The 57671-nt window shown below is 51.7% G+C and carries 47 protein-coding genes (2 of these 47 running past the window's edge); 32 read left to right on the top strand and 15 right to left on the bottom strand.

Going from position 1 to position 57671, the window contains the following annotated elements; genetic code table 11:
* On the bottom strand, window positions 1-995 hold the 5' portion of the coding sequence (locus CRP01_RS04120; RefSeq protein WP_099148804.1) for a pyridoxal-phosphate dependent enzyme. 55 nt of this gene lie to the left of the window's left edge; only the first 995 of its 1050 coding nucleotides appear in the window; its start codon is at window positions 993-995; its stop codon lies beyond the left edge, outside the window.
* 164 nt (window positions 996-1159) lie between these two features.
* On the opposite strand from CRP01_RS04120, the gene CRP01_RS04125 reads away from it, so the two are divergent.
* The 7 genes from CRP01_RS04125 (at window position 1160) to CRP01_RS04155 (ending at window position 8522) form a co-directional block, all read left to right on the top strand.
* Complete coding sequence (locus CRP01_RS04125; protein ID WP_099148739.1) at window positions 1160-1723, top strand: YceI family protein; 564 nt, start codon at window positions 1160-1162, stop codon at window positions 1721-1723.
* A gap of 72 nt (window positions 1724-1795) precedes the next feature.
* Entirely contained in the window at window positions 1796-4675 is a 2880-nt protein-coding gene (locus tag CRP01_RS04130) for a two-component regulator propeller domain-containing protein (protein ID WP_099148740.1), read from the top strand.
* Window positions 4676-4810: 135 nt separating this feature from the next.
* The gene (locus tag CRP01_RS04135; RefSeq protein ID WP_233752624.1) at window positions 4811-5587 is read left to right on the top strand and encodes a LytR/AlgR family response regulator transcription factor; all 777 of its coding nucleotides are present in this window, start codon (window positions 4811-4813) and stop codon (window positions 5585-5587) included.
* A 237-nt stretch (window positions 5588-5824) separates the two neighbouring features.
* Complete coding sequence (locus tag CRP01_RS04140) at window positions 5825-6199, top strand: hypothetical protein (protein WP_143473261.1); 375 nt, start codon at window positions 5825-5827, stop codon at window positions 6197-6199.
* 65 nt (window positions 6200-6264) lie between these two features.
* On the top strand, window positions 6265-6675 hold the full coding sequence (locus CRP01_RS04145; RefSeq protein WP_099148742.1) for an OB-fold protein: 411 nt from the start codon (window positions 6265-6267) through the stop codon (window positions 6673-6675).
* Window positions 6676-6825: 150 nt separating this feature from the next.
* Window positions 6826-7380: a YceI family protein gene (locus tag CRP01_RS04150; RefSeq protein ID WP_099148743.1), complete on the top strand. Its 555-nt coding sequence runs from the start codon at window positions 6826-6828 to the stop codon at window positions 7378-7380.
* 263 nt (window positions 7381-7643) lie between these two features.
* Window positions 7644-8522 (top strand): DUF5777 family beta-barrel protein, encoded by an 879-nt coding sequence (locus CRP01_RS04155; RefSeq protein ID WP_099148744.1) that lies wholly within the window; start codon window positions 7644-7646, stop codon window positions 8520-8522.
* Between the two features lie 26 nt (window positions 8523-8548).
* On the opposite strand, the gene CRP01_RS04160 is transcribed toward CRP01_RS04155, so the two are convergent.
* The gene (locus CRP01_RS04160; RefSeq protein ID WP_170110214.1) at window positions 8549-10513 is read right to left on the bottom strand and encodes a sensor histidine kinase; all 1965 of its coding nucleotides are present in this window, start codon (window positions 10511-10513) and stop codon (window positions 8549-8551) included.
* 596 nt (window positions 10514-11109) lie between these two features.
* Window positions 11110-12297, bottom strand: a complete 1188-nt coding sequence (locus tag CRP01_RS04165) for a dipeptidase (RefSeq protein ID WP_233752625.1) — start codon at window positions 12295-12297, stop codon at window positions 11110-11112.
* A gap of 234 nt (window positions 12298-12531) precedes the next feature.
* Here CRP01_RS04165 and CRP01_RS04170 point away from each other — a divergent pair, with 234 nt between their 5' ends.
* Window positions 12532-13383 carry an SDR family oxidoreductase gene (locus tag CRP01_RS04170; RefSeq protein ID WP_099148747.1) on the top strand — a complete coding sequence of 284 codons (852 nt, stop codon included), beginning with the start codon at window positions 12532-12534 and terminating at the stop codon, window positions 13381-13383.
* A gap of 97 nt (window positions 13384-13480) precedes the next feature.
* Here the strand turns inward: CRP01_RS04170 and CRP01_RS04175 are convergent, their stop codons facing one another.
* The 3 genes from CRP01_RS04175 to CRP01_RS04185 form a co-directional block, all read right to left on the bottom strand.
* A complete protein-coding gene (locus CRP01_RS04175) occupies window positions 13481-14029 on the bottom strand; it encodes a hypothetical protein (RefSeq protein ID WP_233752626.1) in 549 nt (182 codons plus the stop codon).
* A gap of 197 nt (window positions 14030-14226) precedes the next feature.
* Window positions 14227-14868, bottom strand: coding sequence for a hypothetical protein (locus tag CRP01_RS04180; protein ID WP_143473262.1), 642 nt, complete (start codon window positions 14866-14868; stop codon window positions 14227-14229).
* A 24-nt stretch (window positions 14869-14892) separates the two neighbouring features.
* Window positions 14893-15342 carry a nucleoside deaminase gene (locus tag CRP01_RS04185; protein ID WP_099148750.1) on the bottom strand — a complete coding sequence of 150 codons (450 nt, stop codon included), beginning with the start codon at window positions 15340-15342 and terminating at the stop codon, window positions 14893-14895.
* 106 nt (window positions 15343-15448) lie between these two features.
* Between CRP01_RS04185 and guaB the strand changes: the two genes are divergently transcribed.
* A complete protein-coding gene (guaB, locus tag CRP01_RS04190; RefSeq protein WP_099148751.1) occupies window positions 15449-16930 on the top strand; it encodes an IMP dehydrogenase in 1482 nt (493 codons plus the stop codon).
* Between the two features lie 105 nt (window positions 16931-17035).
* Here the strand turns inward: guaB and clpB are convergent, their stop codons facing one another.
* Complete coding sequence (clpB, locus tag CRP01_RS04195; protein WP_099148752.1) at window positions 17036-19669, bottom strand: ATP-dependent chaperone ClpB; 2634 nt, start codon at window positions 19667-19669, stop codon at window positions 17036-17038.
* A 624-nt stretch (window positions 19670-20293) separates the two neighbouring features.
* On the opposite strand from clpB, the gene CRP01_RS04200 reads away from it, so the two are divergent.
* The 4 genes from CRP01_RS04200 to CRP01_RS04215 all read left to right on the top strand — a co-directional run bounded on the left by CRP01_RS04200 (window position 20294) and on the right by CRP01_RS04215 (window position 26805).
* Complete coding sequence (locus CRP01_RS04200) at window positions 20294-21949, top strand: dipeptidyl-peptidase 3 family protein (RefSeq protein ID WP_099148753.1); 1656 nt, start codon at window positions 20294-20296, stop codon at window positions 21947-21949.
* Window positions 21950-22051: 102 nt separating this feature from the next.
* Window positions 22052-24514 carry a Plug domain-containing protein gene (locus tag CRP01_RS04205; protein ID WP_099148754.1) on the top strand — a complete coding sequence of 821 codons (2463 nt, stop codon included), beginning with the start codon at window positions 22052-22054 and terminating at the stop codon, window positions 24512-24514.
* Window positions 24515-24801: 287 nt separating this feature from the next.
* A complete protein-coding gene (locus tag CRP01_RS04210; protein WP_170110215.1) occupies window positions 24802-25368 on the top strand; it encodes an RNA polymerase sigma factor in 567 nt (188 codons plus the stop codon).
* Between the two features lie 15 nt (window positions 25369-25383).
* Window positions 25384-26805 carry a hypothetical protein gene (locus CRP01_RS04215; RefSeq protein ID WP_099148756.1) on the top strand — a complete coding sequence of 474 codons (1422 nt, stop codon included), beginning with the start codon at window positions 25384-25386 and terminating at the stop codon, window positions 26803-26805.
* Window positions 26806-26822: 17 nt separating this feature from the next.
* On the opposite strand, the gene CRP01_RS04220 is transcribed toward CRP01_RS04215, so the two are convergent.
* On the bottom strand, window positions 26823-27725 hold the full coding sequence (locus CRP01_RS04220; protein ID WP_099148757.1) for a histone deacetylase family protein: 903 nt from the start codon (window positions 27723-27725) through the stop codon (window positions 26823-26825).
* A 517-nt stretch (window positions 27726-28242) separates the two neighbouring features.
* On the opposite strand from CRP01_RS04220, the gene lysS reads away from it, so the two are divergent.
* Complete coding sequence (gene lysS, locus CRP01_RS04225) at window positions 28243-29685, top strand: lysine--tRNA ligase (RefSeq protein WP_099148806.1); 1443 nt, start codon at window positions 28243-28245, stop codon at window positions 29683-29685.
* Between the two features lie 146 nt (window positions 29686-29831).
* On the opposite strand, the gene CRP01_RS42110 is transcribed toward lysS, so the two are convergent.
* The gene (locus tag CRP01_RS42110; protein WP_170110216.1) at window positions 29832-29978 is read right to left on the bottom strand and encodes a hypothetical protein; all 147 of its coding nucleotides are present in this window, start codon (window positions 29976-29978) and stop codon (window positions 29832-29834) included.
* A 697-nt stretch (window positions 29979-30675) separates the two neighbouring features.
* Between CRP01_RS42110 and CRP01_RS04230 the strand changes: the two genes are divergently transcribed.
* The 17 genes from CRP01_RS04230 (at window position 30676) to CRP01_RS04310 (ending at window position 48429) form a co-directional block, all read left to right on the top strand.
* Window positions 30676-31245 (top strand): RNA polymerase sigma factor, encoded by a 570-nt coding sequence (locus tag CRP01_RS04230; protein WP_099148758.1) that lies wholly within the window; start codon window positions 30676-30678, stop codon window positions 31243-31245.
* A gap of 11 nt (window positions 31246-31256) precedes the next feature.
* Window positions 31257-32009, top strand: a complete 753-nt coding sequence (locus CRP01_RS04235) for a tetratricopeptide repeat protein (RefSeq protein WP_099148759.1) — start codon at window positions 31257-31259, stop codon at window positions 32007-32009.
* Window positions 32010-32344: 335 nt separating this feature from the next.
* A complete protein-coding gene (locus CRP01_RS04240; protein ID WP_170110217.1) occupies window positions 32345-33382 on the top strand; it encodes an OmpA family protein in 1038 nt (345 codons plus the stop codon).
* 135 nt (window positions 33383-33517) lie between these two features.
* Entirely contained in the window at window positions 33518-35386 is a 1869-nt protein-coding gene (locus CRP01_RS04245) for a S8 family serine peptidase (RefSeq protein ID WP_099148761.1), read from the top strand.
* A gap of 41 nt (window positions 35387-35427) precedes the next feature.
* Entirely contained in the window at window positions 35428-35919 is a 492-nt protein-coding gene (locus CRP01_RS04250; protein ID WP_099148762.1) for a hypothetical protein, read from the top strand.
* Window positions 35920-36006: 87 nt separating this feature from the next.
* Complete coding sequence (locus CRP01_RS04255) at window positions 36007-36597, top strand: Crp/Fnr family transcriptional regulator (RefSeq protein WP_099148763.1); 591 nt, start codon at window positions 36007-36009, stop codon at window positions 36595-36597.
* Window positions 36598-36719: 122 nt separating this feature from the next.
* Entirely contained in the window at window positions 36720-37046 is a 327-nt protein-coding gene (locus CRP01_RS04260; RefSeq protein WP_099148764.1) for a DMT family transporter, read from the top strand.
* Between the two features lie 171 nt (window positions 37047-37217).
* Window positions 37218-37682, top strand: coding sequence for a MarR family winged helix-turn-helix transcriptional regulator (locus CRP01_RS04265; protein WP_099148765.1), 465 nt, complete (start codon window positions 37218-37220; stop codon window positions 37680-37682).
* A gap of 3 nt (window positions 37683-37685) precedes the next feature.
* On the top strand, window positions 37686-38195 hold the full coding sequence (locus CRP01_RS04270) for a transposase (RefSeq protein ID WP_099148766.1): 510 nt from the start codon (window positions 37686-37688) through the stop codon (window positions 38193-38195).
* Between the two features lie 372 nt (window positions 38196-38567).
* Window positions 38568-40457, top strand: coding sequence for a multicopper oxidase domain-containing protein (locus tag CRP01_RS04275; RefSeq protein WP_170110218.1), 1890 nt, complete (start codon window positions 38568-38570; stop codon window positions 40455-40457).
* A 73-nt stretch (window positions 40458-40530) separates the two neighbouring features.
* Window positions 40531-41358, top strand: coding sequence for an SH3 domain-containing protein (locus CRP01_RS04280; RefSeq protein ID WP_099148768.1), 828 nt, complete (start codon window positions 40531-40533; stop codon window positions 41356-41358).
* A 106-nt stretch (window positions 41359-41464) separates the two neighbouring features.
* Window positions 41465-44296, top strand: coding sequence for a coiled-coil domain-containing protein (locus CRP01_RS04285; protein ID WP_099148769.1), 2832 nt, complete (start codon window positions 41465-41467; stop codon window positions 44294-44296).
* A gap of 78 nt (window positions 44297-44374) precedes the next feature.
* Window positions 44375-45757 carry a serine hydrolase domain-containing protein gene (locus CRP01_RS04290; RefSeq protein ID WP_099148770.1) on the top strand — a complete coding sequence of 461 codons (1383 nt, stop codon included), beginning with the start codon at window positions 44375-44377 and terminating at the stop codon, window positions 45755-45757.
* A gap of 188 nt (window positions 45758-45945) precedes the next feature.
* Window positions 45946-46470: a WD40/YVTN/BNR-like repeat-containing protein gene (locus CRP01_RS04295; protein WP_099148771.1), complete on the top strand. Its 525-nt coding sequence runs from the start codon at window positions 45946-45948 to the stop codon at window positions 46468-46470.
* The gene (locus CRP01_RS04300) at window positions 46419-47042 is read left to right on the top strand and encodes a WD40/YVTN/BNR-like repeat-containing protein (protein ID WP_143473263.1); all 624 of its coding nucleotides are present in this window, start codon (window positions 46419-46421) and stop codon (window positions 47040-47042) included. Before CRP01_RS04295 ends, CRP01_RS04300 begins: the two co-directional genes overlap by 52 nt.
* A 26-nt stretch (window positions 47043-47068) precedes the next feature.
* Window positions 47069-47599, top strand: a complete 531-nt coding sequence (locus CRP01_RS04305) for a hypothetical protein (RefSeq protein ID WP_143473264.1) — start codon at window positions 47069-47071, stop codon at window positions 47597-47599.
* On the top strand, window positions 47596-48429 hold the full coding sequence (locus CRP01_RS04310; RefSeq protein WP_099148774.1) for a tetratricopeptide repeat protein: 834 nt from the start codon (window positions 47596-47598) through the stop codon (window positions 48427-48429). Before CRP01_RS04305 ends, CRP01_RS04310 begins: the two co-directional genes overlap by 4 nt.
* Window positions 48430-48440: 11 nt before the next feature.
* On the opposite strand, the gene CRP01_RS04315 is transcribed toward CRP01_RS04310, so the two are convergent.
* The 6 genes from CRP01_RS04315 to CRP01_RS04340 all read right to left on the bottom strand — a co-directional run bounded on the left by CRP01_RS04315 (window position 48441) and on the right by CRP01_RS04340 (window position 56387).
* On the bottom strand, window positions 48441-50738 hold the full coding sequence (locus CRP01_RS04315; protein ID WP_099148775.1) for a S9 family peptidase: 2298 nt from the start codon (window positions 50736-50738) through the stop codon (window positions 48441-48443).
* A gap of 191 nt (window positions 50739-50929) precedes the next feature.
* Window positions 50930-52162: a cation:proton antiporter gene (locus tag CRP01_RS04320; protein WP_099148776.1), complete on the bottom strand. Its 1233-nt coding sequence runs from the start codon at window positions 52160-52162 to the stop codon at window positions 50930-50932.
* An 86-nt stretch (window positions 52163-52248) separates the two neighbouring features.
* A complete protein-coding gene (locus tag CRP01_RS04325) occupies window positions 52249-52527 on the bottom strand; it encodes a hypothetical protein (protein WP_099148777.1) in 279 nt (92 codons plus the stop codon).
* 4 nt (window positions 52528-52531) lie between these two features.
* Window positions 52532-52996 carry a hypothetical protein gene (locus CRP01_RS04330; protein WP_099148778.1) on the bottom strand — a complete coding sequence of 155 codons (465 nt, stop codon included), beginning with the start codon at window positions 52994-52996 and terminating at the stop codon, window positions 52532-52534.
* A gap of 201 nt (window positions 52997-53197) precedes the next feature.
* Window positions 53198-56002: an ankyrin repeat domain-containing protein gene (locus CRP01_RS04335; protein WP_170110219.1), complete on the bottom strand. Its 2805-nt coding sequence runs from the start codon at window positions 56000-56002 to the stop codon at window positions 53198-53200.
* Complete coding sequence (locus tag CRP01_RS04340; RefSeq protein ID WP_099148780.1) at window positions 55989-56387, bottom strand: BlaI/MecI/CopY family transcriptional regulator; 399 nt, start codon at window positions 56385-56387, stop codon at window positions 55989-55991. Before CRP01_RS04340 ends, CRP01_RS04335 begins: the two co-directional genes overlap by 14 nt.
* 530 nt (window positions 56388-56917) lie before the next feature.
* Here CRP01_RS04340 and CRP01_RS04345 point away from each other — a divergent pair.
* Window positions 56918-57671 carry the start of a T9SS type B sorting domain-containing protein gene (locus CRP01_RS04345; RefSeq protein WP_099148781.1) on the top strand. The gene runs 6278 nt beyond the window's last position, so the window shows 754 of its 7032 coding nt (coding positions 1-754); it begins with the start codon at window positions 56918-56920; its stop codon lies off the right edge, out of view.

The raw sequence follows: 57671 nt of genomic DNA on the forward strand, positions 1-57671 counted from the left end.
TTGGGAGGCTCGACAAAGGCCGCCAAACCGGCGGTAGAAGCCGGAAGTACGTTGAGCCCCTCCCGTTCCTTTAGTAATTTAGCGAGATCGAGCATGCGCTTATCCGTCACATTGCGGGCCCATCCCTCACTGTTCCGGATGGCGTCAAAGGTGATATCTCCGTCGAAAGAGTGCCAGTTGATCAGCGGTTCGTTGATGATCGTTTCGTGGATGTCATCCGGTGGCAGGTCTTCGTAATTGGATTTCCCGTTCAGGAGGGACATCACGATCGGATTCTTCTTATTGGCGGAACCGGCAACGATGCGCGGGATCCGGCTGGTTTTTCCGCGGCGGTACAGACTGACAAAACCCTTATAGATGCCGGTGAGTACGGTGCCGTTGGAAACCGGTGCCGCGACCACTTTGGGAGCGTCGCGCAATTCATCGTAGATCTCGAAGGCGATCTCCCCGTAGGCCCGGAGTTGCAGTGGCGTGTTTTCCCCGCCCGGGTTGGCATCGTACCATTCGTTTTTCGCGGCGAGTTTTTGCGAGGCCTCAACGGTGGTTTCGTAGTCCCCTTCAATGCGGGCGATGGTCGCTCCCAGTTTTTCCATTTCCTCCACGCGTTTGGAGTGGTAGGCCGATGGAATAAAGATCCGGCATTCCAGGCCGGCGTATTTGGCCGCCAGCGCGCAGGCCACGCCGTAATTTCCACAGGTAGCCAGGGAGAGTACATCAAATCCGCGGCGGATGGCGTCCCGACACTGGGCAAAAGCGATCCGGTCTTTCTGGGTACCGGTCGGATTGCCACCTTCAAATTTGAGGAACATCTGCCGGATGTTGAATTCCCGTTCCAGATTGCGGGCCCGGATCAGCGGAGTATCTCCGACCTCCATATCGGTGAGGAAGTCGTAAGCTTCCAGCCGATCCTCCAGGCGGTTACTTTTGTCCAACAGTTGTCGATATTCCTGTTCCAGCTCCGTATTAAAGCCGTATGATGATGCGTTAGATGGCATGAGTGATTGATTATGGAGGACCGAAACTAGGTATTTTACCCGGTTCATCGCCAATTTTTTCCCGTTCAGTCGCATTTTTTTTGCGTGTGGGTACACTTGGGTTTATACTGTAGGGCTACTTTTTCCGGTAGCATCAGTGGAATCGATTGGCTGAAAGCTCGATTATGGAACAACTACGCATTTGTCTGGGGATCCTGGCCTGGCTGGTTTTTGGAAATACGGTTTCCGGACAATCTCATTTTATCGCCAGGGACGGTATGATCCATTTCAAATCGGATGCTCCGCTGGAGCTGATCGAAGCCAGGTCGGAGCACCTGAGCGGAGTGTTGCAGCCGGAAAGTGATGGATTTGCCTTTTCGGTAGATATCCGCTCCTTTCAGGGATTCAACAGCCCGCTGCAGCGCGAACATTTCAACGAAAATTATCTGGAAAGCCGGCGATTTCCCCGGGCTACTTTTACGGGGAAGATCATTGAGGATATTGACTTCTCCGAACCGGGAAGCTACGAGGTGCGGGCCAAGGGGCAACTGGAGGTACACGGTGTCCGGCAGGAACGCATTATCAAAGGCCGGTTGGATATCGGGAAGGACGGTATCCGGATCTCGGCTGCGTTCTCAGTACTGCTGGAAGACCATCAGATCAGTATCCCCCAGATCGTTTATCAGAAGATCGCCGAGGAAATACTGGTGGACCTGAACATAAACCTCCGCCCCCTGGAGGCAAAATAAATGCCCCATTGTTTATCCGCTGTGAAAAAACAACGATCTTCACTGTACACAGAGCCATAACCGACCAGTAGATTGACGCGGAACCTTCAAATAGTATACCTGATCGGCTGCCTTTTTCCCCTGGTACTTACCGCCCAGCAGCCATTCTTCCGGGAGCATGACGTTCCGGAAGAGCTCGAAGGTACGGCCATTCGTCATCTGTACCAGTCGGACGGTCATTTCCTTTGGCTCGGCACGGACGATGGGCTGGTGCTGTTCGATGGCCACCGTTACCAGCGGATCCTCCGGACGGACAGTCTGGCCGACAATCGTGTGAGCAGCCTCTACCGGGATCAGAACGACCGGCTTTGGGTGGGATACCGGGATGGAGGCATTTTTCATCACGATCAGTTTCATCAGTTACAGATCTGGGAACCGGAAGAGGGTTGGCCCCGGGCCCCCGTAACCGCCTTTGCGGAAGACAGAGCCGGCAATATCTGGCTGGCTACCTACGGGGAAGGCCTGTATTACTGGACTGGCAAACGCCTCTACAATTTCGCTACGGATGACGGTCTTTCCGGCAACGAAGTCTACACGATCAGCAGTGATCAACGCGGACGGATCTGGGCGGCTACGGATGGTGGAATAAGTATCTGCCACCTGGAAAACGGCCAAAAAAAGGTGGCCGTGCTGGGGCGGGATGCCGGATTGCCCGATGAGATCGTACGGGTGATCGAACCGGATGAAAGCGGAAATTGCTGGGTGGGCACCTACGAAAAAGGTTTCGGCTACGTTTCCGGTACCGAAGGGCGCGTACTGTTCTGGATAGCGGAATGGGACCATGGTGTGATCACCGCTCTGGAAATGAGTAGCCCGGATGAACTGTGGCTCGGTACGGAGAAATCCGGCGTTTTTCGGTATGCTCCCGGAAGTGGGAAACTATCCGAATGCAGCCCGGATCATTTCCGGAATGCCCGGATCAACGAGCTCCACCGGGATGCCGAAGGGAATATCTGGGTCGTAAAGAATAATCATGAACTCTTATCCGCGAGCCTGCTCTTCGAATTTATTGATGGTGGTATCCGGGAGGTCCAGAGTCTACTGGTGGACGGAGACGGCCACTTGTGGGCGGGCACCCAGAACGGGCTGTTCTTACGGGAGACTATGCCATCCGGCCGGGATACTTTCCGGCTGGTGCAGCCCGGGAATTTCTTATCGCTTTTTCAGGATCACTACCGGAATATCTGGGCCGGTACTTTCGGCGCGGGAGTTTTTATCTTCAAACCCGGAGGGGGTACACCGCAACTTCTTTCGGAGGCGGACGGACTGACGAACGGCAGCATCCTTTCCATCGACGGTTACGGAAATAAGGTTTGGCTCGCTACGCTGGGAGGGGTTACCGAGTTGAGTTTTACCATGGATCCCGCCCTGCCCGGCGCCGTCAGTTTGCAGAATTACCGGCATGAGGACGGTTTGGGGACCAATTTTATTTATAAAGTTTACGTAGATAGTCGGCGGCGGGTATGGTTCGGTACGGATGGGGAAGGACTGAGCCTGCTGGACCAGGGAACGTTCCGGAACATTTCCGAAACGGATAGCCTGGAGATCCGTTCCGTATATTCAATAACGGAGGATCACGATCACAACATCTGGTTCAGTACGCCCAAGGAAGGCATCTTTCGGTTCGACGGGAAAATGGCTACCCGGTTCGAGCGGTCCAGAGGTTTACGGGAAAGGAGTATCGTCGGGCTGGCCACCGATTATAAAAATCAGCTCTTGTTGATCCATCCGTCCGGTATTGATCTTTTCAATCCGCAGGAAGAACGACTGATCCATTACGATGATGAGGTTGGGATCGGTGATATTCAGCCGAATCTGAATGCCTTTTTTCAGGATGAGGAGGGCAGCATCTGGATCGGGACCCAAAGCGGCATTATTCGCTACGCGGGAAAACTTCCGGTGCAACAGATCATGCCCGAAGTGCAATTGACTGGCGTTTCGGTTGATCTGCAGCCGGTCAACTTCACACAGACGAGCGAATTCCCCCACCATAAGAATAACCTGATCTTCGATTATTCCGGTCTGTGGTATTCCAATCCGGAAGCCGTGCGGTACCGCTATAAACTGGACGGATACAATCCCGACTGGATCGTGTCCCGGGACCAGCGTGCGGTGTATTCCCAGCTTCCGCCCGGAGATTATACCTTTCGCCTGTCGGCTTCGGATAACGATCTGTTTTTTCCCGAACCCCAGGTTGTTTACCAGTTTCGGATCAATCTGCCCTTTTGGAATTCGCCCTGGTTTGCGATCCTCGTGGCCCTGGTGTCCATCGGGTCGATCTATATGATCATGCGTACACGGGAGGAACGGCTGCACCGGCAGTCGGTGATGCGGCGGGAGAAACTCGTCCATCAGTTTGAGTTGTTGAAAAGCCAGATCAATCCGCATTTTCTGTTCAACAATTTCAATACCCTCATTACCCTGATCGAAGAGGATCCGCCTGCGGCTGTCAATTATGTAGAGCGCCTCGCGGATTTTTACCGCAGTATCCTGCAATACCGGGAGAGCCCGGTGGTCAGTCTGGAAGAGGAACTTGGTCTGCTCCGGAACTACACCGCGCTCCTGCGGGAAAGATTTGCCGACAACCTACAGATCCGGATCTGCGATCAGCTGCGTTCGGGATATATCATCCCCCTGACCTTGCAACTGCTGGTGGAAAATGCGATCAAGCACAATGTAGTAGGGCGGGATCAACCCCTGACGATCCGGATCTCCGAGGCCCGCCCCGGATACGTGGTGGTGACCAACAACCTGCAGGAGAAATGGACACCGGAGCCCTCTACCGGCTTCGGGCTGGAAAGTATCAGTAAACGCTACGCGCTGTTGACCGATAAAAAAGTACAATTGGAAAAAAACGATAAAGAATTTTCGGTAAGTATTCCCTTGCTCGATCTGATGCAAAAACTAAAATAACAATTCGGGCAATCCGACCGGAAGAGCGTGCGAAAATGTGCTTCCGGGCCGAAATGATCGCCAATGCCGGAAGCCCGCCCTGCGGAGTGACCGGTCCGGGTTGTGCGAAGCACTGACAAAACTGGAACTAAAGGTATGGACAAAGTAATCAAGGTCTGGATCGTTGAGGACGAGCCGGCTGCTGCCCGCCGTTTGAACAAATTGCTCCTGGCGCTGGGACTGGATATCCAGATACTGGCGCAACTGGACAGTATCGCATCGGTACTGCAACATATGGAGAGCCACACCCTGCCCGATCTCATCTTCCTGGATATCCATCTGGCCGATGGCCCCTGCTTTGAAATATTCCGGCATGCGGATATCCGAAAACCCATCATCTTCACCACGGCATACGACCAGTACGCCATTGAGGCTTTTAAGGTCAATGCCATCGACTATCTGCTCAAACCCATCAAACCGGAATTTTTGCAGCGTGCTCTGGAGAAATTCCAGTTGTACCATCCGGGTACCGCCATTGATTATCACGCGCTGATCCGGGCCATGCAGCGGGAGCAGCAGAGTTATCGGTTTCTGGTACGCATCGGTCAGCGCATCCGGTTGGTGGACGTTCAGGATGCCGCTTACTTTTTTACGGAAAACAAAGTCACCTTCGTCGTCACCTGGGATGGTACGCGGCTGCCGCTGGACGTCACGATGGAAAAGCTGGAAGAGATCCTGAACGAACGTTTCTTCTTTCGGGTCAACCGGCAGTACATCATCCATTTCCGGGCGATCAGGGAGATGTATGCGTATTCCAAATCCCGTGTAAAACTCGATCTGATGCCGTCCTTCTCCAACGAGGATATTATTGTCAGTACCGAACGATCGCCGCATTTTAAGCGCTGGCTGGTGGGTAACAATTCCCTCAGTTGACCGGACGTAAGCCCGCTTCATTTTCCCGTTCGGTCCCCTTTTTTTCCCATTCGGCAAGAATAGGTTCATTTTGCCCGGCAGGGCACCTAAATTTAGTGGATTAGCTCAGGTACGTTGCGTGCCTGACGATAGGTGTAACCATCCGCCTTATTGCCCGGTGGCCCATCGCGGTCCTGATACTGGAACAAGCGCGGTTATTGGACCTGCTCTGGCAGGGAAGGAATGAAAAATAGGAAAATGAAATACACTTTGCCTAGGTACATGCTGATGATCTTACCGTTCGTACTGCTGTTGCCGGCCTGTTACTACGATGTGGAGGAGGAACTGTATCCGGACACTGGATGCGCAACCGACAACGTCACCTATTCCGGGACCATCCTGCCGATACTGGAGTCCAACTGTTTCATCTGTCACAGTGAGGCTGCCAAAAACGGCAATGTGATCCTGGAAGGATACGATAACCTGAAAGGTCATGTCGACAGTGGACGCCTGTTGGGAGCCATTCGCCACGAGGCGGGCTTTTCCCCGATGCCGCAAAACCAACCCCAACTGGTGGATTGTGTGATCGAAAAGATCGAAACCTGGATCGAGGACGGTGCCCCCGATAATTAACCGGACGGGTATAGTCTCCGGCCCCAGATCTGAACTGTCCATCATCCATCACTAAAATCCGCCTTATGAAAAAGATTTTGCTGTTTTCGTTACCCGTCCTGTTGATCGGCCTTACGGCTGCCTACTTCCTGTACAATAAGCCCCACCAAAAGATGGAAAATGCCGATGTGGATATGACGGTCTCCGCTTTTGATCTTTTCGTGGAATTTGACCAGAACGAAGCAAAAGCCAACGAAAAATATCTGGAGAAGATACTCCTGGTTGAAGGTAAGATCACGGACGTATCCACCAATGAGGAAGGACATGTGAGCCTCACCCTAAAAAGTAGCAGCGATATGTTCGGAGTCATATGCCAGATGGATCAGCTGACGGAACACGAGCGTACTGATTTCACGGTCGGAGAAACCGTCACGCTAAAAGGCATTTGCACCGGTATGCTGATGGATGTGGTACTGGTGCGCTGTGTGGAAGTTTAAACGTGTTAAGGTGTTGATGTGCTAATGTGCTAAGGTGGAAATGTGTTAATGTTCAGCTCCAAACCCACATACTTTCACATTCACACATTCACACATTCACACGTTTCCACATTCACACGTTTCCACATTTCCATTTAAAAACAATAACCAATGAAAAACATTTGCATTATTCTGAGTTTGACGCTGATCAGCGGGCAGGCGCTCTTCTCCCAAAAATATTTCACCCGTGCGGGCAAAGTAACCTTCACCTCGGAAGCTCCTCTGGAAAAGATAGAAGCCGCGAATGAAAAAGCGACGAGTGTACTGGATGCGGCATCCGGCAAAATGGAATTTGCGGTACTGATCAAGGCCTTTCAGTTTGAAAAAGCTTTGATGCAGGAGCATTTTAACGAGAATTATATGGAAAGCAGCACTTTCCCGAAAGCCGTATTCAAGGGGCAGATCGTGAATCCGTCTGCGGTAGACTTTTCCAAAGACGGGATCTACGAAGTAAAAGTTGCCGGCGATATGACGATCCATGGGGTGACCAAAACGATCGAAGTGCCCGGCAAGATCCGTATTGAGCGGGGAGAGATATCCGCCAGCTCCGTTTTTGAGCTTACAGTAGCGGATTTCAATATCAAGATACCGGCAGTGGTTCGGGAGAATATTGCCAAAACGGTAGCTGTGAGTATCGATCTGAATTATGAATTGCTGAAGAGTTAGGACCGGTCGAAACTCCGGTTGGGTTTCCGTGTCTGGCAGGCCACCACGGTTGCCCAAACCAAAAATACAATTGCATTTCGAGAATAAACCCCGGTTCCCCAAAAACTCAAACTTGCATGGGTTCCTAAGAACGAGCTTTAGTCATTCGTGCACAAACCACGAGCAGACCGGCGGCCGGCGGATACTTCCCGCCGCCGGCGGGTAGCTCCGTGGTACGTGCCGCGATTGAAAGCGGCGACCGGGAGAACCATAAAAATCAAAGTATGTACCGATCAGCATTACTCTTATGGCTATTGTGCGCGGTGTCGGCGCTCAATGCCCAGGATGACCTTTTGTCTTTGCTTGGGGACGAGGAAGAAACGACCGAATACGCTACGGCCGCCTTCAAGACCAACCGGGTGATCAACCTCCATTCCCTGGAGAATACCGCCGCCGGGGTATTGGATTTCAAGATCTCGCACCGTTTTGGTATGCTCAACCGGGGGGCTTACGAATTATTCGGCCTGGATGCCGCTACGATCCGGATTGGCGGCGATTACGGGATCACAGACCGGCTGATGATCGGTATCGGCCGGAGCAGCTTTGAAAAAACCTACGATGGGTTTGTGAAGTTCAAACTTCTGCGCCAAAGTGTGGGGAAGCGAAAAATGCCGGTTACGGCCGCCATTTTTGCGAGTACGGCGATCCAGACTCTGCGTTGGCAGAACCCGGACCGGGAGAACTATTTCAGGTCCCGCCTTTACTATACTTTCCAGTTAATTCTGGGTCGGAAATTCAGCGAAAATATTTCCCTGCAACTCTCACCCACCCTGGTGCACCGAAATCTGGTGGAGGTAGCTTCCGAAGCCAACGATGTACTGGCTCTGGGGGGCGCCGGGCGGATCAAATTATCCAAACGGATCGCCCTGAACCTGGAATACATTTACGTACTACCGGACCAGTTGGCTCCGGGTTTTGGCAATTCATTATCACTAGGATTTGATATCGAAACCGGCGGGCACGTCTTCCAACTACATTTGACCAATTCCACATCGATGATCGAGAAAGGATTTGTAACTCAGAACAGTGGGAAATGGGGCGACGGCGGTATTCACTTCGGGTTTAATGTTTCCAGGGTATTTACGCTGAAGCGGCAGAAATAAGACTCCGAATTAGCGTATCGGCGGTTTCATGCGACGGGAACATTTACCGGCAGAACGACGATAAAGGTGCTGCCTTTTTTACCGTTGCTCCGGACGATCAGTTCCCCGCCCAGTCTTTGTGCGATCTTTTTGCTGATGGCCAGTCCCATGCCCGTACCCGAAAATTCCGATCGATTGTGCAGGCGTTTGAAGAGCTGAAAGATCTGATCCTGGTATTCCGCAGGGATGCCGATCCCGTTATCGCTGACGTACAGATGGTGCTTGTCGTCGATGCGATCGTAGCGCAGGTAGACCTCCGGTTGTTCGGACCGGTTATATTTCAGTCCGTTCTCGATCAGGTTTTTTAGCACCATGAACACCTGCGCTTCATTATTGGTGATCACGGGCATCGAATCGTACTGAACGCTGCCGTTGCGTTCCTGGATCAGGGTGCTGAGATTATCTTTTGCTTTATTAACCATCTCCTGGAGATCCACCGGCTGATTGATGAAAGGCTGGTCGTCCAGAGTCGAATAGGCCAGAATATCCTCGATCAGTTCGTGCATCTGGTGGGTATTCTGCTTGATGTAATGGAGGAATTCCCGGGAGTCATCATCCAGTTTATAGTCCAGTCTTCTTTCCAGGAGGCTGGAAAATCCGGAAATATTTCGCAGCGGTTCCTTGAGGTCGTGGGAGGTGATGTGACCGAACGTCCGCAGTTCTTCGATCGATTTTTTAAGCTGGATATTGGTCGATTCCAATTCGGCCGTACGATCTTTTACGGTAGCCTCCAGTTGACGATTGAGCTGTTTTTTATGCCGGTATTCCAGATTGAAGAAAAACAGGATCCCGAGGATGAGTAGGGTGATCAGACTGGTGACCAGGGCAATGATGGTCCGTTGCCGGGCCAGCGATTTTTGCTGCTGGGCTTCCATGGAGAGTTGGTAGTTCTCACTATTCTTTTGGTCCAGTTCGTATTTGCTTTCCACCTCGGCTACCAGGCGGGTAACCTCAGCCCCGTACGAACTGTCGCGGATCTGCCGGTATTGCTCGCCGTAATAAAAGGCTTCTTTGTAGTTTCTCAGTTCTCCGTAGGCCTTGGTGAGTACCAACAGCGCTTTTTCCCGGATCTCCTGCGCGGGGATATCCTTAATTAAATTCAGGTCCAGCAGGCCGTAGTTAATGGCATTCAGGTAATTCTTTTGGGCGTAGTTGATTTCAGCGAGATATCCGTAAACTTCCGCCAGGTAGATACTCTGATCGTTTTGCGAATAAATTTCTGCCAGTTGCTGGTACTGCGTTTCGGCCCTTTCGTAATTGCCCTGATGCAGATTGAGCAGGGCCTGAAAACTAAGTACCCCATTATAAAGACCGGGATCTTCTTCACGGACGGCGTAAGCTGCCCGTTCTGCTTTTACGAGATAAAATTTCGCGGAATCGAACTTTTCTTCCTCGGCCAGTCCACGGCCTATATTCATGGCCCCCAGCGCGATCATGCTGGAATCACCAATCTCCCGGCCGATCATATAGGCTTCCCGAAAATAGGTATAGGCCTTTTCGTACTGTCGCTGCTGACCGAAAATAATGCCCATATTACTCGAATAGATCGCCTGGGCAACTTTGTCGTTGAGGGTGATCGCCAGCTGATGAGCTTTTTTGTAGGAATTCATGGCGGAATCCAACTCCAGATTGGCGTTGTAGAGAATTGCTTTAAAGTTCCAGGCATCCATTTCCGCTTCGGGATCCCGGATCTTGCGGGCATCACCCAGGAGCATATCCGCGTAGATCAGCGCAGAATCCAGTTTGCCCAGTTCCTGGTAAGCGGCAAACATATTGCGGCAGATCATAATGCACATGCGGGTGATGTGCAGTGGTTTGGTCAGGGTTTCCGCCCGGTGAAGGCATTCCACACTGGCCTGGTACTGTTCCTGTTTGAAGTAGGACTGCGCTTTTTCGATGAGCTGACGGGCCTCCGTCGTATCCGAGTGATGCGGTACATTGTGGTTTCCCACACCTTGTTGTGTTCTGGCAAACAGGGTGTCCGGTCCCGCTAGTGTAAGGAGACAAACAAAGAACAAAGAACACCTTAATAATCCCTTAAATCGCATAAATGCAATCAATTTTTACAATGAAAAATGCCCGTGCATTTCACACCGTTCCTGGCTCCTTCTTTTTCGTTGGAAAAAAGCCAGATTGAGATTCATTAATTTGGGAGTGTCGTGTTCTTTATTGCCAAATACAACTAGAAATATCAAGAGAACTAAATTACCTATTGGTAAAGTAACTGGGGAAAGGAAACTACAAATTTACAATTACGAATGGTTTATGAAAAAAGTTTCATAAAAAAAACTAGGCTTATGTCGCTTAGCGGAATTTTGCGGGCGCATGCCGGCTCTTTTGGGCGTTGACCGGCGCAGGAAAAAAGGTTATGAGATCGCCAGATGCGGTAATCGCAACTTACATACGATCCCGTCACCTTTTTTCCTGAAAACGGTATCGGCCGGCAACAGCCGTTTTATTGGCGCTGTAGCCAGGCCGCTTTTCGTCACCTGTCACGTCAGACCGATAACAAAAAACGGCCTGAGCGTCATGGCGAGCGAAAGCTGGATTACATTTTTCCGGCTTGCATATTCTTGGCGACCTTCTGAACTTCATTCCATACCCGCCATACATTTTTGTAACAGATCTTTTCAATATCCGATTCCGAATACCCCCGTTTGAGCAGGGTCTGGATCAGGTTGGGATATTGGGATACATCCTTCAGTCCGGTGGGCAGGCTGTCACCAACACCGTCAAAATCGGAACCGAAACCAACGTGGTCGACTCCGGCGAGTTTCACCACATGGTCGATATGGTCCGCCACGATGTCGAGGTCGGCATAAACCGACGGATTGTCTTTGCGGAACTGTTCGATGATGGCTTTTGCGGCCTCATCACGGTAGGAGAGCCCCTGTGCCTCCAGTTGTTCCTGCAGTTTCTCCCGCAGCTCATCCCGTTTTTTGGAGATCTCTCCGTCCAGAAAGGCGGAACCGAAGTTGATCTGGATCACTCCGCCGTTCTCACCGAGGCGTTTGATCATGTCATCGTCCATATTGCGCTCGAAGCCCGGCGTGAATTTGCGCGCGGAAGAGTGCGAAGCGATACAGGGCGCACTGGTGATGTCCATAACCTGCCAGAACGTATTGTCGGAAACGTGCGAAATGTCCACCATGATCCCCTGCTTGTTCATTTCGTGTACCACTTCCCGGCCGAAGGGGCTCAGCCCTTTCCAGGTACCGGTAGTATCGTAGGAAGAATCACAGATCTGATTGTCCTTGGAGTGGGTCAGCGTAATATAACTGATTCCGCGTTTGCGGAAGTAAGCGACATTTTTGAGGTCATCCTCCACCGGAGCCCCGTTCTCCATACCCATGGGCAGAGCGATCTTACCGGCTTTTACGGCCGCTTCCGCCTCCTGGGGCGTACTGACTACACCGAATTTATCCGGGTGGGCCTTGGCGATCCCGTTCACCATATCGATCAGGGAATCGGCGAGCTCTTTGGCACCGCCGTTGGTCTGATAGGAAGCCGGGATGTAAATCGACATAAAGGGGACATCCAGGCCGCCTGCTTTGGCGCGCACGTAGTCAAAATCTCCCTCATCGGTTTCGACCGGGATGCCGAGATATTCGCGGGTCAGGCGAAAGTTCTTGACCTTAAGCCGGTAGGGGAGGTCGACGTGGCCGTCGGTGATGATGTATTTCTGAGCCAGTTCATTGGCTTTTTCGCGAAGGGCGGCATCGTTTTCCTGTGACATGTTTGATGATACTTTTGGGTGGCAGGCCATTAACAAAATGCTGCCAACGAACAGAAGTTGGAAGAAGCGGATCATTTTCAACGATTATAGTGAGTGAAAAGTCAAATATAATATTTGTTGCCCAAAGTTCGGGCGCGGGGATTCGGGACGAATGCAAATATTTGACCTTCCGGCTAACCTAAAAGGCGGGTAGGTTGTTTCCATCTATGCAGACCAATCATACCCTTTCAGTTTATGCAGGATAAAACCATATTCATTACCGGAGGAACCGACGGTATCGGTCGGGCAACCGCACTGACCCTCGCGCAACAGGGCATGCGGGTGGTGATCGCCGGTAGGAATACCGCCAAGGGAATGGCGGTCTGCCAACAATTGCAAAAGCAGAGCCAAAATCCGGAGATCCATTATATTCCGCTGAATTTGGCCAGTTTTACCTCCGTTCGGGAAGCGGCCGGCCGCTTTTCCCAGGATTTCAACCGGCTCGACGTTCTGATCAATAATGCCGGCGTTTTTTCCAGCAAACTCCGACTGACCAAAGACGGCTTCGAATGGCATTTCGGAATCAACCACCTGGGCCATTTTCTGCTTACCCATCTGCTCAAACCCTTATTACTCAACACACCGGCTCCCCGGGTGGTCAATGTCTCTTCCGTTGCCCACTATCACGGCAAGATCAATTTTGATAATTTGCGAGGAGAATGCGGTCCGGCGGCATTCAGCGGATTGGAAGCCTACGCCCAGAGCAAACTGGCCATCCTGCTGTTTACCCGGGAACTGGCCCGTCGCGAAAAGCGGATCGTTACCAATGCCCTGCACCCCGGCGTGGTGCGTACCCGCTTTGGCAACAAATATTCCAATTGGGGCTTATCGCTTTTCTGGCATTTCTGGAAACCGTTCATGTGTCATCCGCAACGGGGAGCGAAAACCTCGCTCTACCTGGCTACCGCGCCGGAAACCGAAGGGGTCAGCGGCGCTTTTTTCGATGAGCAGCAGCGTCAGCGGGACCTGGGAGCCATGGCCGGCAATGATATGCTGGCCTGCAAATTGTGGAAAGAAAGTTGCCGGATGACCGGCATCGGGAGTTGAGATACCGCGACTCAGGACGCAGTGGGATCAGATATTTTGCTCACAGTACCCACATCCCCCTTAATGCCACAATATCCCAACTTTCCCGGTATCGCCACTAATCATTCACCTTCCGACCCCGGGCCGTCCGGGAGCTCACGGATATTTTCCGGATCTTCTTCAAGTCCACCATCAGGGAGGCGAAAGCGCTGGAAGCATCCACCTGGAATTTACGACCCTCGTAAGTAACCGTACCACTACGGCGACGCCATTCGGAAGCCAGCAGGGCGTAGCGGCTACCCGCCTTGGGATTGGGGCCGAAAACGAGATAACGATCGTCGCCATCGGCTTCAAAACTGACTGCAAAGCGATTTTCTTTCGGCAGGAACAGTAAAACGCCCGGGGTTTTTCGGCGGATCACCACCTCTTCTACTTCCCGGCCGTCGATCACTTTGATCTCTCCCGAGATGATCTCGGATTTCCCCCCGGTCAGCTGCCGGCGCAGGACAATATCATCGGATACGTAGAACTGGATCCGCTTCAGTTCGGATTCCGTCCAGTCGTACTCATCGTACATCCGCTGGGTAAAGGAAGTAAGGGTTGGACTGCAGGCGCTGAGAGTCAGAAGGACCAGAAGGCCGGCAAACATTTGGTAAGTTCTTTTCATTGGTAGATTGTTTTGGAAGTAGTTCAAACCAGAATTCCGGTCTGGAGAACAATAGCTACTTCGGTCTTTATTTTTTTCAAAGGATGCAATTATTCGACGATGCACCCTATCCGGATCGGTTTTCCAGAGGGAAAATTAAGAGAGATTTGTTAAGATCGGAATTGCTTTAAGAGTTTTTAACCTGCCTGGGATCGGATTTAACGAGTCCTTGACGGTCTGAACCGGAGTCTGCCGATCAGAAACAGGTTCAGCAGCACACTGGCGATCAACGCTAAAGGCAGGAACGGGAAAGAACGTTCCGGGATGTCCTGCTCCGCTTTCCGGGCTTTTCTCCTTTTATCCTCCTCGTAGTAAAATATAGATTCATTAAAAGCCACGGTATTCCAGGGCAGTTGCCGGATCACAGCCAGACTATCGTGCCGGGCCAGATCGTTGACCACCAGGTTGCCGTTGCAGGGGCTGCTGCTCAGGACCTGAAGATGATATTTTAACTCCGTTTTTTGGGCAAATACCAAAATCGTATCCCCGACCTCCTGCTCACGGAACAGGCCGCCACAGGTCGAGTCGTGGTGATGGTCGATCATCGTAATGCGCTGATCGGTAGGTTCCAGCCCCTTGCTGATCTCGAGTACTTCAAAGTGAAACAGTTGAAGAGGGATAGGATATCTGCCGGAAAAGAAGAACTCGGTCTCGGACTTTTCGATTAGCCCACCAATGAAAACGGCATCGGATCTTTGGTATTCTTTCTCTACGCCCGGACTGAGACAAAAACAGGCCCGGCCGATCACGGGAACTAGAAGCACCGGCAATAGCAGGCAGATTATTTTAAAAATTTTCATCAGATCAGAGCGTATTAGGTCAAGTTAAGAGCGGCGTAATTTTTCAAAAAAGCTTTTCAATAAAATACTGCATTCGGTTTCCATAATCCCGTACTCGAGCTTGGTTTTTGGATGCAAAAGCGATTTCCCGTAGCGCATGAATCCTCTTTTATCATCCGCAGCGCCGTAGACGACCCGGTCCAGCTGCGCCCAGTTCAATGCACCGGCGCACATGATGCAGGGCTCGAGGGTCACGTAGAGCGTGCAATTCGGCAGATACTTGCTGTTCAGGTAGTTGGAGGCAGCGGTAATGGCGATGATCTCGGCGTGGGCGGTGACATCTCCCAGTTGCTCGGTCTGGTTGTGGGCCCGGGCAATGATCTGGTTTTCGCAGACAACAATGGCACCCACGGGGATCTCCCCCTTTTCAAGCGCCAGTTCCGCCTGTTTGAGTGCCTGTTTCATAAAGTGGCTATCGCTGTGGACCGTGAGCATAAGAACGAGTGAACATTTTACAGTGAGAATTGAGATCGCAGGACGTAAAAGTCAGGAAATTTCCCGACATGGATTTTTTTTTTGCGACAAATTTATACCTTTGCGCATGGAAACGAGCAAAATTGATCAAGCAAAATTCTGGGGCGAAGCACTGACCTACGATGATGTCCTGCTCATGCCCGCCTACTCCGAAGTCCTTCCGAGAGAAGTCGACATTTCTTCCCAACTTACCCGCGAGTTACGTTTAAATACGCCCGTTGTTTCGGCAGCGATGGATACGGTAACCGAGCACAAGCTGGCCATTGCCATTGCCCGGCAGGGAGGTATTGGGATGATCCACAAAAACATGACCATCGAGGATCAGGCCGACCAGGTAAGACTGGTGAAACGTTCCGAAAGTGGGATGATCGTTGATCCGGTGACGCTTCCGGTCGATGCCCGTCTGGGCAACGCGCTGGAACTGATGAACCGCTTCAAGATCGGTGGTATCCCCATTGTCGACCAGAACAATAAACTGATCGGCATCCTGACCAACCGCGATCTGCGCTTCGAACAGAAGATGGACCGGCCGGTAAGCCAGCTGATGACCTCCGAGAACCTGATCACCGCCCCCATGGGCACCACGCTGGAACAGGCCAAGGAGATCCTGCAACGCCATAAGATCGAGAAACTGCCGGTGGTGGACGACAGCAATACCCTGGTGGGGCTGATCACCTATAAAGATATTCTCAAAGTACAGGATTATCCCCGGGCCTGTAAGGATTCGCTGGGTCGACTGGTAGTCGGTGCAGCGGTCGGCGTTACCGGAGACATCATGGACCGGGTGGAGGCGCTGGTGAACGTCAGTGTGGATGTGATCTGTATCGATACGGCCCACGGGCACTCCCGCGGGGTACTGGATGCGGTGCGGAAGGTGAAACAACACTTCCCGGACCTGCAGGTGATCGGTGGTAATGTAGCTACCGGCGGCGGCGCGAAAGCGCTGGTAGATGCCGGTGTGGACGGTGTGAAAGTAGGGGTAGGTCCCGGTAGTATCTGTACCACCCGCATCGTTGCCGGTGTCGGTGTGCCGCAGCTTACCGCGATCCATATTGCTTCACAGGCCCTGAAGGGAACCGGCGTACCGGTGATCGGTGACGGCGGTATTCGCTATACCGGAGATATTGCCAAGGCCCTCGCGGCCGGAGCCAGCTCCATTATGGCCGGTGGCTTGTTCGCCGGTGTGGAAGAAGCGCCCGGGGAAACGATCATCTACGATGGCCGGAAATTCAAGGTATACCGCGGTATGGGCTCTCTGGGAGCAATGAAGCTGGGATCAAAAGATCGCTATTTCCAGGATGTAGAAGACGATATTAAGAAACTGGTACCGGAAGGCATTGAAGGACGCGTTCCTTACAAAGGTACGCTGGCCGAGGTAATGGTGCAGTATATCGGTGGCCTGAGAGCCGGTATGGGCTACTGCGGTGCCCACAATATCGAAGCGCTGCAGAAAGCGCAGTTCGTGAAGATCTCCAATGCCGGTGTGGCGGAAAGTCACCCGCACCACATCACGATCACGAAGGAAGCTCCGAACTACAGCAGACGGTAGACCAGAATTTCTTAAACTGGTAACGATAAATAAAAAAGCCGGCGGAAGTGTGTACTCCGCCGGCTTTATATTTTAGTCCGGGTCACCGGACCCGGTTATGCTATTTTACTGAACCTCTTCCACGGCCGGTTCTTCTTCCGGTTTTACCGCTTTGCGGAAGACGACTACGTCATCGAAGACATCCAGAACCATGTGGCTGTCCGGTTCGATGGTGCCCTCCAGCATCTGGCGGGACAGCTGACGCAGGACCCGTTTCTGGATCACCCGCTTCAACGGCCGGGCACCGAATTCCGGATGGTAACCCTCATCGGCCAGCCAGTCCATTGCCTGTGGCGTGATGGCCAGGCTGATACCCTGTTCGGCCAGCGTATGCTTGAGGCTATTGAGCTGGATCTCCACAATTCCGCGGATATCCTTACGGGATAACGGACGAAACATGATCACTTCGTCGATCCGGTTCAGGAATTCCGGTCTTACGCTTTTCTTCAGCAGTTCGTAAACCAGATTCCGGGTATTGTCCACGATCTCCTCTTCGTTCTCCTCATCGATCCGGGAGAAATTCTCGCGGATGATATCCGACCCGATGTTGGAGGTCATGATGATGATCGTATTCTTGAAGTTGGCTACCCGACCTTTGTTATCGGTCAGACGTCCATCCTCCAGTACCTGCAGCAGGATGTTGAAAACATCCGGGTGGGCTTTTTCGATCTCATCCAGCAATACCACCGAATAAGGTTTCCGGCGTACCGCTTCGGTCAACTGACCGCCTTCATCGTACCCGACGTATCCCGGAGGCGCACCAACCAGCCGGCTGACGGCGTGGCGTTCCTGGTACTCACTCATATCGATACGGGTCATGAGGTTCTCGTCGTTGAAGAGGTACTCGGCCAGCGCTTTGGCCAGCTCGGTCTTACCGACACCGGTCGTACCCAGGAACAGGAAAGATCCGATCGGACGGTTGGCATTGGCCAGACCGGTACGGCTCAGACGGATCGCATCCGCCACGGCCTCCACGGCTTCGTCCTGACCCACTACCCGCTGGTGGAGTTCTTCTTCCAGCTTGAGCAGTTTTTCGCGCTCGCTTTCCAGCATCCGGGTTACCGGTACGCCGGTCCATTTGGCGACGATCTCGGCGATGTCCTCGGCTTCCACTTCCTCCTTCACCAACATCTTATTGTCGGCCTGCATTTCCTGCAGCTTTTCGTTGTACTCTTCCAGGGTAGCCTGCACCTGCGGGATCTTACCGTAGCGGATCTCCGCTACCTGGGTGTAATTCCCTTCGCGTTCCATCTTATTGGCCTCCATCTTCAACTGTTCAATCTGCTCCTTGGCCTGCTGGATACCCAGAACTACTTCCCGTTCGCTTTCCCACTGGGCCCGCAGTTCGCTGCGCTGATCCTCCAGATTAGCCAGTTCCTCGTTGATCCGGCTGATCTTCTGTTTATCATTCTCCCGCTTCATGGCCTCTCTCTCGATCTCCAGCTGGCGGATCTTGCGTTCTACTTCGTCCAGTTCTTCGGGCATGGAGTTCATCTCCAGCCGTAACCGGGCCGCCGCCTCATCGATCAGGTCAATGGCCTTATCCGGCAGAAAACGATCGTTGATGTAGCGGGTAGACAACTGTACAGCGGCCACAATGGCATCATCCTTAATGTTGATCTTGTGGTGCGCTTCGTAACGCTCCTTCAGACCACGCAGAATGGAGATGGCATCTTCTTCACTGGGCTCGTCCACCAATACGGTCTGGAATCGGCGTTCCAGCGCTTTATCGTTCTCGAAGTACTTTTGGTACTCATTGAGGGTGGTTGCACCGATGGTACGAAGCTCGCCCCGGGCCAGGGCCGGTTTCAGAATATTGGCGGCGTCCATCGCGCCCTGACTTTTACCGGCTCCGATCAAAGTGTGGATCTCATCAATGAACAGGAAGATCTGACCGTCTGCGGCCACCACTTCGTTGATCACGGATTTCAATCGCTCTTCAAATTCACCCTGGTATTTCGCACCGGCGATCAGCGCACCCATATCCAGCGAATAAATGTCTTTATCGCGCAGGTCTTCGGGTACGTCGCCGTCGACGATCCGGTGGGCAAGTCCTTCCACGATGGCGGTTTTACCTACACCCGGTTCACCGATGAGAATGGGGTTATTTTTGGTCCGTCTCGCCAGAATGTGCAATACCCGGCGAATTTCTTCGTCCCGGCCGATCACTGGATCCAGCTTGCCGTTGCGGGCCCGCTCGTTCAGGTTGATCGCGTATTTATTCAATGCGTTGTAGGTCCCTTCGGCACTGGCGCTGGTCACCTTGCTGCCTTTGCGCAATTCGAGCACCGCGGCTTTCAGGCTCTTTTCGTTCAGGCCACTGTCTTTCAACATCTGAGAGATATCGTCCTTGACGGACAGCATGGCTAACATCAGATGTTCCAGGGCTACGTATTCATCACCAAACTCCTTGAGGAGCGTATTGGCTTTTTGGATTACTTCAGTAGTGGTACGGGACAGATAAGGCGTACCTCCGGAAACTTTCGGATAGGAGGCCACGATACTGTCCGTAGCTTGTTTGACGGCGGAATAGTTGACGCCTAGTTTCTTGAAAACATAAGGGGCAACATTCTCATCCACCTCCAGGATGCCTTTCAGCAGGTGCCCGAGTTCCATCGCCTGTTGTCCGTTCTCCATGGCGATCTGCTGGGCGCGCTGCAATGCTTCCTGGGCTTTTATAGTTAGGTTATTGAGATTCATTGCTGTTGATTTTTTGGTAAATGCTTAATGCTATTATAATGTAGTCAACAAATATGCCACAATGGGCTGGATGTCAAAATGGCATTGAATTTGTGAAAAAGACTGCTTTTTTGGCAGTATGGGGAAGGGGTTGGAGAAGGTATCAATTTACGGGAAAAAACGATGGGATTCCAGTCCGATCTCCAGCGGATGAGAAACTATATCAAATAAAAAAGTTTTTTAATTTAAAATTAAACTCAAATTATTTATATTTGAGGTTAATGGTCTTTTACCCTACTCATCGCTTTTTATCTCTTGAACGACGCCCACCGGAAGATGGTGCGTAAATCGAAGGTTTTTTCCCATATAGTGAGTTACATAGACCGGAATTTTCGCGGGCGATTGGATCCATCACCGCGTAGGAACGGGATTTTTTAAACTGCGATCGTTCCACCTCGCAGCAGGGGAGAGGTATGCCTTTTTACCCGGCAAGCAGGTAGAGGACGATCGGCGGCGGCGGTTGAGGGTGGGAAATCCCTCCCTCAGCCCATGGTGTATCTTTACCCTATCTTAATCCTCTAAAACGTCAGGCATTTTCTTATCCTCCGAATTTCCGATATTTGTAAACCACCAAATATTCAAAGCATGTATAGGATTGCCATCTATCTCTTCGCTTTTTCTGTCATTTTGACTGCGGGTTGCGCAGAGACCGAAACTCCGGCGGAGGAAACGCCCACCGAAACCGATGTCCGAACGGAAATTGAGAAAAAAATAGATCAGTACGCTACGGTACGTCTATCCACCGACCTCAGTAAATTAACGGATAAGCAAAAGGAAATGATCGCCGTTTTGATCGATGCCGGCAAGATCATGAACGACCTGTTCTGGTACGAAGCCTACGGCGATAAAGGAGCTTTGATGGAACAACTGAAAGATCCCCTGGTAAAACGCTACGCGGAGATCAACTACGGCCCCTGGGATCGACTCGACGGCAATGAACCCTTCGTTGCGGGTATCGGAGCCAAACCGGCCGGCGCGAATTTCTACCCCGAGGATATGACCAAGAAAGAATTTGAAATGGCGGAATTGCCGGAAGGGACCAGTCTGTACACCTTCGTCCGACGCAAAGAGGACGGAAGCCTGTATACGATCCCCTACCACCAGCAATTTGCCGCCCAGGTACAGGAGGCCTCGGATCTGCTGAAAAAGGCCGCCGATCTGGCGGATAATGCCGCTCTGAAAAAATACCTGCTGTCGCGGGCCGAAGCTTTCCTGAACGACGATTACCAGCCCAGCGATATGGACTGGATGGACATGAAGGACAATCAGATCGACGTTGTGATCGGTCCGATCGAGAACTACGAGGATAACCTTTACAACTACAAAGCCGCCCACGAAGCCTACGTGCTGGTGAAGGACATGGAATGGAGCGAACGCCTGGCTAAGTACGCAGCTTTCCTACCCGAACTGCAACGCGGCCTGCCGGTGCCGGATCAGTACAAGGCAGAGTCTCCGGGTACCGATTCTGAGCTCAACGCCTACGATGTGGTCTTCTATGCCGGGGATTGCAATTCCGGGTCCAAAACGATTGCCATCAACCTGCCGAATGACGAGGAAGTGCAGGCGGAAAAGGGCTCCCGGCGCCTGCAGTTGAAAAATGCCATGCGGGCCAAATTTGACAAGATCCTTGTACCGATCTCCGAAGTGCTGATCGCTCCGGAACAACGCCAGCACATTACCTTCGACGCATTTTTTGCCAATACAATGTTTCACGAAGTGGCCCACGGTTTGGGCATCAAAAATGTGGTAAACGGCAGCGGCACCGTCCGCAAAGCGCTGGAGGAACACTCCAGTGCCCTGGAGGAAGGCAAGGCGGATATCCTCGGCTTGTACATGATCAAGCAATTGCACGACAAAGGGGAACTGGACGGCGATCTGCACGACTACTACGTCACCTTTATGGCCGGTATTTTCCGGTCGGTCCGTTTTGGAGCGGCCAGCGCGCACGGCAAAGCCAATATGATCCGCTTCAACTTCTTCAAAGAAAAAGACGCCTTCCGCTACGATGAAGCCACCGGCCAGTACGCCGTGGATTTTGAAAAATTCGAAGCGGCCGTCACCGAACTCTCGCGCATGATCCTCACCCTGCAGGGCGATGGCGACTACGACGGTGTGGCCCGACTGGTCGCCGAAAAAGGCGTGATCGGATCCGGACTGCAAAGCGATCTTGACCGGCTCTCCGACCAGAATATCCCGGTGGATATTGTATTTGAGCAGGGCGTGGAAGTATTGGGCTTATAGTATGATCAGCGATTAACAACCTCATTAGTTTTGGCTCCCGGCTTGCTGCATTTTTCCGGGAGCCTTCAACACCCTACCTATGGGAAACACAAGAAAGGGAGAATGACCTGGCATCGATGTTTTTTGCTGGTTTTGCTATTCATTTCGATGAAGAGTTACGGCCAGGGTATACGGGAGAAAGCAACCCGGTATTTCGATCACCTCTCGGTCGAAAAGGTTTACGCGGCACACGACAAGCCCTATTATGTGCCCGGCGAAACCATCTGGTGCAAGCTCTATCTGGTTGACGGCCGGACCCATATGCCATTTTCGGGTACGGCGGTGGTGTACGCGGAATGGATCGATCCGGAGGGCAATTGCCTAACCGCTTACACCCTTCAGGCCGTCGATGGAACTGCCACTTTGGATATTCCTACTGGTATTGAAGATCCGGCCGGAGCCTACACCCTCCGCATTTATTCCCGCTACCAGCAAAATTTTGATCCTCATTTCTTTTTTCAGAAGGAGATCCTGCTCCTGGATAAAGCTCCGGAGATCAAATCGGTAAAGGATCGGGGGAATGAACTGACCGTGAGCTTTTTTCCGGAAAGTGGTGAACTAATTTCCGGACTGGAAAATACCATTGCCTTCAAAGCGGAAAACGATCTCGGTAATCCCGTCTTCGTCGAGGGGATCATAGTGGATCAGGTGGGGCAAAGGGTGACTAACTTAAGCAGTCTCCATGAGGGGATCGGTTTGTTTAAACTCCGACCGGAACCCGGACAACATTATTCCCTTAAAGTGATCCATCGGGGAGAGGAGTATCTATTCAATTTGCCACCGGCCCTCAGGAAGGGCTTTCAGCTGAATGCCGACAGTCGGTCGCTGGAACACATCCTGGTCAGTGTAGAGGCGAACCAACCGGGACTTCTAAACGGCGCCACCCTGCTTGGCCACATCCGGGGACAGATCTTCTATACCCATGAATTTACCGGAGACAGTCTCCGGCGGTTTACCTTCCCGAAAGCAGAACTACCGTCCGGTATCGTTCATTTTACCCTATTCGATGCGCAACAGCGGCCGGTCTGTGAGCGCCTTGTGTTTAATAAATCCCCAAAGGAACGGGTGGAAGTTGATATCCGGACCGATAAGCCGGTTTATTCGGCGAAAGAACCGGTGAAACTGGCATTGTCGGCCAAACGTTCGCAGAATGCGGTGCGGGCCAAACTATCAGTCAGCGTGTATCAGGATATTCCCACCGCTGCGGTACCGGAAAACCTCAATCTGGTCAATTACCTGCTCCTGCAATCCGATCTTCGCGGTTCCATTCACAATATTCAGCAGTATTTTGCCGAAGACAGTCCGAAAGTGAACGCTTTGCTGGACCTGTTGCTAATGACGCACGGCTGGCGTCGGTTCCACTGGCAGGATGTGCTGGCCGAACGCCTGCCTCCCATCAATTTTCCCCGGGAACAGCATCTCACCATTGCGGGCAAGGTCACCCGGCAGGGGCAGCGAAAACCGGTACAGGCTGACGTCATGCTCCAGGTACTTTCTTCCGATCAGTTGACAGCGGTGGATCTGACGACTTCCGAAAACGGCTTATTCTATTTTGAAGGATTCAACTTTCGGGATACGACGGACATTCTGATCCAGGCCAATCTCCACAATGCCCGCAAAAAGCAAAAGCTGAAAGCTGGAGAATTCCGGCGAGCCGGCAGTAAACTGGTCGATATAGAACTGTTACAGCCGGAGGCACCACCCTTCGACAGCACGATCGGTTTCTCCGGTAGTTTTCTGTATCCGGAAAACCGCCTTCGTCGATATGCAGACGAGGTAGAGCGCTCATTGCGGACAGATTCCCTGAATGAATCGATCTGGTCGATCGATCTGGAGACGGTTACGGTGCGGTCCGGTCTGAACCGGGCCCAGTTAAGGGAAAGAGCCATTCAAAAACGGTACGAGGAAAAGGGATTATTCTATTTCGACAATACTCAAAAATTCCTGACGGATGATCCTCTGTTCTCAGTAGCTTCGAGTAATAACATCTACGATCTGATCCGAAGAATGGTACCCGGTACTACCATGAGCCGGGAAAACGGCCGGCAGGAGATCTTCTACGGTCGTTTCTCCCAGCGCGTCAAAGCGGCCATCTTACTGGATGGTCGAAAAATTCCCACCGCTATGCTGGAATCTACCAATCCGGATGATATTGCGGTCATTGAGGTGCTGGAGGACACCTATGCTTCAGCCTATTCCGATGATCCGGTGGTCATTTCTCTGGTGTCCAAAAATCCCGGAGAACGAAAGATCCCTACACCGGGGATCATTACCTTATCCCATCCCGGGTATTATCAGGCCAGAACGTTCTTCAGTCCGGCTTATCCGTCGACTGGTGCAGCTGGAGACCAACCGGATCTTCGGACTACGCTTTTCTGGGATCCTGTAATTAGCACAGGTGATGCACCGGTGGAGCGAACATTTTATGTTGGAGACCGGCCCGGGGTCTATCGAATTGTAGTAGAGGGTATTACGGAAGGCGGGGTGCCGTTCTTTTATACCCAGCGCTTTGAATTGGCTCCTTGAATTTTATCCTTTCCGGTAACGATCCGGCCCGATCGAGATCTGCTGGGATAACTTCTAAGTTAAGGTACGCAACCCAAAATAGCACTTCATTCGTCTAGTCTAAAAGGAACGAATCTACAGTTCCTGAATCATTGACGGTTGAGGTGCATTTTTAATTACGGACCTGAGATTTGATGTGTGTTTTAATAGTCGAGGCGACCGGTCAGTTCATTCTCTAAAATATCAGTTAATGTGACTTGTGACGAAAAACTGCACGAAGGGGTATTCAAAAGAAGACAATAATTCCAGTGAGTAAGAAAAATGAAAAATCAGACGTAGAACTACTGCTCGCCTGTAAGCGGGGAAAGCGTTGGGCCCAAAAAGCGATCTATTATCGCTATTACAGTTACGGTCTTACGATTTGTCTCCACTATCTACCCGAGCGCCCTTTAGCCGAAGAAGCTTTGCATGATGCCTTTCTCAAAATGTATAAATCCGTTGACCAGTTGAGCGAACCGTCTGCTTTCCGCGCCTGGTTTCGCAGTATTATCGTACGAACCGCCATTGACCGTTATCGCAGCAGGGCGAAATGGACCCAAAGGAAGGAAACTTTATTTTCGGAATCTATTGATATTGAAGAAAATAAGGCGATTGCCCGATTGGAAAAAGCCGATGTCGTCTTGCTATTGCAACAACTCCCTCCCCAGTATCGCTTGGTATTCAATCTTTTCGTACTGGAAGGTTACAGCCACGATGAAATTGCTGCGCTCCTGGAGATAAGCACAGGTACTTCCAAATCGAACCTGTCCAGAGCCAAACAAAAGCTTCAGAAAATGCTTCGTTCCAGAGAGGCAATTTATAAAGGGTTTTATTAGAAATTTCCCAACATCATGGACGAATTAAAAGAAATATTCAGACAAAGTATACGTACGGATCGGGAGTTCCCGGTTCGTGAAGGTGGTTGGAATAAATTAGAGCAAGCGCTCGATAACCAGCAAAAAAGGCAGTTGCTTCTAATCTGGCGTAAAATCAGCATCATCTTACTGGTGTTTTTGGCGGTCGGTTGCTTCCTTTATTTCTTTGCTGATAACCGGCAGGATCAACCAATTGCCGAGAAGAGAACTCCCGAACAGGAGCGTATCGTTGCAGAAACTAATTCCGCGTTGGAATCCGATCAGTCCCCCGAAAGCCAAATAACATCAGCTTCTATTGTTTCAGAAAAACGGAGGACAGCGAAACCGGAGAAAGAATCAGTACTTCCTATCGAATCACCCACAGCAGCGCCAAAGCTGTCCCGGGTTAAATCTCCTACAGGGCAAGATCAGGCAATAAACGAAGTGAAAGACAAAGTGCGAGATGCTGTTTCAGATGAAAAGGAACAGTTACCGACTGTACAAGAAACCGGACCTGTTTTTGCAAAGGCAGAAAATATAAAAACATCCAATTTCTCAGCTTCAAAGGATTCGTCCATCCCGGCTGGTGAGTATGTCCTGCAAGCCTTGCCCGCACGATTCAAGGTAACCGAAAAGATAACAGGGGCTTCTATCAAATCCACCGGTGGCTCGGAGGCCACTGCTATATTATTCACCTCTATTCTTCCCGATCTTCCGCAACCCTATATCCGGGAGCAGGCTGCCCCGCGTTGGAGCCTCAGTTTGAATTTTGGTAGTTTACTGCGAAGCAAGATTCGTAAAATCGAATATTACAATACCATCGCCGGCAACCCCGATCTCGGCAGAGTCTACAGTTTCCCGAATGGTGATACCTTGCAATTGTTTTTCGGTGGGCAGTACAGCGAAAAAACGGTAGAGACCTCTTATAAATATTTGAGGATGAATATTCACCGAAAATTCTCGTCCGGTCTGGGGGCCAAGCTGGGATTGATCTATAGCTGGCAAAATTACGGTAATGCCGGAATGGACGGACTGGTCAATCAAATACCAAATGTGTTCTATTATACGGAAAAAGGTCTTATACAGCATCTGATCGCAGATTTCGGTGTGGATTATACTTTTTTTCGGGATACTAAATGGCAACCAACCATAGGACTGAATACGTTTGTTGCTTTTGGGAACCACATCCAAAGTGAATACTACGCTTATTTTCCGGAACAATCCTACCAGAATCTGGAGCGAAAAGTTGATGTCAGATCTTTAAGCGCTGCACTTGGGTTTTACCTGGAATCTGCTTTACAGTATCGGATTTCCGAGCAAATCAGTATAGAAGGCCATCTGTTAATTACTGAATTATTTAGGGAACATAACGCCGGTCCCAGCCTGGGACTAGGCCTGGGCATACGTCACTCCTGGTGATTATCAGGAACTGTACATTAGAGATAGATCTCCGAAGCTACTCTGTACGTATTCGCATGCGCATCAATAATCGCCGCGATCCGGGGCGAATACCCACCACCCATACTGACCGCTACCGGCAGATTATTCTTTTTACAGGTCTGGAAAACGTAGCGATCCCGCTCTTTACACCCCTGCAGGCTCAGGCTCAGCCGGCCCAGACGGTCACTTTCCAGCACGTCCACGCCGGACAGGTAGAAGGCGAGGTCCGGCTGGACTTCGTCAATCAGCCGGGGCAGGGTCTCCTTTAGGATCTTCAGATAGGGTTTATCGGTCGTTTTATCCGGAAGCGGGATATCCAGATCGGATCGTTCCTTGCGCAGGGGATAGTTTTTTTCTCCGTGCATACTGAAAGTAAAGACGCGATCCTCGTGCTGAAAAATGGATGCGGTACCGTTACCCTGATGGACATCCAGGTCGATCACGAGGATCTTGGTCGCCTCACCGGTAACAAGCAGATAGTTGGCAGCAATGGCAATGTCGTTGAAAACGCAGAACCCTTCCCCCCGGTCGGCAAAGGCGTGATGAGTACCTCCGGCGATATTGAGCGAAACCCCGTATTGCCGGGCGTAGCGGGCGCAGTCGATCGTGCCCTGGGCGATGTGGCGCCCCCGCCAGACGAGTTCCGGTCGCATGGGAAACCCGATGGCCCGGACTTCCTTAACGCTCAATTTCTGTTCCTGTAGCTTGTTCCAATAAGCGGGGCTGTGCGTCAGCAGGATCTGGTCTTCCGTGAGCGGTTCCGGATGAAAAAAGTTACTTTGGGTCACGGTACCTTCGTAGAGGAGTTGTTCGGGAACCAGCTCGTATTTGACCATGGGGAAGCGGTGCCCTTCGGGTAATTGATACTTGTATATTGGTGAAAATGCGATCTTCAGCATGTTGTCAGTTTCCTTTCCGTTATACGAACCAAAAAAGTATCAAAATGGTTGATATGGACAAATTCGCAAAAACTACTATTTTTGCACCTATTTTTTATTGATGATCTGTTGGCTCTAGACCCACCGTGATCAAATTCCCTGAACGGGGAAACCAAAGGATCGCAAAATTGAACCATCGGCTCATCTCATCATCATAAAATCAAATCATCAACAAATGTTGAGCGATCAGGAAATCGTAAGGAGAGAAAATCTGCAAAAGATCCGCGACCTGGGTTTTGATCCCTATCCGGCGGAGCAGTTTGAGGTCAATTTTAAATCGACGGACTTTTCCAGTGCGGCGTTGAAACAGAATCTGGTAAAAGAAATTGCCAAGATCAAGGGACTGGGAGAAGAAAAGGCGAAGGCAGCTATGGATATCCTGGCTAAAAATCGATTTAAATCTCAGGCGCTGCTGGACGCGGAAGATTTCGATCTGAGCGAGACCGTAGACTTTGATGCGGCCACGGGAAAAGGACCGATGGCGCTGGAGGAATTCGTCGGCGGCCTGCGCGATGCAGCTCTGGGGGAATTCCACAAAGACCAGATCGGCGAGGTGAGTATGGCCGGCCGGTTCATGGGGCAGCGCGGACCTTTCGCTCAGTTGCAGGATAACTACGGACGCATTCAGCTGTACCTCCGCAAAGGGGAGGTCGGCAGCGATGATGAAGAAAAAGAGCGCTACAATCAGCTGATGAAACTGCTGGATATCGGTGATTTCATCGGCGTGAAGGGCTTTTTATTTTCTACCCAGACGGGTGAGTTGACCCTGCACGTTACCGGACTCTCTTTCCTGAGTAAGGCGCTGCGTCCACTGCCCATTGTAAAGCGGGATAAAGAAGGCAACGTTCACGATGCATTCACCGACCCGGAATTGCGTTACCGCCAGCGGTACGTGGATCTGACGGTTAATCCGACCAATAAGGAGATTTTCGTTAAGCGAAGCCGGATCATCTCCGCCATGCGTCGTTATTTCGACCAGCAGGGCTGGCTGGAAGTGGAAACGCCCGTACTGCAGGTGGTCCACGGTGGCGCTGCGGCCCGGCCGTTTGCCACCCACCATAACACCCTGGACATGAAGCTGTTCATGCGGATCGCCAATGAGCTGTATCTGAAGCGCCTGATCGTAGGCGGCTACGACGGGGTGTACGAGATCGGCAAGATGTTCCGGAACGAAGGGATGGACCGTACGCATAATCCCGAGTTTACCTCCATGGAGATCTACGTGGCCTACAAGGATTACAACTGGATGATGGAAATGGTGGAAGAATGTCTGGAGTACATCACCCGGGAAGTCAACGACGGAGAAACCAAAGTACAGGTTGGTGAACATACCATCGACTTTGCGGGCCCGTACCGCCGTTTAAGCATGTACGACTCCATCAAAGAATATACCGGAGTGGATATTTCCGGCATGGACGAAGCACAACTGCGGGACCTCTGCAAGCAATTGCACATCGAAGTGGACCCGTCCATGGGACGCGGAAAACTGATCGATGAGATCTTCGGTGAAAAAGTGGAGGCGCATCTGATCCAGCCGACCTACATCACCGATTACCCGATCGAGATGACGCCGCTGGCCAAAAAACACCGGACCACGGAAGGACTGGTGGAGCGCTTTGAGCTTTTTGTGAACGGTAAGGAGATCGCCAATGCCTATTCCGAGCTGAACGATCCGATCGATCAGCGCGAACGTTTCGAGGAACAATTGGGACTCGCGGCCCGCGGTGACGAAGAAGCAATGGCCCTGGACGAAGATTTCCTGCGGGCTCTGGAATACGGTATGCCGCCGACTTCCGGCCTGGGTATCGGGATCGACCGGCTGACCATGTTGCTGACCAATCAGTCGTCCATTCAGGAGGTGCTGTTCTTCCCGCAGATGAAGGCGGAGAAGAAAAAGCAGGATAAGGAGGCGAAAGCCTGATCCTTTAGGTGAAACATAGCATGGCCGAAGCGGTTGGGGATTTTCCCGAACCGCTTCGCGCTGAGTACCGATAAAAAAACAGGTCTTCTGGATTATTCCAAAAGACCTGTTTAGTTTTGGGGTACTTCTAAGAAAATAGCTATTTTTTACTCTGCTTTTTTCTTAGGGATGGTGTCCGTATCGGTACGGCCCGGATCATCGGTAGTTGGGGTAGTGTCGGGGTTGGTGGTTGTTCCGCCGGAATCTCCGGTTGAGGTACCTTCGGTGTCGTTAAAGAACCAACGCTCTCTCATAATATGGGTTTTTTAAGGATGAACGAATAGGGTACAAGTTAAGGTTAAAGGGGCAGAGAATAGCTGGTAAAAGAGTATTTACCGGCAAAATATGAGCCGTTGGCCCATTTTTCTCCTATTTTCTGCCTATTGTACGCTGTAAGTGCTTCCGGGTTACAAAGAACCGCAAGGAGCCCAAACGAATAAATTTCAAAAAGATTCCCGCCCGGCGGGAATCAGGGGATTCTGGGGTTACTTTAATGGGATGATGTTGGTAAAAAAGCACACATAGTGCCATGAATCTTACCTCCCGTTTTTAGGGGTATTCTACAATAGGAATGACAGTGAGAATTCCTAAAAGCGAGATTTAGTTTTACCGTGTCAAACGAAATAAAGAACTTACCGGCTGCTTGCCACTGATCATCCGAGAAACCACTATTTGGGGTTTCAAAGCTGAGGTCTGAGGTTTTCGGGGTTAATGGGTTTTAGGTGTTTACACGCTTACTGAAATTTGGTCGGTTACCCCGGAGTCAGTGACAAGACGATTCCGATAATTTGCAAATGCTAATGTCAAGTGTTTTTTGGGCTTATGTTGTGACCCTCTTGCGGGTTCACGTCTTATTATATCTTGGCATCCGCAAAGGTTACCGCCTTTTTTACTTTTTTTTATTTTTTTCGTTTTTTGCCGTAACCATTCTCCTTAAAATGGTATCCTATAATGAATACGACTGATAAAGCGGATCAAGAATTACTGGACGGATTGCGATCCGGGGATCCCCGTAAGGTGAAGGCACTTTACGACGCCTACCTGCCGGACATCATTTATTACGTCCGGCGCAACAACGGATCGGAAGCCGATGCCCGGGATCTTTTTCAGGAAGCTTTGATCGCCGTCTACCGCAAGTTACTCGATAATGATCTGGAACTGACCGTAGCGCTGCGCACCTACATACAGGTGATCTGTCGTAATCTCTGGCTGCGCAATTTGCGTAAGTCCAAGCGGATCTCTCTGCAGGCCCCAACGGATATGGTAGAGCACGCCTCTACTTCCGAAACGCTGGGACTGGATCTGGAACGCATGGAACGGGACCGTACCTATTTCCGCTGTTTCGATAAGCTGGGAGATAAATGCAAAAAGATATTGAGCTGGTATTTTGATAAAATTCCCATGAAAGATATCGCCAAGCGGCTCGACACATCCGAATCCTTCATTAAAAAGAAAAAGTTCGAATGTAAGAATAAGCTGATCGATGCTGTACACCAGGACCCGGTATTTAAAGAACTCTAAAATCACAGAAAATGTCCTCTTTAGCAGAACAATACGACCGCATAGAGCGCTACCTGCAAGGGGCTATGACTCCCGGGGAAATGGATGAGTTTAACCAAAAACTTAATAACGACCCCGAATTAGCTTCCGCAGTTACCCTCCACCAGGAGCTGGCCGAAACCCTGGCCGGCGACCGCATTCACCAATTTCGCAAGACCCTGCAGGAGGTCAACGCAAACTGGAAACCCGCTACCGGCGGAAGATGGCTGCGCGTACTTAAAAGTCCGCAAAACCTGGCCATTGCCGCCAGCCTCTTGTTACTCATCGGCTTTTTCGGCTGGTGGTCCTTCCAGACGCCTTCCGGGGCGGAACTGGCTTCCGAAAATTTTGAGCAATTGCCCGTTCAGGCTTTTATGAGCCTGGATTCCGGCGACGCCCAAGTTATTCGCAAGTCGGCCAATCAGGCCTACATCGCCGGCGAGTACGAAGCGGCCGCCGAGCAGTTCGAAGCGCTGACGGAACTCGCTCCCGGAGAACTCAGCTACCAGCTCTATCTGGGCGTCAGTCAGGTGGGGGCCAATGCCGCCGCAGACGCGGTGAATACCCTGAAGCCGCTCGCCGACGGCACGGACCAAAGTGTAAAGAGCGAAGCGGCCTGGTATCTGGCCCTGGCCTATCTTCAAATGGAAGAAAAAACCGCGGCCCGCCCTTATCTGGACCAACTCGTCCGCACGGGCGGCTTTGGCGCCGATGATGCCGAAAAGCTAATTAATATGCTCTATTGATGTAACATTTCGTAAAAATCGCGTTATTTACTTAATTCAAGTTGCGAACCTGAATTGTAGAGAGCAGATGGTAGAGCATAGAAAGACTGCAACCGTTAAAATGAGCGATTCTGTTCCATTCTAACGATAGTCAATCCCTCTACGCTATACCCTCTACCTAAGTTGCTCCGCAACTTAGATTACTTAATACGCTGTATCCGGATTGAGCACAGTTTTTAAAGTCATTTGTGCTTACATCCGGGGCAATGCACATCACAATCCAGCCAGATCAGTCTGCAGGGCCAAAGCGGGATCCGTTTCCGGTTATAGCGTATTCAGGATTTAAACCCTTCAATATGCGATTTTTATTACCCCTTTTGTTATTCCTGCCGGCCATGCTCCGGTCGCAGGCAACTTTCGACTCGCTTACCCTGATCGACTCCAGAGTTGTTTATTTTGATTTTGGTAAGGCTGAACTCCGGCCGGAAGCCGATTCGGTACTGGCCGAGATCCCGGCAACGGTCAGCAACCGTCCGGGCCTCAAGATCCATTTGACGGCCCATACGGATGCGATCGGCCAGGATGAGAGCAACGAAGCGCTTTCCCGCGAACGGGCGGCGAGTGTGCGCACGGCCCTTTTAGCGCTGGGCCTGCCCGATTCCACCCTGGTTGTTGAAACCTTTGGGGAGAGTATTCCGGTGGCAGAAAACGACAGCGAGGAAGGACGCCAGCTCAACCGCCGCGTTACTCTGGACTTCTACGAAGCCCGCCGGATGCGTTACCTGGAGGGCCAGGTGCGGGACGAAGTGACCGGAGATGGGATCCAGGCGGATATCGTCCTGCGGGGCAAGGATTTTCAGGATTCGCTGCGGACCGATACGGTGGGCAAATTCCGCCATCCGGTTCCCGATAATACGGTGATCGGTGTGGATGTTTTCGCAAAAGACCACTTTTTCGAGTCGGAAATGTTTAAGGTGGAAGAGGGCGTAGTGGTCAATATGGAACTGCCGTCGGCCAAAGAGGGGGAAGTAGCCGACATCAGCAATCTGTATTTCGTGGGCAATCAGGCGATCCTGCTGAAGCGCTCCGAACCCGAATTGCCGAAAGTGCTGCGTTTCATGGAAGTCAACCCCCATCTGCGGATCGAGATCGCCGGGCACATCAATCGCCCGAACAGCCCGCCGGTACCCAAAGATTCCTGGAACTGGCAGTTGTCCGAGGCGCGGGCCAAATTGATCTACGATTACCTGTTGCAAAACAACGTAGACAGCACCCGCATCTCTTACGAGGGATACGGGAATACCCAGATGCGCTACCCCTACGCCCGTTCGGAAAGGGAACAGGCGCTCAACCGCCGGGTGGAGATCCGGGTGATCGGACAGGAGAAAAAATAAAGAGGTTTAACGGTGCTGAGTACCGTCTTTTTCGGTGACCTTCAGACCGTTTTACATTCCTTTAAAAAAGCTATATTGCAAATTATCATTACCCATAAATGAAAACAAGCCCTTGCGGCCAAACACACCTAGAGTATGAGCAAAATAACCGTTAGAAGTGGAAAAGGAGAGATCATTGTAAAAAAGAGCGCCCAACTGGTGGGGGTCAAGACGACGGAAAACGAAACGGACGTAAAAGATAAAAGCTTTGTAAAGGAAGAGGTCATTCCCAGTTTGGGTGGTTTCAATATCGTCACTCTGGAACACGAGAATAAAAGCGTGGATGAAAAGCTGGATGAAGTGCGGCAGCGGAATGATGTGGAGGTCGGCACCCACGTATATTACGCCGAAGGCAGCGACAAACCCATGGTGCCCACCGGTGAGATCTTTATCATTTTTGAAGATGGGGTAGGGGCCGAAGAGCAGCAGATCGTGTTGGAGGAATTTTCCCTTGATCTGGTGGAGCGCCGGGATGACACGACCATCGTAGTGGCCGTGACGGCCCAGTCTCCCAATCCGCTCAAGGTGGCTTCCGCCCTGCAGAAGATATCGCTGGTCAAACTCGCGGAACCGGATCTGGACATGCCGCTGGACGAATATTTCAGCGAACCCCGCGACGAACTGGTCCCCCACGAATGGCATCTGGAAAATAACGGCTTTGTGGTCGACGTCAATTTCCGGCTTCGGAAAGGCGCCGACGCCAAAGTGATCGATGCCTGGCGCCGACTGGGCAATACCGGATCCTCCAATGTAAGGGTAGCGGTCATTGACAACGGTTTTGACCTGTCCCACCCGGATCTGCGGGATAAAGTGGTGAAACCCTACAATGTATGGGACCGCAACAACCGCGTTCCGCAGGGAAATCCGCAGTATACCCACGGCACGCCCTGTGCCAGTGTGGCGGTAGCTTCCTCTAATAACCGGGGGATTGTCGGTTCGGCGCCCAATGCTCGTTTTATGCCGATTCACGGTACTTCGTTCAGTGTACGGGATACGGAAGAAATGTTTAACTACTGTATTAAGAACGGAGCGGACGTGATCAGTTGCAGTTGGGGAACCACCGATTCCAATTTTACGCTCAGTCCGCTCAAGGAACAGGTGATCGCCAAAGCGGCCCGCGAAGGCCGCAATGGGAAAGGATGTGTCATCTGTTTTGCTGCCGGCAACGAAGATCTGAATTACCTTAATTTTTACGCCATGCACCCGGACGTGATCGCGGTGGGTGCCAGTACCAGTCAGGATACCCACGCCAATTATTCCAACCGGGGCCGCGAACTGGATGTGGTAGCGCCCTCCAACGGCGACTGGCCGATCATTGCGGCCCGGGCTTCCTGGGATCAGGGTCTGAGCTGGGAAAGCGGCGAATTTAAATTCTGGCGGGATGGGCGTTCCCGCGGCTCCCAGTACAAACATTTTGGGGGTACTTCCAGCTCCACGCCGCTGGTGGCCGGTATTTGCGCGCTGATCCTGACGGCTAATCCGGATCTGACGGCTAAAGAAGTCAAGGAGATCCTGCAGAAAACGGCCGATAAGATCGGTAGCCCCGCCGAGTACGTCAACGGTCACTCCGTGAAATACGGCTACGGCCGGGTCAATGCGGATAAGGCGGTGGCCGAAGCCCTGCGTCGGGCGGAAAAACCCGCACCGGTGATCGAAGTGGCCAACAGTGTAACCGGCGGACAGGGACTTTTTCGTTTTGATGTGAAGCGGCAAAATCCATCCGGCTGGGGCGTACAGATCGGTGCCTTTTTCGATTACGGTAATGTACTGATCCAGACGGAGAAATTGCAGCGGGTATTCGGTCAGCCGGTCATCGTGAATATCAATGAACTGAACGGCAAAACTGTTTATAAAGTAGTGGTCGGTCACTTTTCCGATCGCAACGGGGTGAATAACCTGTTAAAAAGTATCCAAACGAACGGATATCCGGGAGCATTTCCACGAAATCTGGCAGATTTGGGGTAAGTTTAAGGAGCTAATCCGGAGAACCCCAAACACGATCAATTATGCAACTGCGAGAAAAAATCTTTAAATACCGGGCCGGTGAACGAGTAGGAGAGCTGTTAACGATGTGCGGTATCGTTATGCTGTCCGTTTTTGTGCTGGATACCGGTGCGCCCGGTGGCGTGAAAATAGTGCTTACCGTAATTTTTTCCTGCTTCCTGCTCTTCATGCTCCATTTTTCCTACATTCTCAACGATCACCTGCGGGTGAGTGACGAGCAGATCACTTTTCACCGCAGGATCGGGACTTCCCGGATCATTGCCTTCCCCGATGTACGCCGGATCGTGATCCGGGAAACCCCCAACGCTTTCGGCTCCACCCATTTTGCCCTGACCGTATTTGGTCCCGAAAATTACGTGCGGATCATTGCCTCCGACCTGGAACACTACGATGAACTGGTCGATCTGTTGGAACTGGAGGCTTCCATCTACGGTTTCAAAGTGATCTACCAGGGCATAAATGGAGAGATCCTGGGGAATTCGTCTTCTTCCTGAAACATCCCGGAAGGGAATCTAAACCTCGTCAGGGGCCCTAAATCCCTCGCTGTATTCCATCTTAAAACAAATCCATACCGCTACCCATTGGAAATAACCGAAATTCTGAACCAGATCTATGCGCTCCCCGCTGCTTCCTGCCGGAAACTCCAGGAAAAGATCACCGAAGCCAGCTTTCCAAAAGGAAAGATCCTGTTGCGAGCCAGACGGGTGGAGAAAACGGTTTATTTCATTCGGAAAGGCATCGTCCGGGCCTATGCTCACCAAAACGATCATGAGATCACGTTCTGGTTCGGCCAGGAAGGGGAAGCCGTCATTTCCATGAACAGTTACATCCAGAATAAAGCGGGCTACGAGGACATCGAGTTGCTGGAAAACTGCGATCTGTACTGCCTGCGATCCGAAGACCTGCACCGTCTCTACGCGGAAGACATCCATATCGCCAACTGGGGCCGCAAATTTGCCGAACGGGAACTCCTCCGCACGGAAGCCCGCCTGATCTCCCGGCAGTTCAGTACCGCCTCGGAAAGGTATCAGGAATTACTCCGGGATCATCCGGATCTGCTGCAGCGGGTACAATTGGGGCACATCGCTTCTTATCTGGGGATCACCCAGGTGAGTCTCAGCCGCATCCGTTCGGCGCTACCATCTTCCCCCCACCAGGAAATTACCGGCTAGTTTCATTTTTTATCATTTGTAAAAAAAAATCGCTGCGTCCTTTCGGAACTTTGTGGTTCTACGGGCCCGGTTTTCTCCACGGGAGAAATACCGGCCAAAATCGTTTAACCACTACCACATCCATGAACTGGATACTGTTAATTTTTGCCGGTCTTTTTGAAGTGTCTTTCGCCTTCTGTCTGGGCAAGGCCAAGGAGGTAGATGGTCACAGTATGTACTTGTGGTACGCCGGTTTTTTGCTTTCCCTGATCATGAGCATGTTGTTGCTGATCCGGGCCACCCAGGAATTGCCGATCGGGCTGGCCTACACCGTTTGGACCGGCATCGGGGCCGTTGGTACCGTTTTGCTGGGGATCTTCGTGTTTAAAGACCCGGCCAATTTCTGGAGGATCTTCTTTACCGCCACCCTGATCGTTTCTCTAGTGGGGCTGAAAGCGGTATCTCATTAATTTTTCTCCCCTAAGGATAGTATTGCAAGCAATGGAATGATCAGATCATCATCTTCCTGCCTGTTCTCATCATCCATTACCGTAATCGAGACAAAATTCTCATCTGGCGCTATTGCAACCTATTTAATAAATATTTATCTTTGTCACTAAGATAATTAGTAAATAAGATAAATGGGAGATTCCGCACACTCCGATTCGACAGAACACTTTCGGGCGATCAGCCGGGCTTATTCAGATGCATCCATACTCATGCACGAAGCTATCGCCCGTAAGGCGGGCCTAACGGGCACGGATCACAAATACCTGGGGCTGATCATCAATAAGGGCCCCTGCACCGCCGGCGAAATAGCCGGGATGACCGGACTGACCACCGGTGCCGTTACCGGCTTAATTGACCGACTGGAGAAAAAGAAACTGGTAAAGCGGCAGGCCGATAAACGAGACCGGAGAAAAGTGATGGTCGTACCGGATGTCCGGAAGACGATGGCTTTACTGGAACCCGTATTTGCCGATCTCCAGGAACAGACGGCAGCTCTGCTGGCGACTTTTTCCCGGGAAGAAATAGAGATTATTGAACGCTATTTTCTGGGCGCGACGGACATCATGCGCGCCGTAAGCGCGAACTTAAATACTTAGACCATGGACCAATTGACGGCAAATTACCTCGGGCGGGCCGAGAGCTGGCTTCTGATCACTATACTTTTGTATTTTCTGATGAACGGCGCTCAGATCTTCGAAACGGCCGTGGTGGTTCCCAAGTGGACCGCTCACCCTCCGGCTTCTCTCCAGTTTCTGGCGGACCGGCACGGTGCCAGCCTGAAAAATTTCTGGATCCTTCTCCATAGCGTCCACGAGATCACCTTCATTCTGGCCATTGTTTTCTGCTGGAAGCTTGGGGCTGTCCGGAACGGACTGCTCCTCTTATTTGCGCTGCACTTCGCCGTGCGGGTCTGGACGTTGGCTTACTTCGCGCCTAATATCATCGAATTTCAGGGTGTTGCCGAGGGGACGATCGGAGCTTCCGACCTGATCCGGCGGGCCAACACCTGGAAAATGCTTAATTACCTCCGGGTGGCCTTTTTCGTGGCCATTTCGCTGGGGCTGATCCCGCTTTATCTGAAATTGGTGGCACTTAAACCCGTATTCTGATCCATAACTGGCGCTTAAATTATACTTCGGGACCAAAGCAATGTAGTATCGATAAAAAATATTATACGCCGGTAAAGCAGCTAAAATTCTGGATATTCTGATTAACTTTAATTCGTGATCCGCGATCATATCGCATCACATTTCCAGACAGTCTCTTCTCAAAATAATTTTCAACAGTTTCTAACCTGATCTAATAGGGCTTGGCAGTGACGCTATCGTCCGATCTGATCCGGCCGAAGCCACCCCCGTGCATCGGTTCTGGAGATCGGTATTACGGGCATTGTAGCACAAAAATTCTGCTCAAACCCGACCGGATCACCTGATTGAAATTACGCCATGTACTTAATAAACTCCACTTACAATCCATTAACTATGCAAAAAACACCTTTACGAGTACCCGGATCTTTGATGGCCATTATGCTGCTGATCGCCGGCGGGATCATGGCCCAGCCCCATTTTATCAACCCTCTGCCGATCCCTCCTTTGCTCGAGGCCTCCGAAGGCACTATCGAACTGGAAATGCGGGAAACTTTTCACCGCTTCAATCCGGGGATGCCGGCGGATAGTCTGAACGGCAATGCCAATCAACCCAATGGGATCACTACTTTCAGCTACAACCAAAAAGGGAGTAATGCGATGTCTGTCTTAGGACCGACCCTGCGCTGGCGAACCGGTGACTCCATCCATATCCGGGTGACGAACCTGTTGCCCCAGCCCACGACGACCCACTGGCACGGAGCCGAGGTGCCGCCGGAATTTGACGGAGGCCCACACCAGGCCATTCCCCGGAATACGACCTGGGATATCAAATTCGAAAATCTCGATTATGCTTCTACGCTCTGGTACCATCCGCATTACCACAACCGGACGGTACAGCAGGTCCAGATGGGCTTATCGGGTATGATCCTGGTCGAAAACCCGGAAGATCCCATTCGAAATGTCATGCCCCATACCTACGGCGTGGACGATATCCCCGTCATTATTGGTGATATGGGCCTGAAAAGGGAGCCCGCTGCCGAAGGATTTACCTACCGGCTGGATACCCTCAAAGGGAAACGCCCGTTCAATCTGGTGAACGGGGTCAATAGTCCGTATATAGAAGTGCCCAATGCCCTCGTCCGGTTTCGCGTCCTCAACGGCTCGACCCGGAAAGGTATCGTTTTCGGTTTCTCCCCATCTTATAACGGTACGGATCTGATGGACTTTCAACTAATCGGTACGGACGGGGGCTATGTGCTGGAGCCGAATACCCAGCGGGCGCTCATGAACGGTCCCGGTTCGCGGGATCAGGTGGTGGTGGACCTCAGTGGTTTCGAGCCGGGAGATACAGTCTATCTGCGAAACCTGAAAGAACGGTTACCTCATTATGTTGTTGGTAGCCCCCAACAGGCGCCTCCTCCCGGCAGTGGGGGCCGGGATTCTACCTTCGGTAATGCTTTTTTGCAACTGCGCATTGTAGATGCCGCAAGTTTCCCGGACTATACGCCCATTACCTCTTTTACTCCATTTATCACCGATTGGGAACCGGGCCTGCGCGATACGACCGACATTGCGCGATACCGCTACAAAAGACTGGTTTTTATCCCAGGCGTGAACGGGGGCGAAAATATGTTCAATATCGACAGTACGACCTACGATATGATGATGCTTAACGATACGGTCTGTGTGGATACCAAGGAGATCTGGACCATCGACAATACCACCCACGTGGCGCATCCTTTTCACATTCACAAGATCCAGTTCCGCATCCTGGAGATCGATTCTCTGGGGACGAAGATCGACCTGGTGGAAAGAGGCCTCAACGGCCCGAAAGACGATGTGCTGGTGCTGCCCAATTGGAAACTACGCTTTATGGGGTCGTTTGATGATTATCCGCGGCCACCAATTCCGCAGAACGGCTACATGTACCACTGTCACATTCTTACCCATGAGGATAGTATTGGCGGGGGAATGATGCACCAGTTTGCCGTAGCCGACGCGGAAGCCTGCCTGCCGGTGGGAGTGGATGAAGTCATACTGAGTCCGGAAGAAATAACCCTCTATCCGAACCCCGCTTCGGGTGAACTATACCTGCGCACCCAATCAACGGATCCGGGCACCCTTCGGATCACGGATATGCAGGGGCGAACCCTGAGGACCCAGGTGATCCCCGCTGTGTCGGGCGACGTACGGGTGCCGGTAGACGGCCTGCCACCGGGCATTTTCCTGGCGGTCTGGCAAACGCAAAAAGGGATAGCAACGAGAAAGATTTTGCTATATTAGTGATTCCGCAACCGGGCAACCGTGGTTCTGCCGCTTGAGTGGCAGAACCACGGTTGTTAAATTTACTCCATTCATGCGCATTTTATCATTTGCCTCCTGCTTACTTTTTGGTAGCTGCCTGCTGTTGTTAATGGCCTGCGGTAGCGAAGTGACGGATACCGATAAGGATGAAGCTGGTATTGAGCCTTCTGTCTCTATCCCGGATCCCGTTGATCCGGATACTACCGGTGCCGAACCGTTCATCACCAATGATGAGCTCTACGCCTGGGTAGACAATCTCAATATCCGGGACGCTCCCAAAACGGACGGAAAAGTAGTGACCAGGGTAGATGACCGGGCAGTACTTCGGTTTACGGGTGAACGCTCCAACGGTACCGATGCTATTGTGTTGCGGGGTGTACTCTACCGGGCCCCCTGGCTGAAAGTGAGCACCGCCGACGGGACCGAAGGCTGGGTATTTGGCGGCGCGGTCCGGCACGAAGGGGAAGTAAAAGGAAATCCACCGATCACGGACCAGTCGTTTAGCTTTCCGGTATTCGGCAGCTATGACCTCAGGGAGTGGGATAAAGTTTCCGAAAAGCAGGAAGGTGAAGAAGTAGATTACACCATCACCACCTACCGTAAAAACGGCCGGATCCTGGAAATTACCCGGGCCGAAATGGGCGAGTTCTATTACGGTTGGACCTACAAACTGATGGAGCAGGATAGCTCCATGATCAAAGAGCGTAAATTCAGTTTTACAGCGCAGGATAAACCCTTTATTCTGGAGGAAAAGGTAATGGATTATTCCAGCGCTCCGCCAGTAGTTTACCAGCGTACCCAGTCGGTGGAAGAGCATTTTTACCGGCTGAACGATCGCCCGATGATGGTGAATGCACCCTGGCAGAAAGCACCGCTTTAAATGCGGTGGGCGTTAAAGTAAGGATCGCTGAAGCTGTCATCTGTAAAAGTCTAAAATGCCCTCAGTTGAAAGTACCGTTGCACATCTAAACCTTAAAGAACTCAGCATGTATTGCCTAGGACTTAAGACACGACTACTCACTACCCTCATTTTCTTTTCGTTCAGCACCATTTTCCATTTGTCGGCTCAGATCAACGAAGTTTGTCAGGATGGAGACTGTGATCCCGCTTTGCAATCTATTCCGCTCGCAGAACCGCTTTCGGCGAAGGCGACGGGAGCCGTCGATCCCCAAAGGGCGGAGCAATACAAGGCGGCCTACCAACGCGTGCAACAGATCAAACAGGGACACGCTCAAACGCCCGAATGGACCGCAAAATACCGGAGCAACCAGTTGAACGGCAAAAGTTGCCTACGCCTCAATCAACTGGAAAGCTATTTCGCCCATGAATACGAGCAAAACCCCGATTTTGCCAAATTCATCGATCAGAACGAAACCGATGTGGCCGCCTGGAGAGAGGATGGCTTCCAGGCCAGTCGACGGGCGATAAATCTCAACAAGCGGATCGAGGATAAATGTCCGAAAGAAACCAGAGATCTGGAAAAAGGAGCCGGGCCTTCTCTGGCAAACCTTCCCGCTACCTACCAGAAGCTAGGGCAGGTTCAAGGGTATTTTGACAAAAAAGGCAACTTATTAAAACCTCTGGAACAACCCGCTGCCGCCACAACTACTGCCGATGATAAGAATCTGAGTAAAAAAGAACAAATCGCTGAACTCAAGGACAAGGTCAGTAAGCTACCACTTGGGTCGCCAATGCAGAATAAGATCACCGGTATAGCCGATGCCCTGGGCACGGCCCAACCGAAACTTGGCAATTTGCTGGGGAATCTGGTGGGGCCGTTGCAATCCAAACTGTCGGCTTTTCTCCCCGGTCCTTTCGGCCTGCTTTCCAAGATCAATGCTGCGAAAGACCTATTGGGTTCTTTGAAAAACTTTGTGCCCAAGATCAAGGTAGGCGGGCTCTTATCGAAGATCGGTGACCTGTTTAAAAAAGGCGAAGGGCTCAGTAAAAAAGCCAAAGATCTGGTCGATAGAGGGGAAAAGCTTAAGGATAAACACGATAAACTCACCCTGGAAGCGGAGGATCTGAAAAAAGAAATGGACCAGCGGACCGCAGCCGTGGAAAAATTAAAGCAAAAACTGGGCGACCTGGCCAAGCAGAAAGCGGAACTGACCGAAAAGCTGGAAGATAAGCCCCGTAAGATCCTGGATGACCTAAAGGATGCCGTAGCCAATGTGGAAAAACAGGCCGGTGATCTCGCTCGGGAAGCGGAGCAGGAAAATCAAAAAAAGGACGAGGTGCTGGATAAAGTGGATGCTCTGGAGCAAGCCAAAGAGGCAATTGAAAAAGAGCTGGATCAACTCGAAAAAGAAGCGAAGGACCTGGCGAAGGAGCAGGAAGCACTAACCGAAGAGACCAGCGAAGTAGAAGCGGAGGTGGAGCAGGTAAAAGAGCAGGAAAAGGCAGTTGCTGATCTGGCCCAACAGCTGGAAGACCTGAAATCCGAAAAGGCCAAACAGGAAGAGCTTGCGCAATGCGAATCGGAACTGAAAAAATTGCTAAGTAAGCTCAGTGGGGTCGATGCCGTACAGAACGAGATCAAAAAGAAATCGAAGGGGCTGTTTGCCCTGCCGGGAAAACTATTGGGTAAGTTATCGGATCTCAAACTGTTCCAAAACAAAATTAAACTTGGCAAAAATGGCATCCCCCTGGTGGGCAAGGCACTGGCCAAAGTGGACCAGCTAACGGAAACGGCGAATATGATCGGCTCCACGGTAGAGCTGCTGACCGGCAAAAAGACCAGACTACAGGAACAGATCAAAAACATTGATCAAAAGCTGGAACTGGTTAACGGCATCTACGAAGGTCGGGAAGACCTCGTCAATGGCTACAAAGACCAGTTGATCCAGCTAATCGCCGAAAAATCCGGTCTGAAAGGCAAAATGGACCAGGGAATGGCCGATATAGCCGGTATAGAAACCCAGGTGCAGGATTTCATTAAGCGTTATAATATCTTTGATGAAAACTCAAACTGCCTTGATCAGCAGGAACTGGAAGAAAAAATAGCGGAACTGGAAAAACAGCAGGCTGAAACCGAGCCGGAACTCGAGCAACTGGAAAAAGAACTGCAAGATGCCGAGCAGCGCACGGAAGCGCTGAAAGCAGATACCGAAGCTGCAGCGGAAATGATCGAAGAGATTGAAGTGGAAAAAGCCGCCATCAAGGAGGAGTTTGGTACGGAAGTCGATCTGGAACCGGTGACGGTAGAAGAATGGTCGGAAAGCTTTCAGGTAGAGCGATCCTACTGGGATGCCGTCTTCCATCCTGACGATGAAGTGGTGGACGGATATAGAGGGCGCTATTTTGAAGTACTTCTGAAAGATGCGGAAAAGACCATCAAACTGCTGTTCGGCCCCGGGGAATACTATATGGATAAAAGTACTTTCCGAAAAACCTACGGCCCTACCATCGGCGCTTTTGCTACCGAAGCCCTGCAGGCCATGAAAAAAGCGGATCGCGATCAGGTGAAGTTGTTCATTCAGGGAAGTGCCGATCTGGCTGGTCACACTACCTTTTCCGGAAACCTGGATGAGCGCTATCTTTACGATGAGGTAGAAGTGCTACCGCAAAAATCCGACCCGGAAAACTTCTCGAACGTACCGACGGCCAAGTCGATCCCGGAACGCAATTTCTGCAACGACCACCTGCCGGATTTGCGGGGGCGTTATCTCAAGGAAATGATATCAATCTATTCTAAAAAGTTTGATCCCATCATTCTGGAAGGGGCAGTGAAGCAGTTTCAGGATAAAGAGGAGCGCAATGCCATCATCTACCTGTTCTTTCCAGAGGATCTGCTATCGACCTATGAGAAAGAATGAATGCCGCTTACCGGAATTTTTATCCGATTTTTGCAACCGTAATAAGGAGAGGGGAGTCTAAGCGGTAAAACCTCCAAAATGAAAAAGTCGCTCTTCTCCTTATGCCTGCTTGCGGGCTGCATGAGCTTGCTTGGTGCGCAAACCCAAGCTGAAAAGATCCAATCCCTGTTACAGGCCGCCCACGAAAGGGGCATTTTCAACGGCAGTGCACTCGTGGCACGGGACGGGCAGATCCTCTACCAAACCACTCTGGGAACGGCGGACGGAAAGGGAGAAATACCCCTGACCGCTGATCATCGATTTTCCATCGGCAGTATCGCCAAGGAATTTAATGCGGTCGGGATCATGCTGTTGCGGGAAACTGGTAAGCTCCAACTAACCGATCCGGTCGGGAAATACCTCGTAGATCTGCCGGCCTGGGCCGATTCCGTACAGATCAGGCACTTACTGAACTATACCAGCGGCCTGCCGAATATCCGTTACGGAGAAGTCCGGAATAATGAGGACGTTCTACAGGACCTCATGGAATTACCCCGGCTGGAAGCTCCTCCGGGTACGGTCTATCGCTACAATAATAACAATGTCTTCCTGCAAAAAAGGATCATCGAAAAGATCACCGGGACTTCCTACGAAACTTTCCTGCAATCGAATATACTTTCCCCCTGCGGGATGGACCAGGCCGTTTTCGATCCGATCGCAACGACACCGCAGATAGCTCGTTCATTTGATAACGAAGGCATGGAGGATCCACTGGACAACATTACCGCCGGCTGGCCTGCGGTCAGCATCCGGGACCTCTATCGCTGGACGCAAGGCCTGCACCAACACCGGATCATCGCCCGCGAGGCTTTAGTGGAACTTTTCGACTATTTTGAGGATCACGACGCTTCCCTGGGGGAGGGGCGACTGCTGGATCAGAACGTGACCTTCCACCGGCATCACGGATCCAGCTATAATTACGAGGCCCTGCTGCAGCTGGACCTGGCCGAAGGAATCACGATACTTCTGTTGACCAACAACAAGAACTTTCAGCTTTTCGCCCTGGCCGAGGCTATTGACCGGATCCTGCACGATCGACCCTACGAAGTGCCGAAAAAGTCCCTAAGCCTGGCATTGCGTACCCGCATCCTGCGCAAAGGGTTCGCTGCGGGTCTGCAACTGCTGGAGGATATCCGGGCGAATCAGGCGGATACCTACGAGCTGGCGGAACTGGAAGGGGATCTCAACGATGTCGGATACTATCTACTGCGCCGGGATCACCTGGCCGATGCGATTGAGGTCTTCCGGCTGAATGTACGCCTCCATCCCGAAAGCTCGAACGCTTACGATAGCCTGGGAGAAGTCTATCTGGAAAAAAGGGATAAAACCGGGGCACTGGAAAACTACCAAAAGGCACTGCGCCTGGATGCGGGCAACGAACGGATCGAAAAAACGATTAACCGGATAAAAAGTGAAATGTAAAGGATATCACCGGTTCTTTGGGATCCGACCCAAAAGGATTTTCAAAAGTAAAGGGAATTGCCGATCTTAAGACATGATTCAAAACGCTTAAGCGGTCGGACGTTGCAATGGATTAAGAGCCTATCTAAAAACGTTTTCTGGACAGGCTCTAAGCCGCTTTGCTCCCTAAACCTTAACTGGTATTGGATATGAAAAATACGCTCCTTTTTCTGATGCTCATTTCTCTACTTTTTTCCTGCCGGAAAACCACCGAAACACCCCTGGATATGCCGGATACCGAAGATATCTGCAGGCACCGTGAAGCACTGTTCTCCCCGCAGGGCTACGAGATCGAATCTATCGGCACCCTGGACTTTAACGGAGGTATGGATGCCTTTCGCATGCTGGACCAGCAAACAGGATACGCGCTGGCTTCCAACAATGTCGGTGGTTACGCCGAGGTATTCAAGACCGAAAACGGGGGTATTTCCTGGACCAACCTGGAAGTCAACATACCGTTCCGGCCGCTCGCTATGGTCTTCCGGGACACCGATTACGGATTGATCACGGTCAACGACCGAACGGGCTGTGATGGTACGGATTGCCTATCGCGAACGGTTGCCTTTCGAACGGAGAACGGAGGAACGACTTGGGAGCGGATCGAATATCTGAAATATCGGGGATGCTCTCCCATTTGGTTTACGATGATGACGGCATTCTTTATGCCAATTTAAGGATGGATGATCAATCGGTAGTGCTCCGGTCGGAAAACGATGGAGGTCACTGGGAAACGCTCCTTTACGTTAGCGAGCTGGATAATTCCCAAAGTTATTATACCCTTAAATCATTCCGGAATGAACTATGGCTTTGCGGTAGGGAGGGCAGGATACTGGTCATTGATCAGAGCGGTAATTTGCTGCGGCAACTCGAAACAGGTGCCCTCTATTTCCGCGATCTGGAATTTATCGACGAGGATAATCTCATACTGGAGGCCTCAAGGAAGATCCTGCGGTCGGAGGACGGTGGCCGCTCCTGGGAAGTCATCTACGGAGAAAGCGGCGGTCAGGTGATCGGCTTCGACAACCCGGATAATGGCCTGATGATCCAGACCCGGAATTCCTGTCCTGTAGATTACGCGCATTCCAATGATCTGATCGCCTCTACCCGGAACGGTGGTGTAGACTGGCAGGGACCGGAGGAAACCACCACCAATTTCCGCTACCAATATGTGCAAAGCCAGCGACTGGAAGCCGGCCGGTATCTGTTACTGCTGCGCAATGAGTTGCTGGAGATCCGAGAGAATTAGAACACCTTATTTTGCCTGATACACCTATGAAAAACACTCTATTGAACGCCATCTGCTTAGCGGTACTGCTTGGCCTGCATAGTTGCGGCCTCAGTCAGGAATCTGTGGTAGCCGATGCTCCGGGCTACCCGCGTTGGGTCGGGGATATTGCGGCGGATGAAACGCTGGACGATCCCGAATTCGTCCTTTGCCTCGGAGAAGATCAGGTCAAGCAGTACTTCAATTTTGGGAACGGGCTCCAGTATACGGGCGAGCAACACGCCATCCTTACCGCTTTCCGTGAGCAATACCAGCCGGTACCGCTCGCTCAGAGTGGGATGATCCGGATCCGGTTTATTGTCAATTGTCGGGGAGATACCGGCCGTTTTCGGATCATAGCCTCGGATAATCATTACCAACCCATGGCATTTGACCGCCGGATCACGGACCAGCTTTTAGAGATCACCCGTTCGCTGGACGGGTGGAAGATCCAATCCGACGGTGAGATCGCCAAAGACTATTACCAGTATCTGCTTTTTAAAATTGAGAACGGGGCCCTTAAAGAAGTTTTACCATGAAGTTGATCTACCTGAGTGCTCTGCTGCTACTGCCGGCTTTGCTGTCGGCCCAACCCAACTGTGAGTACTTTAAATACATTGGAGATACGCTGAGATATCAGGCCTGTCTGAAATCCGAAGAAATAGCGGGGCATTACCAATTCAGCCGGGAATTTCAGGAAACCCTGGATGAAGCCATCGCGATCGATCCCGGTTTTGACTATCCCTACCGCGCGAAGTCCGTGGCTTATCTGAAAAGCGGTGATTTTATCCATTGGAAAAAACTAATGGATCAGGCTGTAGCCGCCAACCCTACTAACAATCTGGCCTATCGGGGCTGGTGCCGGTACCAGTTTTTTCGGGATTACACCGGAGCTATTCAGGATATAGAACTACTGGATAGCCTGATCAATTACGATATCGGTTATTCCCAGAATGGCAATTATCATCTGCACGTAGCCAGAGCGCTTTGTTATAAATCCCTGGGCCAGGCCGAAAAGGCCCGAAGCATTATCCTGGATCAGCTGGCCCTGCCGGACTATGCTCCCGGGATTTACGATTATCTTCACCTGGGTGTCCTGCATTTAGAACTGGGTGATTACCAACTGGCCCGGCAGGCTTTTGACCAACAGGCCCAACAAAACGATCTGGCGGAAAACCAGTATTATCTGGCGCAGGCCCTGTACCAGCTGGGCGATCTGGCTGGCGGGCAGCAAAGCCTGCAGACCGCCAGGAAAATGTACCTGGCCAAGCAGTGTATGTTTGATCCCTATATGCAGCCCACCGATAAGATCTACTTAGCGGATATCGAAAATGCGCTGACCGAAGTTGCAGCAAAAGAGAAGGAGTAGGCAGAGGCCTTCTACTTTTCTGCCTGGGCCTCCAGATCCCAGATCGGTTTCGCCCCCAGCAGGTGCTCCACAAAGTAATTCCAGCGTTTTTTGCGGAAATAGCGACTGTGCACGCCACCATAACCGTGGTGCTGACTGGGTAGAATGAGCATGTCAAACTCCTTATTCGCTTTGATCAGGGCTTCCGCCAGTTTGAAGGTGGCCGAGGGATTGACATTTTCGTCGAGCCCACCGTGTGTGATCAGCAACTTCCCTTTGAGATTGCCGGCCATGGTAATGTTCGAAGCCTGGTGGTAGGTGGAATCCACCGGCCAACCCATGTACATTTCCGGCCACCAGGCCTTCTCCATCCGGAAATCGTGGTCGGCGGAACTGGCCACCGCTACTTTATAAAAATCTGGATATTCCAAAACGGCGTGACCGGCATCGTAGCCTCCGGCAGAGTGTCCGAAAATACCGACCCGGCTGGTATCGGCCCAGGCGTGACGTTCTCCCAACTGGCGAATGGCCAGCACGTGATCCAGCAGGTTCTTCCCCATATTCCGGTAACTCACATCGTGGAAAGCCTTGGAGCGCCCGTAGGTACCCATACCGTCGATGCGCACCACGATGAAGCCGAGTTCGGCCAGATCCTGTTGGCCGCCGTAGAGCACCCGCTCGAAGCGGGTGGGGAAAACGTGGGTATGCGGCCCCGTATAGCTGTTGTCGATGATGGGATATTTGCGGTTGGGATCAAAATTGGTCGGCTTCCAGTAGGCGCCGTGAATGATCGTTTCCCCGTCGCGGGCAACGGCCGTAAAGGCTTCGGGCGGCGACCAGCCCATAGCTTCCAGACCACTGATGTCGGTTTTCAGCAGTTCGGCCCTGATCGCACCGGTAGCGCTTTCCCGCAGCAAAAAGGTGGGTGCCTGCTCGTAGGTAGAATATTCATCGATAAAAAACCGGCCATCCGGCGAGAAATCGATATTGTGGTGCCCGGTCTCCGGGCTCAGTGCTTCCACCGGACCACCGTCTACATTTACCCGGTAGAGGTACTCGTAGTAGGGATTGTCCTCCGGATCTACGCCGGAAGCCACAAAATATACCCAGCCATTCTGCTCGTCGATCCGCACGGTACCGTGCACGAAATAGTCGCCACTGGTCAGCGGTGTGATCTTTCTGGTTTTCAGGTCAAATGAGTAGAGGTGTTGCCAGCCGCTGCGTTCGGAGAGGAAGACGAATTTGTCTCGGTCCTCCAGCATTCGCATTTCCACCCGCTCGGGAATATTGGTAGTACTGCTTTCGGAAAAGAGCGTTTCCGTTTCGCCCGTTTCGAGGTCCAGCTGCAGGTAAGTCAGTTTCTGGTAGCCCCTTTCCCGGTCCACGATGATGACTTTGGGGCTTTTTTCCATCCACCACATGGAATAGTTCATGACATAACCCCTCGGACCGAGGTCAGTAGGCAGTTGCTCTTTAGTTTCCAGATCATAAAAGACGGGGGTCAGCTGAATGAGCGTGGTATCGCCCGGAGAGCCCCGGTAGTAGGAGAGGAGCCGGGGTTTGAAGAGGGTATCCACACTGTAATCCAGCAAATACATTTTTTCGGCATTCCGCAGATCGCAGATGTTGGTACGCAGATAGCGTGAGTCCGGTGACCAGATCACCGTAAACTGCTCGGGGCGTTCTCCGTTTTCCCCCTCGATCAGATCGCCCCAGCCGTAGTAGGTGCCGTATTCGTAATTCTTTTGCCCCTCCGCACTCAGTTGGAAAACCTCACCACTCTCCGTGGATTTTACGTAGAGATTGTAATCATTGGTATAGGCGGTCCATTTTCCATCCGGTGAGGTAGAGCGCATGCGATCCCAGGCCGGGCGTTCGCTCTTCCGGCGTTTCACCTGGTAAGTTTTCAGGTCGAGCACGTAGCGTGTACCCCGGATGGCAAAAGCGAGGCTGTCCGCACTGATGTAGTTAACCCGGTCAAAAGGGAGTTGATTTCCGGAAATGGTATCCTTAAGCAGAGTACTTAGAGCATCGGCCAGTTGGTCCTGGTCAAAAAGTGGTTCTTTTTTGAAATCGTTAAAGGAAAGCCGGTAGAAGTTTTTGCTTTCCGCCCCCTGATCCAGCCACCATATACCGGTGCTGTCGGGGAAGAAATCGGAAGTTAGCCGAAGGTTAAAGACCTTTTTGTTGTTGATATTTTCCCAGAGGAAATCGTGGGCCCGCTGGTAATCGGCGCGGCTGATCTCCTGCCCGGACAGCTGATGCAGGCCTAGCACGGATGAAAAAACGAACAGCCAGAATAATGGAGGTATTCGGAAGAAAAAAGTCATAAGCCCAATTTTCATTGATCGTGAACTGGTAGAAAATAATCTCAAAATAAACGGATGTGGCGGATTTTCATAACTCGAACTGGTTTAAACCAGTTCCTCTATAGAATATTCCGCAGCGGGTTATTGAGAATTGGATTAGGCGGGAATAGCTTTGGGGGGATCAGGAAAAAAAACAGCTTTTCGAAGGCCGTTCATTTTAATCTGCTCATGAAAGCATTGACCGAAAGCCCGTGGATCAGGATGGACAATAAGATGGTGCAGTTAATGACCAGCCAAACTGCATTGATATCACTGAACTCCTCCAATTTATTCTGGGCGAATGCCAGATAATACAAAGATCCGATGCCCCGGATACCCAGAAAGCTGAGGGCGGCTTTCTCCCGAAACCTTAGCGGAGAAAAGGCAAAGGCAGCCATTCCCGATAGCGGTCGGATAATGAGTATGAGTAATAGCCCTATTAAAACATGTTCCCAACCAAGACCCTCGAATCCATTGAGAGCTAGTACTCCGCCAAAGAAGATCAGGAACAGCCCTAATATGGCCTGTTCTACCTGATCAATACTGTTGTAAGTCTCTTCGTGAATGGTATCGCTGGACCGGTACTGTCGGGCCACGACGGCGGCCACGAACACACTTAGAAAACCGTAGCCATGTAGCACCTCGGTCAGGCTATACACGATCAGTACGGCCGCTACCATGAAAATCCCTTCTTTTACTTCAGAATCAAACTTCTTATCCAGATGATCTTTTAAAAAGAAAAATGCCCGCGAAAGGAGATACCCGAATAGCGCCCCGGTGGCCAGCCCGATCGCTATTTTTAAGCAAAACTCATAGCCCAGCCAGTTCCAGACCACGTCTGAAGAGTACCCTTCCGATTCCAGATTGATGGCCAGCCAGACGAACGGGAACGCCAGACCGTCATTTAAACCAGCTTCGAGCGAAAGCCCGAAACGCACCTCACTTTCCTTGCCCTTATTGGGTGGTCCGACCTGTACATTGCCGGCGAGTACCGGATCCGTAGGAGCCAACACGGAACCCAGTAATACGGCTGCACTCAGGGAAATACCGAGTATGTAAAACCCCGCGAGGGCCGTCAGCAGGATCGTTAGCGGCATGGCGATTCCCAGCAGATACCAACCGACGCGCCAGGTACGCCAGCTGGGACGGCGATCAATTTTAATACCGATAGCTGCCAGAGAAATGATGACGATAAATTCGGATAGGTATTCCAGCAGAAGACGGTCAAAATTACTGGACTCGGGATTAATAAAGGGATAATCAATCGGTAAACTAAAGATCAGGTAGCCGAAAGCCACAAAAATGATGGGGACGGTGAGAATACTCCGTTTCAGTACAGCGGGCAAAATGAACATGCCCAGCAGGGCGATGCCGGCGATCAGGAGTAACAGAATATGGGTAGACATTGAAGCAATTTTGGTAGTTCAGGACACTTCATCTCGCCAGTTCTGTACGGAGGGAGAGCAAAACACTTACAGTTGGTAAAATGCTGCTACACTTCCACTCGCACTTTCAGGATCAGCTTACCATCTTTGATCTTTACGTCGAGGATCGGGAATTTCAGATAGGGCAGCAATTCCATCATTGGGTTAGCGGATGCCGCCGGCGGACTTGTTGGTTCCGTACCGGGTTTCGGTTCCAGTTGCGGCCGTACGAACTGCTCCAGCAGTACGTTCAGTTGTTTTTCGGTGACCGGGATCTCTCCTTCGATCTTCATGCCTTTGAGCCCTTCCATCTGGGTCTCTTTGAGGTATTTTATCAGTTCTTCCATGGGATTAATTTTTAAAGGAGGCGTCAAAAACCAGCTGACCGGATCTCACTTCTACCCGGGCGGTCTGGATGCGGGTCAGATAATCGCCCATACCCGACATGGCAAAAACCGGTCCGAGATCTACAAACAATTCCTTGGATTGCAGTTGGATCCATTCCGGCAGGCGGTTCTTTATGAAACCGATCACTACCCGGTCGATGACCTTGAGGCCGTGTTCGATCGTCAGGTGCATCCGTGGGTTGGTCGGAAAACCGAGGTCTTCGTGTACATATACCTGCAGGGTGCGGGTGATCACGATCTTCGGGCTGATCGTAAATTTTATTTCCATCCGGTTATCCCCCAGGCAGGTCAATTGTAAACGATCCAGTTCGGGATGTTGCACGACATTGTCGGCTCCCTTATTGAGTAAATCCTCGCTAATGGGCAGGTGGATCTTGAAGTCAGTTCCTCGAAAGGCAAGTAGGTCCATACTTTGTTGGTCATATTGGCATTATAAAGACCTGTGGCGGGCTCCGTAAAGCCGGGCGGTCATAAATGCCGGCTCGTGATGGAAACAAAGATAGGATTAAATTGGTTCGTTAGCCCGGATGGGAAGCGTGTAAAAAGTCCGTACGGGCCCGAGCCGATGACCGGACCGGAGCTATCGGACTTTTTACACGCCTATTTGCTATTAGCGGTCCTCGTATTCCCGCAGCAACTGGATCATTTTTTTGTCCCCGTTCATCCGGGCGTGGTACATCGCGTATTCATCACCGGGAGAGACCTGAAAAGGATCGGCTCCTTTTTCCAGCAGCAGTTTGGCGACCTCATACCGGCCACTACGGGCGGCGCAGATGAGGGCCGTACCGTCGCCGGTCACACTGGCGTTCACCTCTGCACCCTCATCCAGCAGGTACTGCACGATCGGTAAATGACCGTTCCGGGAGGCCACCAGCAAGGCGGTGCCGTCTCCCGTCAGCGTTTTGTTGATATCCGCATTTTGGCCGACGAGGTATCGGACCAGTTCCAGGTGACCGTAGGCCGCAGCGGCCATCAGGGCGGTTTCGTCCCCCCATCCGTGATATTCTACATCCGCTCTGGCCGCAATCAGCAGTTTGGCGATTTCCAGATTGCCCAGCCGCGCAGCGGCTACCAGCGGTGATCTCGGATCTTCATCTTCGTAATAAAAGGTGCAATTGGGATCTACCGTCTTGAGCAACTCCCGTACCCGGGCTACGTTTTGGTCTTTCACGGCGTAGAGTAACTCCTGGCATTCGTCACTGCCTCCCTGCAGCTGCGATGTTTTGGCACCGTAAGTTTTATCCTGCTCACTATCCCGGATTTTGTTGACGACACCGATCTCTACCCGCTCTTTCAGTTGGTATCCGTCCAGTTCGGTCGTTAGCCAGTAAACGCCCGGCGGCACCTTGCCGATGTTCCATCGGATTTCGTGCAGTTCAGCCCGGGTAAGATTGACCTCGTAAACGAGATTGGACTGGTTGTTGACGGCATCCAGACTCAATTTGATCTTCGTAGCCCGGGGAAAAGGGCCGATCTTAAGGTAAACCTTGTCCTTGATGGGTAATTTGAGCATGGACGTCTTGATGTAGGGCGGCAGCTTACCCTGTGGCAGTGCAGATTGACCCACCAGCGAAAAATCCTGATTTTGATTTTGGTTGCTGTTGGAATTTGAATTTTGGTTGGATGGCTTATGCTCCGGCCCGGAATGATCGGTTGGAGCGGGTTCCCAGGAAATGCCCTTTGCTTCGCAGGCTTCCCGGATCAATGCGGCCACCCGTTCGTGCCCCTTCGCGGAAGCTTCTTTCCAGGCATTCCAGCCGTCGTGGGTAGTGGCGCTCAGGTCCGCTCCCTTTTGGATCAGGGTTTTTACGATCTCGTAATGGCCATTCTCCGCCGCTTCCAGTAGTGCTGTGTGTCCATTTTTTGAGGCGTGATTGATGCTGACCCCTCTCTGGCCCAACAACAGCGCAAACAGTTCTTGGTGACCGTGTTCAGCGGCTTCCATCAGGGCGGTATAACCGGCTTTCCCCGCCAGATTAACCTCCGCACCGTTTCGCAACAGCAGCCTGGCGATGTCGGTATGGTCGTGGTGGGCCGCTTCGGTGAGTGCCGTGCGTCCGTCGGAGAGGACGGCATTCAGGTCGACGCCCGTTTTGATGAGTTGTTTTACCTCTTCGGGTTGATTATGGTGGATGGCTTCCAGCAGGCGGTTCGGATCGCCCTGGATCAGAGCGGTGGCTGAGCTGTTCGAACTTGCCAATGCGATAGAAGCTTGGTCCAGTCGTTCCGCTTCGGTGTCGATCAGGGCCTGAACTACGGCCGGTGGCAGCGCTTCGGATTCCATGATTTCCACCTGCGACGTGCCGCGGGGTGCCGGTTGTTCAGCCGGCGCGAAAAATCCCTGTAAAACGAGGCAGAGCAGTAAGAGAACTCCCACCAGACTGCCTTTCAGCGATCCGGATCGTTGTTGATCATATTGTCCAAACAGGCGCAGAATGCGTTTGCTGAAATTACCTTTTTTGCCATTTACGTACATAACTAACTTTGTTTTGCGTGGATGATGAAATAATTGCAAATGGGTAAGTGCTTCGGCGTAGAGCATCGGCTGATCCTGAACTTTCAGAACGAGATCATCACAGCAATGCTCGCGCACCTCGCGCAGTTTACCCGAGATCCACCAAACAGTCGGGTGATAGAAGAAAAGTACTTCAATGACAGACTGGAAGATATTGACCAGAAAATCGTAGCGTCGGATGTGGGCCAGTTCGTGCAGCAGCAGCGTTTCTACCTGCTCCCGGCTCAGGCCGGTGAAAAGACTCACCGGAGCCAGCACCACGGGCCGGAAAAAATGGAACGTCAGCGGTTCGCTGATCGATCCGGAGAGTAAAAACTCCACCGGCTGGCGAATGCCCATCTTACGGGCCAGTTCCACAAATCGCTGATCCCACAGTGCGTTCGGGGCACTTACGTTCCGGGTGCGCAACTGTCTCATCTGGTAAAAACCCAGCCCCATAAAGGCCGAGAGGATGAGCACACCGGCGTACCAGATCAGCGCTACCCAGTGCAGGTAAGGACGCAGGATGCTGCCCAGATGATCTGTCTGAGTCTGCAACCAGGAGGAAAATGGGACGGCTACTTCTGTCGGAGTCGATCCCGGATCTGTCAGGTCGGTGCGCGCCAGAGGCGCTGACCCGGCGGGCATAGCGTATTCTTGTGCTACGTGATCCGGATGGGCCATTTCCTGCGTTCGGGCAGTCGATCGTTGTCCGGAAAATGTATAAGCCGCCCACACAAGTGGTACCAGCAAACCGGCCAGCAGCAGGGTGTAACGCACATTGGAAAACTTGTGTGGAACAAACCACAGGATCAGGCGCAAAGCAAAACCCACCAGGGCAATTTGCCAGATACTATGCAGTAAGGTCCATCCCATAGCCTGACTGAAGGGAAGGATTTCCGGCCAGTTAAGCTGCGTCATCGTCTTCCTTTTTTTTGGCTTCCAGCCATTGTTGTAAAGCTTCGAGTTCTTCGGCATCTACCTGCTCCTGCCCGAGGGCGTGCATGACCATCTTCATGGCCGATCCCTTATAGGCCGTCTTCAACAGCCTTTGGAAAAGGGTTTGCTGCACTTCCGTTTCTTTGGGCACGGCGCTGTAAAAATGCGTTTTCCCTTCTTTGGTGCGTTTGACCATCTTCTTTTTGGTCATCCGCTGGAGAAAGGTCAGGATCGTGGTGTAACCCACTTCCCGCTTTTCACTGATCTTTTCGTGGACCGTTCGCACCGTGGCCGGCTGGTGTTCCCACAGGACCTGCAGGATCTCCAGTTCCACGTCAGAGGGTTGGTAAATACTGGATTCTTCCATGTTTGGTGAAAAAGTTTTGGACAGAAAATGCCGGGCCGTGCTGTGCCTGCGCACAACAAGGACACCTGACACCCGCTGCCGTACAGCAAATGATCATTAGCTGTTACAAATATATACTACAGGAGTCGTAGATGCAATTTTTTCTACTACACTTGTAGTATTTTAACGTTTGCGTGGAGTTGAATAAGGTATGTGATTCATTCTTATTGATCTGGTATTCAGTGTTTTAAATTAATTCAGGAAGGCCTGTGATTTTTTCGATACTTCTGTTGACGAATCCTAAATCTACCGATCCCGGAACGCCCACCGGCGGCCTGACGGGGGAGTGGGTTAAAATAAATGACCGGACTTCCTTTCCAGCGGTTGCTGCCCGCCGAATAACCTGATCGGAAATGAGGGGATAAACCAAAGATATTTGTAGTTTTAGGTATACGGAGGTGAAACTGCTTTGATCCGGCTTATAGCTGAATCGTAAGGATCCAATCAATTTCCCTGGGTATGTACATTCTTTAGCCCCTAAGGCCCGCATTATGAGAATACTCAACACCACACCGACCGGCCGGTTCCTGTTGGTCCTGTCTTTCCTATTTTCCCTTACCCAAATGCACGCGCAGGTTTTTGTAGACCAGAATGCCACCGGAGCGAACGACGGCAGTTCCTGGACCAATGCCTACCGGGATCTGCAGACCGCCCTGACGCTCACCGGAAACGGTCCGATCTGGGTGGCGCGCGGTACCTACAAACCGATCAGTTGTAATCCCTGTACCGAACTGCAACGGGAAAGCGCCTTCCGGCTTCCGCCGGATGTGCAGCTGTACGGCGGTTTTGCCGGTACCGAAAGCAGCCTTAACGAACGCGACTGGATCGCTAATCCCACCGTTTTGAGTGGAGATATCGGCGTCGCCAACGATAGTCTGGACAATGTCTTCAATGTGCTGATCGCCGTCAATTCCACCGCGGACAATGTGCTGGACGGTTTCACCGTGGAGGAAGGAAATGCGGACGGATCTTTTGGCTCGGCGGCCGGTGGGGGACTCCTGATCGACGCCAATCCGGGAGGAACCGGCCATATCCGGATCCGGAATTGTCTTTTTCGCAACAATTACGCCGGCGGCGGTGGGGCAATTGCCATTGATTGTACCCTGGGAGGCAGCAGTTCGGCCGAGATCCGCAATTGTACTTTTGAAGGGAATACCGCTTCACTGGGGATCACCAGTACCGGCGCTGCCATCTTTATGCAGGGCAACAGTGGGGCTCAGGTTCGGCCGCGCATCGTCGGCTGTA

It is taken from the genome of Flavilitoribacter nigricans DSM 23189 = NBRC 102662, assembly GCF_002646595.1.
Lineage (GTDB): Bacteria > Bacteroidota > Bacteroidia > Chitinophagales > Saprospiraceae > Flavilitoribacter > Flavilitoribacter nigricans.

Bases quoted from the DNA above. Each gene is read 5' to 3' on its own strand.
- CRP01_RS04125 (WP_099148739.1), top strand. From the start codon at position 1,160: ATGGAACAACTACGCATTTGTCTGGGGATCCTGGCCTGGCTGGTTTTT.
- CRP01_RS04135 (WP_233752624.1), top strand. From the start codon at position 4,811: ATGGACAAAGTAATCAAGGTCTGGATCGTTGAGGACGAGCCGGCTGCT.
- CRP01_RS04140 (WP_143473261.1), top strand. From the start codon at position 5,825: ATGAAATACACTTTGCCTAGGTACATGCTGATGATCTTACCGTTCGTA.
- CRP01_RS04145 (WP_099148742.1), top strand. From the start codon at position 6,265: ATGAAAAAGATTTTGCTGTTTTCGTTACCCGTCCTGTTGATCGGCCTT.
- CRP01_RS04150 (WP_099148743.1), top strand. From the start codon at position 6,826: ATGAAAAACATTTGCATTATTCTGAGTTTGACGCTGATCAGCGGGCAG.
- CRP01_RS04155 (WP_099148744.1), top strand. From the start codon at position 7,644: ATGTACCGATCAGCATTACTCTTATGGCTATTGTGCGCGGTGTCGGCG.
- CRP01_RS04165 (WP_233752625.1), bottom strand. From the start codon at position 12,297: ATGTCACAGGAAAACGATGCCGCCCTTCGCGAAAAAGCCAATGAACTG.
- CRP01_RS04170 (WP_099148747.1), top strand. From the start codon at position 12,532: ATGCAGGATAAAACCATATTCATTACCGGAGGAACCGACGGTATCGGT.
- CRP01_RS04175 (WP_233752626.1), bottom strand. From the start codon at position 14,029: ATGAAAAGAACTTACCAAATGTTTGCCGGCCTTCTGGTCCTTCTGACT.
- CRP01_RS04180 (WP_143473262.1), bottom strand. From the start codon at position 14,868: ATGAAAATTTTTAAAATAATCTGCCTGCTATTGCCGGTGCTTCTAGTT.
- CRP01_RS04185 (WP_099148750.1), bottom strand. From the start codon at position 15,342: ATGCTCACGGTCCACAGCGATAGCCACTTTATGAAACAGGCACTCAAA.
- guaB (WP_099148751.1), top strand. From the start codon at position 15,449: ATGGAAACGAGCAAAATTGATCAAGCAAAATTCTGGGGCGAAGCACTG.
- clpB (WP_099148752.1), bottom strand. From the start codon at position 19,669: ATGAATCTCAATAACCTAACTATAAAAGCCCAGGAAGCATTGCAGCGC.
- CRP01_RS04200 (WP_099148753.1), top strand. From the start codon at position 20,294: ATGTATAGGATTGCCATCTATCTCTTCGCTTTTTCTGTCATTTTGACT.
- CRP01_RS04205 (WP_099148754.1), top strand. From the start codon at position 22,052: ATGACCTGGCATCGATGTTTTTTGCTGGTTTTGCTATTCATTTCGATG.
- CRP01_RS04215 (WP_099148756.1), top strand. From the start codon at position 25,384: ATGGACGAATTAAAAGAAATATTCAGACAAAGTATACGTACGGATCGG.
- CRP01_RS04220 (WP_099148757.1), bottom strand. From the start codon at position 27,725: ATGCTGAAGATCGCATTTTCACCAATATACAAGTATCAATTACCCGAA.
- lysS (WP_099148806.1), top strand. From the start codon at position 28,243: ATGGCGCTGGAGGAATTCGTCGGCGGCCTGCGCGATGCAGCTCTGGGG.
- CRP01_RS42110 (WP_170110216.1), bottom strand. From the start codon at position 29,978: ATGAGAGAGCGTTGGTTCTTTAACGACACCGAAGGTACCTCAACCGGA.
- CRP01_RS04230 (WP_099148758.1), top strand. From the start codon at position 30,676: ATGAATACGACTGATAAAGCGGATCAAGAATTACTGGACGGATTGCGA.
- CRP01_RS04235 (WP_099148759.1), top strand. From the start codon at position 31,257: ATGTCCTCTTTAGCAGAACAATACGACCGCATAGAGCGCTACCTGCAA.
- CRP01_RS04240 (WP_170110217.1), top strand. From the start codon at position 32,345: ATGCGATTTTTATTACCCCTTTTGTTATTCCTGCCGGCCATGCTCCGG.
- CRP01_RS04245 (WP_099148761.1), top strand. From the start codon at position 33,518: ATGAGCAAAATAACCGTTAGAAGTGGAAAAGGAGAGATCATTGTAAAA.
- CRP01_RS04250 (WP_099148762.1), top strand. From the start codon at position 35,428: ATGCAACTGCGAGAAAAAATCTTTAAATACCGGGCCGGTGAACGAGTA.
- CRP01_RS04260 (WP_099148764.1), top strand. From the start codon at position 36,720: ATGAACTGGATACTGTTAATTTTTGCCGGTCTTTTTGAAGTGTCTTTC.
- CRP01_RS04265 (WP_099148765.1), top strand. From the start codon at position 37,218: ATGGGAGATTCCGCACACTCCGATTCGACAGAACACTTTCGGGCGATC.
- CRP01_RS04270 (WP_099148766.1), top strand. From the start codon at position 37,686: ATGGACCAATTGACGGCAAATTACCTCGGGCGGGCCGAGAGCTGGCTT.
- CRP01_RS04275 (WP_170110218.1), top strand. From the start codon at position 38,568: ATGCAAAAAACACCTTTACGAGTACCCGGATCTTTGATGGCCATTATG.
- CRP01_RS04280 (WP_099148768.1), top strand. From the start codon at position 40,531: ATGCGCATTTTATCATTTGCCTCCTGCTTACTTTTTGGTAGCTGCCTG.
- CRP01_RS04285 (WP_099148769.1), top strand. From the start codon at position 41,465: ATGTATTGCCTAGGACTTAAGACACGACTACTCACTACCCTCATTTTC.
- CRP01_RS04290 (WP_099148770.1), top strand. From the start codon at position 44,375: ATGAAAAAGTCGCTCTTCTCCTTATGCCTGCTTGCGGGCTGCATGAGC.
- CRP01_RS04295 (WP_099148771.1), top strand. From the start codon at position 45,946: ATGAAAAATACGCTCCTTTTTCTGATGCTCATTTCTCTACTTTTTTCC.
- CRP01_RS04300 (WP_143473263.1), top strand. From the start codon at position 46,419: ATGCTCTCCCATTTGGTTTACGATGATGACGGCATTCTTTATGCCAAT.
- CRP01_RS04305 (WP_143473264.1), top strand. From the start codon at position 47,069: ATGAAAAACACTCTATTGAACGCCATCTGCTTAGCGGTACTGCTTGGC.
- CRP01_RS04310 (WP_099148774.1), top strand. From the start codon at position 47,596: ATGAAGTTGATCTACCTGAGTGCTCTGCTGCTACTGCCGGCTTTGCTG.
- CRP01_RS04315 (WP_099148775.1), bottom strand. From the start codon at position 50,738: ATGACTTTTTTCTTCCGAATACCTCCATTATTCTGGCTGTTCGTTTTT.
- CRP01_RS04320 (WP_099148776.1), bottom strand. From the start codon at position 52,162: ATGTCTACCCATATTCTGTTACTCCTGATCGCCGGCATCGCCCTGCTG.
- CRP01_RS04325 (WP_099148777.1), bottom strand. From the start codon at position 52,527: ATGGAAGAACTGATAAAATACCTCAAAGAGACCCAGATGGAAGGGCTC.
- CRP01_RS04330 (WP_099148778.1), bottom strand. From the start codon at position 52,996: ATGGACCTACTTGCCTTTCGAGGAACTGACTTCAAGATCCACCTGCCC.
- CRP01_RS04335 (WP_170110219.1), bottom strand. From the start codon at position 56,002: ATGACGCAGCTTAACTGGCCGGAAATCCTTCCCTTCAGTCAGGCTATG.
- CRP01_RS04340 (WP_099148780.1), bottom strand. From the start codon at position 56,387: ATGGAAGAATCCAGTATTTACCAACCCTCTGACGTGGAACTGGAGATC.